General features: G+C 57.4%; 43 protein-coding genes and 2 pseudogenes (1 of these 45 running past the window's edge). 14 read left to right on the top strand and 31 right to left on the bottom strand.

Annotated features, from left to right (window positions below):
• The 4 genes from ACEWZM_RS08925 to ACEWZM_RS08910 all read right to left on the bottom strand — a co-directional run.
• On the bottom strand, positions 1 to 34 hold the beginning of the coding sequence (locus ACEWZM_RS08925; RefSeq protein WP_414006102.1) for an IclR family transcriptional regulator. Its footprint begins 761 nt before the window's first position; 34 of the gene's 795 nt are visible here — the first part of the coding sequence; its start codon is at positions 32 to 34; its stop codon lies beyond the left edge, outside the window.
• A gap of 10 nt (positions 35 to 44) precedes the next feature.
• Positions 45 to 1,403 (bottom strand): TRAP transporter large permease, encoded by a 1,359-nt coding sequence (locus tag ACEWZM_RS08920; protein WP_414006101.1) that lies wholly within the window; start codon positions 1,401 to 1,403, stop codon positions 45 to 47.
• Entirely contained in the window at positions 1,403 to 2,071 is a 669-nt protein-coding gene (locus ACEWZM_RS08915; protein ID WP_414006100.1) for a TRAP transporter small permease, read from the bottom strand. Before ACEWZM_RS08915 ends, ACEWZM_RS08920 begins: the two co-directional genes overlap by 1 nt.
• A gap of 106 nt (positions 2,072 to 2,177) precedes the next feature.
• Positions 2,178 to 3,410 carry a TRAP transporter substrate-binding protein gene (locus tag ACEWZM_RS08910; protein WP_414006099.1) on the bottom strand — a complete coding sequence of 411 codons (1,233 nt, stop codon included), beginning with the start codon at positions 3,408 to 3,410 and terminating at the stop codon, positions 2,178 to 2,180.
• Between the two features lie 111 nt (positions 3,411 to 3,521).
• On the opposite strand from ACEWZM_RS08910, the gene ACEWZM_RS08905 reads away from it, so the two are divergent.
• Entirely contained in the window at positions 3,522 to 5,129 is a 1,608-nt protein-coding gene (locus ACEWZM_RS08905; RefSeq protein WP_414006098.1) for a GMC family oxidoreductase, read from the top strand.
• 364 nt (positions 5,130 to 5,493) lie between these two features.
• On the opposite strand, the pseudogene ACEWZM_RS08900 reads toward ACEWZM_RS08905, so the two are convergent.
• The 5 genes and pseudogenes from ACEWZM_RS08900 to trhO all read right to left on the bottom strand — a co-directional run bounded on the left by ACEWZM_RS08900 (position 5,494) and on the right by trhO (position 9,849).
• A pseudogene (locus ACEWZM_RS08900) lies at positions 5,494 to 6,847 on the bottom strand (aminotransferase class III-fold pyridoxal phosphate-dependent enzyme).
• Complete coding sequence (locus tag ACEWZM_RS08895) at positions 6,844 to 7,440, bottom strand: IclR family transcriptional regulator domain-containing protein (protein WP_414006097.1); 597 nt, start codon at positions 7,438 to 7,440, stop codon at positions 6,844 to 6,846. Before ACEWZM_RS08895 ends, ACEWZM_RS08900 begins: the two are co-directional and overlap by 4 nt.
• 38 nt (positions 7,441 to 7,478) lie before the next feature.
• Entirely contained in the window at positions 7,479 to 8,468 is a 990-nt protein-coding gene (locus tag ACEWZM_RS08890; protein WP_414006096.1) for a Hint domain-containing protein, read from the bottom strand.
• 4 nt (positions 8,469 to 8,472) lie between these two features.
• Entirely contained in the window at positions 8,473 to 8,673 is a 201-nt protein-coding gene (locus tag ACEWZM_RS08885) for a hypothetical protein (RefSeq protein WP_414006095.1), read from the bottom strand.
• Positions 8,674 to 8,934: 261 nt separating this feature from the next.
• Entirely contained in the window at positions 8,935 to 9,849 is a 915-nt protein-coding gene (gene trhO, locus ACEWZM_RS08880; protein WP_414006094.1) for an oxygen-dependent tRNA uridine(34) hydroxylase TrhO, read from the bottom strand.
• 122 nt (positions 9,850 to 9,971) lie between these two features.
• On the opposite strand from trhO, the gene pncA reads away from it, so the two are divergent.
• The 3 genes from pncA to pncB all read left to right on the top strand — a co-directional run bounded on the left by pncA (position 9,972) and on the right by pncB (position 14,254).
• Positions 9,972 to 10,577 (top strand): bifunctional nicotinamidase/pyrazinamidase, encoded by a 606-nt coding sequence (pncA, locus tag ACEWZM_RS08875; RefSeq protein ID WP_414006093.1) that lies wholly within the window; start codon positions 9,972 to 9,974, stop codon positions 10,575 to 10,577.
• Between the two features lie 58 nt (positions 10,578 to 10,635).
• Positions 10,636 to 12,900 carry a hybrid sensor histidine kinase/response regulator gene (locus ACEWZM_RS08870; protein ID WP_414006092.1) on the top strand — a complete coding sequence of 755 codons (2,265 nt, stop codon included), beginning with the start codon at positions 10,636 to 10,638 and terminating at the stop codon, positions 12,898 to 12,900.
• 64 nt (positions 12,901 to 12,964) lie between these two features.
• On the top strand, positions 12,965 to 14,254 hold the full coding sequence (gene pncB, locus ACEWZM_RS08865; RefSeq protein ID WP_414006091.1) for a nicotinate phosphoribosyltransferase: 1,290 nt from the start codon (positions 12,965 to 12,967) through the stop codon (positions 14,252 to 14,254).
• 134 nt (positions 14,255 to 14,388) lie between these two features.
• On the opposite strand, the gene ACEWZM_RS08860 is transcribed toward pncB, so the two are convergent.
• From ACEWZM_RS08860 to ACEWZM_RS08840, 5 genes are all read right to left on the bottom strand, one after another.
• A complete protein-coding gene (locus ACEWZM_RS08860) occupies positions 14,389 to 15,846 on the bottom strand; it encodes an aldehyde dehydrogenase family protein (RefSeq protein WP_414006090.1) in 1,458 nt (485 codons plus the stop codon).
• Positions 15,839 to 16,312, bottom strand: a complete 474-nt coding sequence (locus ACEWZM_RS08855; RefSeq protein ID WP_414006089.1) for a GNAT family N-acetyltransferase — start codon at positions 16,310 to 16,312, stop codon at positions 15,839 to 15,841. The genes ACEWZM_RS08860 and ACEWZM_RS08855 overlap by 8 nt, the downstream gene beginning before the upstream one ends.
• Positions 16,309 to 17,931, bottom strand: coding sequence for an ABC transporter ATP-binding protein (locus tag ACEWZM_RS08850; RefSeq protein WP_414006088.1), 1,623 nt, complete (start codon positions 17,929 to 17,931; stop codon positions 16,309 to 16,311). The genes ACEWZM_RS08855 and ACEWZM_RS08850 overlap by 4 nt, the downstream gene beginning before the upstream one ends.
• Entirely contained in the window at positions 17,928 to 18,743 is an 816-nt protein-coding gene (locus ACEWZM_RS08845) for an ABC transporter permease (protein ID WP_414006087.1), read from the bottom strand. The genes ACEWZM_RS08850 and ACEWZM_RS08845 overlap by 4 nt, the downstream gene beginning before the upstream one ends.
• A gap of 79 nt (positions 18,744 to 18,822) precedes the next feature.
• Complete coding sequence (locus tag ACEWZM_RS08840) at positions 18,823 to 19,770, bottom strand: ABC transporter permease (protein WP_414006086.1); 948 nt, start codon at positions 19,768 to 19,770, stop codon at positions 18,823 to 18,825.
• Between the two features lie 223 nt (positions 19,771 to 19,993).
• Between ACEWZM_RS08840 and ACEWZM_RS08835 the strand changes: the two genes are divergently transcribed.
• A complete protein-coding gene (locus ACEWZM_RS08835) occupies positions 19,994 to 21,157 on the top strand; it encodes an acetoin utilization protein AcuC (protein ID WP_414006085.1) in 1,164 nt (387 codons plus the stop codon).
• Between the two features lie 85 nt (positions 21,158 to 21,242).
• Here the strand turns inward: ACEWZM_RS08835 and ACEWZM_RS08830 are convergent, their stop codons facing one another.
• The gene (locus ACEWZM_RS08830) at positions 21,243 to 22,721 is read right to left on the bottom strand and encodes an ABC transporter substrate-binding protein (RefSeq protein ID WP_414006084.1); all 1,479 of its coding nucleotides are present in this window, start codon (positions 22,719 to 22,721) and stop codon (positions 21,243 to 21,245) included.
• Positions 22,722 to 22,883: 162 nt separating this feature from the next.
• Between ACEWZM_RS08830 and panB the strand changes: the two genes are divergently transcribed.
• From panB to glpK, 3 genes are all read left to right on the top strand, one after another.
• Positions 22,884 to 23,732, top strand: a complete 849-nt coding sequence (gene panB / locus ACEWZM_RS08825; RefSeq protein ID WP_414006083.1) for a 3-methyl-2-oxobutanoate hydroxymethyltransferase — start codon at positions 22,884 to 22,886, stop codon at positions 23,730 to 23,732.
• Positions 23,733 to 23,739: 7 nt separating this feature from the next.
• Complete coding sequence (gene panC / locus ACEWZM_RS08820) at positions 23,740 to 24,597, top strand: pantoate--beta-alanine ligase (RefSeq protein WP_414006082.1); 858 nt, start codon at positions 23,740 to 23,742, stop codon at positions 24,595 to 24,597.
• 67 nt (positions 24,598 to 24,664) lie between these two features.
• Complete coding sequence (gene glpK / locus ACEWZM_RS08815) at positions 24,665 to 26,149, top strand: glycerol kinase GlpK (RefSeq protein WP_414006081.1); 1,485 nt, start codon at positions 24,665 to 24,667, stop codon at positions 26,147 to 26,149.
• Between the two features lie 169 nt (positions 26,150 to 26,318).
• Here the strand turns inward: glpK and ACEWZM_RS08810 are convergent.
• The 11 genes and pseudogenes from ACEWZM_RS08810 to ACEWZM_RS08760 all read right to left on the bottom strand — a co-directional run.
• Positions 26,319 to 27,378 (bottom strand): annotated as a pseudogene (locus ACEWZM_RS08810) (FAD-dependent monooxygenase); the annotation flags it as partial.
• Between the two features lie 109 nt (positions 27,379 to 27,487).
• On the bottom strand, positions 27,488 to 28,036 hold the full coding sequence (idi, locus tag ACEWZM_RS08805) for an isopentenyl-diphosphate Delta-isomerase (RefSeq protein WP_414006080.1): 549 nt from the start codon (positions 28,034 to 28,036) through the stop codon (positions 27,488 to 27,490).
• 248 nt (positions 28,037 to 28,284) lie between these two features.
• The gene (locus tag ACEWZM_RS08800) at positions 28,285 to 28,749 is read right to left on the bottom strand and encodes a c-type cytochrome (RefSeq protein WP_414006079.1); all 465 of its coding nucleotides are present in this window, start codon (positions 28,747 to 28,749) and stop codon (positions 28,285 to 28,287) included.
• A gap of 152 nt (positions 28,750 to 28,901) precedes the next feature.
• Complete coding sequence (locus ACEWZM_RS08795; protein ID WP_414006078.1) at positions 28,902 to 29,939, bottom strand: P1 family peptidase; 1,038 nt, start codon at positions 29,937 to 29,939, stop codon at positions 28,902 to 28,904.
• A gap of 90 nt (positions 29,940 to 30,029) precedes the next feature.
• A complete protein-coding gene (locus ACEWZM_RS08790; RefSeq protein ID WP_414006077.1) occupies positions 30,030 to 30,791 on the bottom strand; it encodes an SDR family oxidoreductase in 762 nt (253 codons plus the stop codon).
• Between the two features lie 66 nt (positions 30,792 to 30,857).
• The gene (gene arfB, locus ACEWZM_RS08785) at positions 30,858 to 31,277 is read right to left on the bottom strand and encodes an alternative ribosome rescue aminoacyl-tRNA hydrolase ArfB (protein ID WP_414006076.1); all 420 of its coding nucleotides are present in this window, start codon (positions 31,275 to 31,277) and stop codon (positions 30,858 to 30,860) included.
• 328 nt (positions 31,278 to 31,605) lie between these two features.
• Complete coding sequence (locus ACEWZM_RS08780; protein WP_414006075.1) at positions 31,606 to 32,238, bottom strand: queuosine precursor transporter; 633 nt, start codon at positions 32,236 to 32,238, stop codon at positions 31,606 to 31,608.
• Between the two features lie 131 nt (positions 32,239 to 32,369).
• Complete coding sequence (locus ACEWZM_RS08775) at positions 32,370 to 33,299, bottom strand: esterase-like activity of phytase family protein (RefSeq protein WP_414006074.1); 930 nt, start codon at positions 33,297 to 33,299, stop codon at positions 32,370 to 32,372.
• Complete coding sequence (mepA, locus tag ACEWZM_RS08770; RefSeq protein ID WP_414006073.1) at positions 33,272 to 34,195, bottom strand: penicillin-insensitive murein endopeptidase; 924 nt, start codon at positions 34,193 to 34,195, stop codon at positions 33,272 to 33,274. Before mepA ends, ACEWZM_RS08775 begins: the two co-directional genes overlap by 28 nt.
• Positions 34,192 to 35,556: an MFS transporter gene (locus ACEWZM_RS08765; RefSeq protein ID WP_414006072.1), complete on the bottom strand. Its 1,365-nt coding sequence runs from the start codon at positions 35,554 to 35,556 to the stop codon at positions 34,192 to 34,194. The genes mepA and ACEWZM_RS08765 overlap by 4 nt, the downstream gene beginning before the upstream one ends.
• Before the next feature lie 74 nt (positions 35,557 to 35,630).
• A complete protein-coding gene (locus ACEWZM_RS08760) occupies positions 35,631 to 36,218 on the bottom strand; it encodes an acyl-CoA thioesterase (RefSeq protein ID WP_414006071.1) in 588 nt (195 codons plus the stop codon).
• Positions 36,219 to 36,351: 133 nt separating this feature from the next.
• Here ACEWZM_RS08760 and ACEWZM_RS08755 point away from each other — a divergent pair, with 133 nt between their 5' ends.
• From ACEWZM_RS08755 to yaaA, 3 genes are all read left to right on the top strand, one after another.
• Positions 36,352 to 36,639 carry a YggT family protein gene (locus ACEWZM_RS08755; RefSeq protein ID WP_414006070.1) on the top strand — a complete coding sequence of 96 codons (288 nt, stop codon included), beginning with the start codon at positions 36,352 to 36,354 and terminating at the stop codon, positions 36,637 to 36,639.
• Between the two features lie 235 nt (positions 36,640 to 36,874).
• Positions 36,875 to 38,953: a DNA helicase RecQ gene (gene recQ, locus ACEWZM_RS08750; protein ID WP_414007987.1), complete on the top strand. Its 2,079-nt coding sequence runs from the start codon at positions 36,875 to 36,877 to the stop codon at positions 38,951 to 38,953.
• Between the two features lie 29 nt (positions 38,954 to 38,982).
• The gene (gene yaaA, locus ACEWZM_RS08745) at positions 38,983 to 39,747 is read left to right on the top strand and encodes a peroxide stress protein YaaA (protein WP_414006069.1); all 765 of its coding nucleotides are present in this window, start codon (positions 38,983 to 38,985) and stop codon (positions 39,745 to 39,747) included.
• Positions 39,748 to 39,781: 34 nt separating this feature from the next.
• Here yaaA and ACEWZM_RS08740 read toward each other — a convergent pair whose 3' ends face one another.
• A complete protein-coding gene (locus ACEWZM_RS08740; RefSeq protein ID WP_414006068.1) occupies positions 39,782 to 42,088 on the bottom strand; it encodes a response regulator in 2,307 nt (768 codons plus the stop codon).
• Positions 42,089 to 42,395: 307 nt separating this feature from the next.
• On the opposite strand from ACEWZM_RS08740, the gene ACEWZM_RS08735 reads away from it, so the two are divergent.
• Together ACEWZM_RS08735 and pbpC are read left to right on the top strand one after the other, a co-directional pair.
• Positions 42,396 to 47,705, top strand: coding sequence for an alpha-2-macroglobulin family protein (locus tag ACEWZM_RS08735; protein WP_414006067.1), 5,310 nt, complete (start codon positions 42,396 to 42,398; stop codon positions 47,703 to 47,705).
• 140 nt (positions 47,706 to 47,845) lie between these two features.
• A complete protein-coding gene (gene pbpC, locus ACEWZM_RS08730; protein ID WP_414007986.1) occupies positions 47,846 to 49,804 on the top strand; it encodes a penicillin-binding protein 1C in 1,959 nt (652 codons plus the stop codon).
• Between the two features lie 25 nt (positions 49,805 to 49,829).
• Here pbpC and ACEWZM_RS08725 read toward each other — a convergent pair whose 3' ends face one another.
• The 4 genes from ACEWZM_RS08725 to ACEWZM_RS08710 are packed head-to-tail and all read right to left on the bottom strand — an operon-like array spanning position 49,830 to position 56,748.
• Positions 49,830 to 51,890, bottom strand: a complete 2,061-nt coding sequence (locus ACEWZM_RS08725; RefSeq protein ID WP_414006066.1) for a hypothetical protein — start codon at positions 51,888 to 51,890, stop codon at positions 49,830 to 49,832.
• A 15-nt stretch (positions 51,891 to 51,905) separates the two neighbouring features.
• Positions 51,906 to 54,824, bottom strand: a complete 2,919-nt coding sequence (locus tag ACEWZM_RS08720) for a DUF4159 domain-containing protein (protein WP_414006065.1) — start codon at positions 54,822 to 54,824, stop codon at positions 51,906 to 51,908.
• Positions 54,821 to 55,696: a DUF58 domain-containing protein gene (locus ACEWZM_RS08715; protein ID WP_414007985.1), complete on the bottom strand. Its 876-nt coding sequence runs from the start codon at positions 55,694 to 55,696 to the stop codon at positions 54,821 to 54,823. The genes ACEWZM_RS08720 and ACEWZM_RS08715 overlap by 4 nt, the downstream gene beginning before the upstream one ends.
• Before the next feature lie 44 nt (positions 55,697 to 55,740).
• A complete protein-coding gene (locus tag ACEWZM_RS08710) occupies positions 55,741 to 56,748 on the bottom strand; it encodes an AAA family ATPase (RefSeq protein ID WP_414006064.1) in 1,008 nt (335 codons plus the stop codon).
• A gap of 64 nt (positions 56,749 to 56,812) precedes the next feature.
• Here ACEWZM_RS08710 and ACEWZM_RS08705 point away from each other — a divergent pair, with 64 nt between their 5' ends.
• Positions 56,813 to 57,430: a DUF1285 domain-containing protein gene (locus ACEWZM_RS08705; protein ID WP_414006063.1), complete on the top strand. Its 618-nt coding sequence runs from the start codon at positions 56,813 to 56,815 to the stop codon at positions 57,428 to 57,430.
• Positions 57,431 to 57,671 lie beyond the last annotated feature (241 nt).

Raw genomic sequence — 57,671 nt, 5'->3', positions numbered from 1 at the left:
GTGTTTCTTTGGCGGAGTTCGTCTGGTCGTGCATGGTGTCACATCTATCTATTGGGCAGTAAGAACAGCGCAAGGTCTGGAACCAGGGCGACCAGTATCCAGACGCTAATCAAAGCTGCAAGGTAGGGCACCGTATAGCGTAGCAGTCGGAAGTAGGGAACGCCCGTCACACCAGAAGCAACATAGAGATTGAGCCCGTAAGGCGGTGTGATAAAGCCAATCGAAGCCCCCACCAGAAAGATCACTGAGAAATGGACCGGATCGATCCCAACAGAGGCTGCAATAGGTGCGAGGATCGGCGCTAGAATGATGGTCACTGGCAGGCTTTCCAACACCATCCCCGAGAAAAACACAATCACCATCGAGGTGAACAGCACCGCGTGATAGCCGCCCATTGAGGTGACAAAATCGCCAATGGTCTGCTGAGCGCCCAGCAACGACAGGATCTGCTGCATCACCACCGAGATCGCAATCAACGGCGCTAAGATCCCGGTAATCTGGGCAGACCGTATCACTACCGATGGAATTTGCGGAATTGTGAAGCCTTCGACCACCAGCATCTCAGCATAGGATTTTTCCGAAAGTGGCTTGTCCTTGCGCGATCCCATGATCCGGTTGAAGGGATAGCTTACCAGCCCGGCGATCATACAGAACCCAACGGTAACGCCGGCGGCCTCCGTCGGGGAAAACTTGCCTGTGTAGATCCCCCAGAGCACCAAACCGATGGCGAAGAATCCGAGCCACGCCCCAAACGCAGTTTTTAGAACACGGGTCAATTGCAGCGGGATCAGATGGCCCCATCCGTTGATCCGGCAGATGATCCAGCAGGCCAGCTGCATGCCAATCACCATCAGTGCACCAGGCAGTATGCCGGCCACGAACAGGTCCGAGATCGGCAAGTTCAGCAGAAAACCATAGACAATAAAGATGATCGAGGGTGGGATGATAATCCCCACTGTACCGCCCGCCGCAGCTGTCGCCGCCGAGAAACGCTCATCATAGCCGCCTTTGACCATCTCGGGATGCAGCATGGATCCGATGGTTGCGGTGGTGGCCGAATTTGAGCCGGAGATGGCCGCGAACAACCCACAAGCCCCAAGGGCGGCCATGGCAAGCCCGCCACGCAGCCATCCAAGACACGCATAGGCGAAATCGGACAATCGCCGGGCAATCCCCGATTGGTTGATCAGATCGCCAGTGAGGATAAACAGCGGCATTGCCAAAAGGGCGAAGCCCTTGTTGAAGACGTTCAGCAGCTCCGCCCCCATATTGTCGAGCGTCAACCCCAGCACAAAGGAGCAGCCGATCACCCAATAGGCAATGACCAGCAGTACCGGCACACCCAGCATGAATAGAAACGTAACCCCCAGTGAGATTAGCGTGACCCAGGATCCATCGGTCATTATATGTCCCCTCCGATCACGGCCTGCTTGATCAGCGGTGCGCCAGAGCGCCAATTGCTTAGATCCTCGATCAGGTTTTCAAACACCCGCGCAACCATCAGCACAAAGGACATCGGAGCGGTGATCAGGAACCACCACTGCATGACATTGTCAGTGCCCAGCACGATCTGAAAGTTCGACGCAGACAGGGCCGTCATGCGCGTGGTCGTCACCAGCACGATCACAGCAAAGATGAACCACAGCACGGCATCCAGCATCAGACAGGCTAACTGCCCGGCACGCGGCATCATCGTGCGAAATTCAGCAAAGCTGAGATGGGTGCGCAACCGCACATTAAAGGCGGCCCCAAACCAGGCCATGATCATGAACAGCAAAGGCGGAATCGTGGTCGACCAGGGCTGTTGATTGGAAAAAATGAACCGATCTATGACGCCCCAAAAAATGATAAAAGCAATCGCCAGATAGCTATAGACCATAATGGTCCGCTCTAGATGTCGATCCAGCCAGGGCAGCAGCCTGTAAACCCACAGCATCACCAGCCCGGCTAACGCCGTTGCTATGGTGCCAAAGACCCAAGTGCCGTCAGCCTTGAGCGCATTGCGGATTTCCCAGCTGTCCTGTGATGCAAATGCACGAAAAATATCACTGATCTCCGACCAGAGTGCCATGTCTACCTCCCTGATGTCCGCCGGGTTGTTCCGGTCTGTACGGACAGGCAGATCGGCGCATTCCGGCGCCGATCCATGAATACCTACCTAAAATTGTAATTCCGTATCAGGATTTCCACCACCGGCGAGGTTCAACATTCTCTGGCTTCATGTCCTTGGGCACCTGACGGGCGATGTCATAGATCTCCTGGTAGGTGTCGATGCCGCCGGCCCAGCCGTTCAGGCGTTCGCGCCACTGTTCCCAAAGCTGTGGTTGGAACTCGGGCGAGCACATTTCCTCAGCCATTTTGATCTGATCATCGGCCAGGAAAGCATTGCGGACATTGTTTTCAGCAAAAATAGTACCTGGCATCTGCGGGTCGGAATGGCCAACGGTTTTGACCAGCGCGGCCTCATTTGCGGCTTGCACATGGGTCTGTGCCCAATAGGCGCTCTCCATCACCGCGTCCTGTAGATAGCCCTCAAGACTATCAAAGACTGCGGCACTCATTGAGGTATGTTCGGTACCGCAGAAGAATTTCAGGTCCACCGACTGGCTGACTACTGGCGACATATTTGCATAGGCGACAGCCGAGGCCCAGGTTTCGGCTCCGTCGATCAACCCCTGCTTCAAACCATCAAGGGTTTCTTCCCATGCCACCGGGACCGGGTTGAGGTTTAGCGCCTGCATGGCGATCCGGCCCAGCTGGGTGCCTGTCACACGGTTCTTAGTGCCAAACAGCTGCTCCAGCTTGGTCACGGTGGGCTTATCTTCCCAGCCCAGGCCCAGCTGAATGCCGCGCAGCTCACAATGGCTGAACAAGAACTTCAAACCGTGCCGTTTTTCCAACGGGTCCCGCAGGATATGCTGGGATTCAGGGCTATATAGGAAATGATACTGCGAGGCCCGACCGGGGAACATATAGGCATAGTCGAGCACATTGAGATAAGGTGCGCCACCGGCCGAGTTCTGAGTGGAGGCAGCATAGATATCGACGATCCCCTGCTGCGTCTTCTCAACGCAGGAGGTCTGGCCGCAGATCTGGTTGTTGCCGATGAATTCGATACGGATCTCCCCATCCGTACGGCTTTCCAGATCGCGGGCGAATTCCAACGCTCCAGCACGCTCAATCAGCAGGTTCTGCGCATTAAATCCGGCGGCGCCAAACTTTAACGTGTGTTTTGCTGGCTTGCTAAAGCGCTTCTCATAGGTCGATTCAGCTGCTGATGCGAGATTGGCCAGGCTCATGGCCCCTCCAAAGCCTCCCGCCGCCAAAAGAGTCGAACTCATACCGTATCGCCCAGCAACGCGGAACAAGTCCCGCCGCGAGATATGATGAAGATTCTTCTTGAGTCCCATAGTCTTCCTCCCTAGATGGCTATTATTGAGACGTTTTATCTCAAAAAAAGCTAGCTCAAATCATGCAATCTGCATAGACTTTTTTTCGCGAGCAACTGGAGGGGGTGCGTTTTGGAGGCTGACTTTATCATAGTGGGTGCAGGTTCTGCGGGCTGTGTCATTGCCAATCGGTTGAGCGCGGACCCCAGTAAAAAGGTGATCCTACTCGAAGCGGGCGGGAAAGACATCAACCCGTGGATCCACATCCCTGTTGGCTACTTCAAAACTATCCACAACCCAAAGGTGGACTGGTGCTATAAGACGGAACCGGATCCAGGGCTAAACGGGCGCTCAATTGATTGGCCCCGTGGGAAGGTGCTGGGCGGTTCCTCTTCGCTCAACGGCTTGCTCTATGTGCGCGGACAATCACAGGACTATGATCGTTGGCGTCAGATGGGCAACGAGGGGTGGGGTTGGGACGATGTTCTGCCCCTGTTCAAACGATCCGAAAACAACGAACGCGGCGGCGATGCGTTCCACGGAGATCAGGGCGAGCTTTCTGTATCGAACATGCGAATTCAACGCCCCATCACCGATGCTTGGGTGGCAGCGGCCCAGGCCGCAGGCTACAAGTTCAACCCAGACTACAATGGCGCAGATCAGGAAGGCGTTGGGTTCTTCCAACTCACGGCACGCAATGGGCGGCGCTGTTCTTCGGCGGTGGCCTTTTTGAACCCGGTCAAATCTAGGCCAAACCTTCAGATCATAACCAATGCCCATGTGCAGCGTGTTGTTTTGGATGGAAAACGCGCAACCGGAGTTGCCTATAAGGACCGCGCGGGCAAAACTCATATCATCCAAGCAAAGCGCGAAGTGATCCTATCTGGTGGGGCGATAAATTCACCGCAAATCCTGATGCTTTCGGGTATCGGCGAGGCAGAGCACCTGGCCGAGCATGGTATCAAAGTGGTCGCAGATTTGCCCGGCGTTGGCAAAAATATGCAGGATCACCTGCAGGCCCGGCTGGTCTATAAATGCAACGAACCAACCTTAAACGACGAAATCAGCTCTTTGCTGGGCCAAGCAAAGATCGGGTTGAAATACCTAATGTTTCGGGCTGGTCCGATGACCATGGCCGCTAGTCTTGCTACCGGGTTCGTGAAAACGCGCCCTGAGTTGGAAACCCCTGACATTCAATTTCACGTCCAGCCACTGTCTGCGGAAAACCCGGGTAAAGGCGCGGACAAATTTTCAGCTTTCACCATGTCTGTCTGTCAGCTCCGCCCCGAGTCTCGCGGTGAGATCCGGTTGAATTCCAGTGACCCCGGCACCTACCCAAAGATCATTCCCAATTACCTCTCGACTGAGGTAGATTGTCAGACGGTGGTCGAGGGCGTGAACATCGCCCGGAGGATTGCTCGGCATGCTCCATTGAAATCTAAGATATCAGAAGAATTTCGCCCCCACGCCGACCTGGATATGGACGACTATGACGCGACGCTGGACTGGGCTCGCAACAATACCGCGTCGATCTACCACCCAACCGGCACCTGTAAGATGGGCCGGTCCGTTCAGGCGGTTGTGGACGCACAGCTACGCGTTCACGGAATATCGGGCTTACGGGTTGCCGATTGCTCGATCATGCCCGAAATCGTGAGCGGAAACACCAACGCTCCCGCTATATTGATAGGCGAAAAGGCCAGTCAACTCATTTTACACGCTCACAAAAGGCCGAGCTAGGGACCGATGTGTAACATCTGCGACTGAGCGGTCTTTGTCGTCACATCTCTATAGTGCTCAGGAGGCGTAGATCGGTGTTGGCCCAGTACGTGTCACAGTCAATGCTCTGAAGCCTTCATCTTGCGGCGAACATGATCAACTCGCACACGTCGGCGTGAGAGACGTCAGTTTGAACGAAGAGGATGAGTTCGCGGTGATCGTGGCCTGGCAGATCACTCCCGGATTTAGAACGTTGTCGAAATGCGGCCAAGGTACACCCTGAAAAACCATGGCCTCAGGAACGTGTGTGCTTGGCCGCATTCGGCGCGACGTTGTCCTTGCTTTGAAACGCCGCTATGCAACGAAGGTGAAGCATTAAATGCTGTTATACGGCCTCCAACCCAATCCGCAGAGCGTAGAGAAGCGCTCTCGTCTCCGCTTCGGACATGAAAAGCGGTGGCGACAGAATAATATTCGGTCCCGGCACCCGGACCAACGCACCAGCACCGTAACAAGCCTCCTGAATGGTCGTCGCCCGGCGTCCATCAAGCGGCGTACGTTTGTTTCGGTCACTGACCAGTTCAATCGCCGTAATTAACCCGTGACCACCTCGCACGTCACCGATCACATCAAGCTGATCCTTAAGCGCCAGACACCCTTCGTGCAGTTGTTTACCTCATGCAGCGGCGATCTCAACCACCTTCAGGCGTTGCATTTCCGACAGGCACGCAAGGGCCGCAGCCGCACCGACGGGGTGGCCGGAGTAGGTGTACCCCTGTCCAATCTTAGCGTCCGGATTGTCTTCGAAAACCTCTATCATACGCTCGCCCAGCATTACGGCACCAAAGGGAAAGTAACCGTTGGTAATAGCCTTGGCGGTGCACATCATATCGGGCTGAATGCCCTAGAGCCGTGCCCCGGACCATGCGCCGGTACGACCATAGGCCGTGATGACCTCATCAGTTATCAGCAAGATGCCGTTACGATTACAGATCTCTTCGACCATTGGGGCAAATGATTGGTGGGGAGGGATTACACCTCCTGCTCCCAGTATCGGCTCCATAATCATTGCGGCAATGGTACCGGCACCCTGAAATGCGATCTCATCCTCGAGTGCTGCTGCGCAAAGCTGCGCCAGTCGTTCTGGATCGCTTTCATTAAACGGATTGCGATAAATGTAGGGTGCAGGGATATGAAAACAGCCCGGCAACAAGGGCTCATAAGCGGTACGGAAATTCGCATTTCCGTTCACTGATGCGCGACTTATATGGGTGCCGTGATAGCCTTTTTTGAGGCTCAGGAATTTGGTCCGCCCCGCTTCGCCGCGCAGCTTGTGATATTGCCGGGCGAGCCTGAGTGCTGTTTCAACTGAATCAGAGCCACCGGAGGTGAAGAAGGCGCGGGAGAGGCCGTCGGGCTCAAAGAACTTGCTCAGCTCATAAGACAGTTCAATTGCCACGTCGTTCGACGTACCACGGAAGGTCGAGTAATAGGGTAGCTTGTCCAACTGCGCGGTCATTGCATCTTTCACCGGTTGGCAGGAATAGCCCAAATTCACATTCCACATTCCACAGACCGCCAACCCCATCAATGACCCTGTGGCCATCGATGCCGGTAATCGACACACCATCGGCTCCGGTGATGATCTTGGGTGGCTGGTCGATGCTGTCCCGCGGCGAGGTCATAGGATGCCACATCAGGCGGCCGTTTTGTTCTTTGAGGAAGTTTGAGTCTTTCATGATGCGGTATCCGATTCATAGGACGGTGACTGATAGTGCTGCAGTGACGCTTCCCATGCAGCTTCGATATGATGGGGAATATGGCCTCCCCAATTACGGGTGATTTCACGACAGGCACTGACCAGTTGTGTTTTGATCAGCTGCTCCTGGTCCGGCGTTATCCGAGTGGCGACACTGGCGATTATAACAGTTCCGACAAACAAGCAGGCCTGATCGTAGAGCGGAGCAGACAGGCTGTAGATTTCGGCTTCAAAGGAGCAATCGGAGCAAACAAAGCCCGTCGTGCGCGCAGTCCCTACCAGCTCGGTCAACGCCTCGGGTGAGGCGGCGGTGTTCGAGGTAAACTTGTTCAACTGCGTCGCCGCTGAAGCAAACAGTTCATCGGGGCCAAACGCCAGAGCACAAAGCCCCGAAGCGGTGGCATGAAGCGGAAAAGTAGTGATGTCGATAATGGCACGCATGCCATGTCGAGAGGACTCACAAGATGTCAAAGCGTCGAGTGTGGTCCCGAAGAGCACAGAAACATACGCTGTCTCACCAGTGATGTCAGCCAATTGCCGCAGGGGCAGCCGAGTACCTGCCTTACGCGGCACGGTTGCTTCCCTAATCTGTGCCCGCATCGGCCCGACACTTACAGCGGCACTATTGGGCTGCTCTCCAAAATGGGTTTGTTGTTTTTCAAATGCCGAGCCACCAGTTGGCGTTGTTGCTTGCCACTGGGAATATGGCAGGCTGACTGCCGTGCGATCTGAGCAGTCAGCAGGTCTGGAAACAGCAATGTGATCTCTTCATAGGCATCTGGTGTCAGTGCCTTCAGCGCCTCGGTTCCTGTAAACAGGCTCTCCGTCGGAGCGCCCTCAGCATAGATCACCTCATGCTGATCAAACAACAGGTGGAAATACTCAACTGCCGCGGTATCCTGATCGACAAAAATACCCGGTAACTCTGTCAGCCGAACCGCTGCTACCAGAACTTCGGGTTCGCCAAACATGCGTTCGGTAATTTTTGACGTGACCAGCATACGGTGCTGTCGTGACACCAGAAGATCACGCTTAGGGAGGCCATGCCCCAAGGCGCCGGCTGTGATCCGCACGGGTTTTAGCTTGGGGTTTTCCCGCTGATCAGTTGCCGACAACGCCCTCCTCATCACCATGCGCAGCGGCCGATAACTGCCATCTGCGACCAATATGCGATCATTCTTCACAAGTCGTTCGACGGGTACAAGACCCCGCTCCGTCTCGATCAAAGTGCCGCGGACGAAACAGGTGATATCGGAATAATTCCAGCCAGTAGTGTGACTTTGATAGTTGCCAAGTGTGGCACCTACAGTGAATTCGGAACCAGGCCCCGGAACAAAATACCAGTTGCCGCCGGTGTTAAAGAAATAGAACGTTTCGACATGCGAGGTTCCACCAGTATCGGTGAAAGAGACATCAATTGCATATGGAGGTCCGGTAGTCCCGCCGAAGGCTCCGCCATTGATACTGATGGTTTCATTGCCATCCCCGCTGCCTTGATAAGCCGGGTCATTATCATCCAGCGTCGCGGAATAGGATGTGTTGTATAGGGCGTTGTAGCCAGTACCGCTCCATCTGAAGGCTGTGACCGTGTACTGAGGCATGGCGCTAACTCTGCGATCCAGATTGCGTCGTATCGTCCTCGGTCAGTGACTTGAACAAATCGCGCAGACCTGCGGTATTCAGCTTGTATTTTATAGCACCTGAACCGAGCACAGCTTCGACGGACTGCCGCTCGGATTGGAGAACCTCAACACCGTTGCGGCGTTGAAGATCATCGCAGAACGTTTTGTTCTTGTGGGTCGCCATTAAAATTCGGCTCGCTCTTTTGAACAGTTCGCTACTACTTTAGGGCATCAAATAGATTTTAAAAACAAATTTTACGATACCCGCTAAAACGGCAGATAGCCGCGCAACCGAGGAATCGTATGAAAATTGGTCTCAACAGCTTTGTGCGGCCGAGGTTCGCGATGTGAGGTCCGGCGGGGCTATCCATTACAATACTGAGAGTAAAGTGCAGCACGGCTGACGAGCGATGCCTTATCTAAGCCTGTGCTGCAATTGATCTGTTCATCTCAGTGGCAGGTGACCCAGATGATTATCGCCACGCTCCCGGGCCAATCTCATCTGTTTCTGACGTTCACGAAAACGGGCCTTGTCGGCGTCTGAGGTCTCGTTGATGCACAGATGGCAGGATACACCCAGTTCAAAGGCGGGATTAAGTTTGTCCGCTGGCAGGATTGGGCGACGGCAGCCATTGCAAAGCTCGTGCGGGCCTTCCTGCAACCCATGCCCAACGGAAACCCGACTATCAAAGACGAAACATTCGCCCTTCCAGGTGCTGTCTTCCTTGGGCATTTCCTCTAGATAGCGCAGGATGCCGCCCTTAAGGTGATAGACGTCCTCCACGCCCTGACCGATCAGGAAGTTGGTGGATTTTTCACAGCGAATGCCACCGGTGCAGAACATCGCAACACGCTTGTTGTGAAACCGCTCCTTGTTTTCTTCCCACCAGGCAGGAAACTCACGAAAACTCTCTGTCTTCGGGTCAATCGCGCCATCAAAGGTGCCGATAGAAACTTCGTAGTCGTTGCGGGTATCAATCACCACCACATCGTCTGAGTGGATCAGATCATTCCAGTCTTCCGGCTCAACATAGTGCCCGACACGAGCCTTCGGATCGATGTCCGGCTGGCCCATTGTTACGATCTCTTTCTTCAGCCGAACTTTCATTTTGCCGAAGGGTGGCTTGTCGCTCGTGGCTTCTTTCCACTCAAGATCATTGCAGCCGGGCAGGCCACGGATGTACTCCAGCACTGAATCGATCCCTACGCGCGATCCGGAGATAGTGCCGTTGATTCCTTCGTGTGCCAACAGCAAAGAGCCTTTGACAGCCTGCGCCTCGCAGAGCGCCAAAAGCGCAGGCTTAATGGCGGCAGGGTCATCAAAACGGGTAAAGTGGTAGAGAGCAGCAATCGTATACATGGGGGCCGCTCTACACCAAGCAGGCAAGGCGCTGCAAGATCATCGAATGCTACAGACGTCTAGCTTTGTTGACGGGTGTGGTTGTGACGCGTACCCCTGTGATAGCAGATGCGGAGTTGCCCATGACCAAAGCCTTGATAGTTATCGATGTTCAAGTGGATTTTTGTCCCGGGGGTGCATTGGCGGTGCCGGATGGGGATCAGGTCGTGGCACCGATCAACGCGATGATGGGCAAGTATGATGCGGTACTGATGACGCAGGATTGGCATCCCGATGGCCATAGCTCATTTGCGTCGCAATATGCCGACGCGAGCCCCTATGATGTGGTCCAGATGCCTTATGGTGCGCAGGTGTTATGGCCTGACCATTGCGTTATCAACAGCGTCGGCGCTCAGTTTCACTCTGATCTGGACCTGACCGGCGATCTGATCCTGCGCAAGGGGTATAGGCCCGCGATTGACAGCTACTCCGCATTTTTTGAAAATGACCACAGCACAGCAACCGGGTTACATGGATACCTGCAAGAGCGGCGCATCAATGATTTGACACTGGTTGGCCTGGCAACTGATTTTTGTGTAGCCTATTCAGCACTGGATGCAGCGCGGCTCGGTTATGATGTGACAGTTGATCTGACCGCGTGCCGAGCTATCAATCTAAATGGGTCGCTGGACGAGGCACTGACGCGCATGCAAGAAGCCAATGTGCGGCTGGACGGTGCCCTGAGGTAAGATATTAACGAATTGACGATAGAACTAAATTCGTCGTCAGTAAGGACCTTGCAAACAAATGCCGCAAGCCGATGCGCTCAACAATGAGCACTTACAAATCTACCACAGACGATACGGTCAAGCCGGGCTATTCAACCGCTATGCAGACGGGCGGGCGCAGTACTTTGTCTATCGGCTGCTGACCATTAGTGGATTGTCAGGCTTGATTGGCTTGTTGATATCGCCACTGGTCGGTCTTGTGGTTTTGCTCGTCGCAGTTTTCGGTGATGTGCTGGATACGCTCTATCTCAAACGTATGACTCCGCTGCCGGAAGGTACTTCGTTCAAAAGTGTGTCGATGTGGGCCTCGATAACGGCAGCTTTGCAGGCACTATCTCTCGCGTTTTTGGCCTGTGCTCCGTCGATTTTTGCCCACCCTACCGAATCTTTGCATCAGGTGAACGCTACGCCATTGTTCACCACGAGCATTCTTGTGGGAGGGGCGATCAATGCCGCGGTGATCCTACCCTACAATGTTTCCGCTGGTCTTGTTCGTCTTGCGGTCTACGCGCTGACACCATTGGTGATCATAGTGGCCGGAACGTTTCTTGAAGTAGACGGCCGGATGGATGACCTTTTGGTTTTTCAGGTTGCCGGCCTCGGCGTATTTTATCTCAGCATGTTTTTCTTCGTCAGCTTTATCGTAAGTCGCTATCATCGTAGTCGCGAGAATAGGCTTGCGATGGCTCTGCAGCATAAGCAGCTTGCGCAGATCAATGCCAAGTTGCTGGCCCAGAAGCTGCATTCACAGCGTTTGGCGCTGATTGCCGAAAATGCAAATGACAGCGTATTCCTGATGGACGCTGACGGTCTCATCACTTGGGTCAACGATGCCTTTACACGTATCACCGGCTACCAATTTGACGAGGCAATAGGTCAAAATCCCGGTACCCTGCTGAATGCCGATGACACCGATATGGCGGTTGTGCATGCGTTGAAACAGGGACGTGACTCCGGGAAACCATCCCGGATGGAAATCTGCAACCGGCGCAAGGATGGCCAGCGCTTGTGGCTGGAAACCAATCAGGTACCGATGCTGGGTGAAGATGGCACCGTAGAAGCCGTCATTGCTGTCGAACGTGATGTCACAGCATCTAAACAATATGAGCAACAGCTGAAGGATGCCCGGATTGCTGCCGAGGAAGGCGCGCGGGTGAAATCTGAATTCCTCGCCACAATGAGCCATGAAATTCGGACCCCGATGAACGGCTTGATCGGCATGGCTCAGATGCTGGAACGAACAGATCTTGACGAGGACCAGAGTCTTTATGCGGAAACCATTCTAGGCTCGGCTCGCACTCTCCTGTCTTTGATCAATGATGTGTTGGACCTCTCCAAGATGGACGCGGGTGAGGTGATCCTGAGCGAGGTCGACTTTGATCTGCATGCCTGCTTCCGGCAAACCATGCAGCTGTTTGAACCGCAGGCGCAGGAAAAGGGCATCAGTCTGGATCTGGATGTTGAGCCGAATGTGCCGCAGATGATCAACGGGGATGACCAACGATTGCGTCAGGTCCTGCTGAACCTTGTAGGCAATGCGGTGAAGTTCACCGAGACCGGTGGAGTTCGTGTCGCTGTGTCGACCACCCGCGTCGGTGATCGCTTGCGCCTGCGCTTTGCGGTCTCTGATACCGGGATCGGTATTGCCAAGGACAAGCAAGAACAGATTTTCGAACGCTTCTCGCAGGCAGATGCTGAGATCACCCGTCGCTTTGGCGGTACCGGCCTCGGGCTCGCTATTTCCCGCCTCCTTTGCGAGGCGATGGGCGGCGAAATCGGAGTGACCTCAGAGCTTGGCAAGGGCGCGTGTTTTGCCGCCCATTTGCGCATGCAGCCCGCGACGGGCGTGAGTTTGGTTGAGGCCGCTGCCAACGGTCACTATGCGGATCGATCGCTAAAAGGGCTTCGGATACTTGTAGCAGAGGATAACAATATCAATCGTCTGCTGATTGAGAAATATCTTCAGGACGAACCGATAGAGCTGGAATTTGCTGTCGACGGGGCCGAAGCTATGGAAAAGACGCTGGATTTCGATCCGGACATTATTCTGATGGATATGTCGATGCCAGTGATGGATGGGCCGACAGCCACCCGGAATATCCGCGACATGGACATTCGACAGCCTGTGATCGCGGCACTTACTGCGAATGCCTTTGACTCGGATCGCGAGGCTTGTCTGGCGGCGGGAATGGATGACTTCCTCAGCAAGCCGATCAATCGCGAGGATCTGCTTGTGGTCTTGCGAAAGCACAGCAACAGACCGGGCAGTAGCGCCGCAGTTTGATTTCCTTTGATCCTGGCTCTGGCCTGTTTTATCAACCATTGAAACACGATGGATGAGGCCGCCTGTGGACATTGCAACCCGCGTCTATAACCACAAGTGGAAGATTGATCCGATTGTTCGATCGTTGATCGATACGGACTTCTATAAGCTGCTAATGTGCCAATCGGTATTTCGCAATAACCGCGATACCAATGTGCGGTTCTCGCTGATCAATCGTTCCAAACATATTCCGCTGGCCGATCTCATCGACGAAGGAGAGCTGCGTGAGCAATTGGATCATATACGATCCCTGTCGCTGTCCCGTGGCGAAAGCACATGGCTACGTGGCAATACCTTCTATGGCAAACGCCAGATGTTCCGTCCGGATTTCATGGAATGGTTCGAAGGGCTGCGTCTGCCGCCCTATGAGCTGGAACGCAAGGGCGACCAATATGAATTGACGTTTGAGGGCAAATGGCCGGAGGTCATGCTTTGGGAAATCCCCGCCCTTGCGGTGTTGATGGAACTGCGAAGCCGGGCGGTTATCAACAGCATGGGGCGTTTCGAACTGCAGGTGCTTTATGCTCGCGCCATGACCCGCGTCTGGGAGAAAATCGAACAGCTGCGTGGAATCGATGGGCTCAGCATAGCCGATTTTGGCACCCGGCGGCGCCATGGTTTTCTTTGGCAGGACTGGTGTGTGCAGGCGATGATGGAGGGCTTAGGTGACAAGTTTACCGGCACCTCGAATTGTCTGATAGCCATGCGCCGTGAGGTGGAGGCAATTGGCACCAACGCGCATGAATTGCCGATGGTGTATTCGGCACTTGCACAGAATGACGCGGCACTGGCGCGGGCACCTTACGATGTGCTGTCGGATTGGCACGACGAACACGAGGGTAACCTGCGTATTATTCTGCCCGATACCTATGGCACAGATGGATTCCTGAACGACGCCCCGGACTGGCTGGCGGGATGGACCGGCATTCGCATCGACAGTGGTGATCCTGCTACCGGTGCAGAAACTGCGATCCGCTGGTGGCAGGAACGCGGCGAGAACCCTCAGGATAAACGGGTGATATTCTCCGATGGTTTGGACGTCGATAAGATAAAGCAGCTGCATGCGCAGTTCTCAGGTCGGACCAAGGTCTCTTTTGGCTGGGGCACGCTTCTTACCAATGATTTCCGAGGGCTGGTGCCGAATGATGCGCTTGCGCCATTTTCGCTGGTCTGCAAGGCGGTCGCAGCCAATGGAAACCCCACGGTTAAACTCTCTGATAACCCGGAAAAGGCAATGGGCCCTCAGGAGGAAATCGATCGCTACAAACGGGTATTTGGGGTTGGCGAACAGGACAGACAAGTGGTCATCGTCTAGTAAGACTTCGCCCATTTTGGGGCCGCTTAGGCAGATTTTCCCACAAGTTGCGGCAACAGATCTGTCTCATTGTTTCGCGTGCGAAACAATGAGTAAGTCACCTTGACCTATAGTTGCACAGGCATCCGTCCAGCTTAGCCGTGATAGGCAGCGACCGTTTTCAGTTGCGAAAAGCCATAAAGCGCCTCGAAACCTTTTTCGCGACCATGACCAGATTTCCCAATTCCGCCAAACGGCAGCTCAACCCCACCGCCGGCCCCATAATTGTTCAGGAACACTTGCCCGGCATGCAACCGTTTCGCCAACCGCATCTGCCGTGCGCCGTCGCGCGTCCACAGCCCGGCCACGAGGCCATAATCGGTTCCATTTGCGATGGTTACGGCCTCCTCTTCGCTGTCAAAGAGGATCAGAACCTGCACCGGCCCAAAGATCTCTTCCTGCGCCAGCGGGTGATCGGGGGCGACATCTGCAAATAGCGTCGGACGTACATAGGCACCTGTGTTTGGTGCATCCTCTGCCAGATAACCTTCGGCGGCGATGGTCAAATCCCGACCTTTGGCCAGATAGCCCTCGACGATAGCTTTCTGCCTGAGTGAGATCAACGGCCCCAGACGCAGGTCTGAAAGTGCAGGTCCGACGCTTAGTTCCCTGTAGGCGGCAGACATCGCGTCGCGAACCTCATTGTAGACGCCGCGCTGCACCAGAATGCGCGAGGCGGCAGAGCATGTCTGGCCCGCGTTCTGGATGCCGGCATTAACAAGAAATGGCAGAGCTGCAGTAACATCTGCGTCGTCAAAAACGATTTGTGGGGATTTGCCACCCAGCTCCAATGTGACCGGCACAACATTTCGGCCAGCGGCTTGTTGCACCAATGCGCCAGTAGCCACGGATCCGGTGAAGGAGATATGATCGACCCCCGGATGCCCTGCCAGCGCTGCGCCTGCCTCAGCACCTATACCTGGAACGACATTGAGCGCGCCTGCAGGCAATCCGGCCTCTACCGCGATATTGGCAAAGGCCAATGCCGTCAGGCAGGCCTCTTCGGCGGGTTTCAGAACGCAGGCATTCCCCATCGCCAGCGCTGCACCAACCGATCGACCAATGATCTGCATGGGGTAGTTCCATGGCACGATATGTCCGGTCACCCCGTGCGGTTCGCGCAGGCTGTAGACGGTGTATCCTGCCTGATAAGGGATGGTTTCGCCGTGCAGTTTGTCTGCAGCGCCACCATAGAATTCCAGATATCGCGCCAGCGCCACCACATCGGCCCGCGCCTGCGTCAGCGGTTTGCCAACATCCATCGCTTCCAGTCTTGCAAGAGCGTCACAGCGATCCAGCACCAACGCGCCCATGCGTGTCAGCAGTCGGCCGCGATCAGTTGCCGTCATTGCCCCCCAAGGCCCGTCCAATGCAATGCGCGCCGCATCGACCGCCGCGTCGATGTCTGTCGCCGTACCGCGCGCTATCTGGCAGAGCGCAGTTCCGTCAGATGGGTTTACAAGCGGCAAGGTCTGGCCATCCGCGGCAGATTGAAAGCTACCGTCAATCAGGCAGAGCGCGGGATCAAACCAAAGCAGGTCGGCGTCAATCATCTTGATCTCCTGAGATATAAAAACTGTAGCTCTTGGCTTGGTGTGCCGTGAATGGTGCGCCTTCGCGCAGCTGTTCCACCCCGCGCAATGCGCTCAGACAGGTACCCCAGAATGCGACTGCATGGGGGGATTGGGCAGAGATCCCCATGCGCCAATAGCCGGGGAACTCAGCGAAGATCAGCTTGGCGGCGGCATGGCCCAGCCCTTGGCGTCGGTGCAAGGTGTCGATCGCAAACTCTGACAGTTCACGCCGGTCGTCAGGAAGGTTCAACACAATCGCAAATCCGACGCGATCGTCATCCTGGCGGATCCAGAAGGCGGTGACATCCTTGCGATGCAGCATTTGGCCTGCTCGCTCACTGGGGTCAATCCGCAGATCCGGAGCTGTCTCGGAATAGTACTTGGCCAGCGTTGCAGCCAGTCTGGCGCGTTCGCGGGGCAAAATCAGGGTGAGGCGAAAACTCATGCTGCGCCCCTGCCAATCTCCGGCAGCACGGGCGCTGCCGCAATAAGCGCCTGCGTATAAGGGTGCTGCGGGTTTGTGAACAGATCCTCGGTTCTGCCCTCTTCAGCGATCTGGCCATTTTGCATGACCAGACAGCGGTCGGTCATACTGCGGACCACGTGCAGGTCATGGCTGATGAATAGGTAACTGAGACCGTAGCTGGCGCAAAGCTCTGCCAGCAGATCAAGGATCTGTGCCCGAACCGAAACATCAAGAGCAGAGACCGCTTCATCAAACAAGATCAGCTGGGGCCGGGTGATCAACGCGCGTGCAATGGCAATGCGCTGGCGTTGCCCGCCGGAGAACTGATGGATATAGCGACCAGCGTCATCCGGGTTCAGACCCACTGCAGTCAGTGCCTCTGCAATACGATAATCGCGGTCTTGCCCGGTGGGAGCGTCAGGAACCCGATGGAAGGGTTCAGTGATCAAGCGGCCAACGCGATGGCGTGGGTTGAAGCTGCCAAACGGGTCCTGGAACACCACCTGCATCTTGCGGCGCTGTTCTGTCGATAGCCCTTTGTTTGATAGCGGCGTGTCCTCCAGCAGGATTTGCCCGCCTTGCAGCGGCTCTAACCCTAGAATGGCGCGGGTTAGTGTGGATTTACCGCAACCAGATTCTCCGACCAACCCCAGCCGTTCACCGTGGTGAAGGGAGAAACTAACGTGATCGACTGCGCGCATTTTGTCCGGCGAGGCAAACAGACGTTTACGTGGCAAAGGGTAGTCGCGCACAGCCTCTCGCACCTCCAACAGAGGGGCGCGTTTGGCTTCTGTCGCCGCGCTATCATCGGTCTGGGTTGCGGGCAGCTCAACCTGATGGTTCGATGCGGCAAATAGTTTTTGCGTATAGGGATGGCGCCGATTGGCCAGCAGCTGCGCTGTGGTGCCTGTTTCGACCACCTCTCCCTTACGCATGACCACGATGTGATCTGCCATATCTGCCACAACAGCGAGATCATGGGTAATCATGACCATTCCCATTCCATAGTCGTGTACCAGATCGCGCAACAGGTCCAGAATCTGCGCCTGTGTTGTCACATCCAGCGCTGTTGTCGGTTCATCTGCAATGAGCAGATCGGGTCGCAGAGCGATGGCCATAGCGATGACCACCCGTTGCCTTTGCCCGCCTGAAAGTTCATGCGGATACCGGCTGAGCGGGAAGCGATCTGCAGTCAGACCAACGCGGTTGAGAAGAGTGCGGGCCTCTGCTTCGGCTTCGGCGCGAGAGGCATCGCTGTGCAGCAGGATTGTTTCCATCACCTGATCGCCGATGCTCTGCACCGGGTTCAGCGCGGTCATCGGTTCCTGAAACACCATGCCGACTGTCCGGCCGCGCAGGCCGCACATCTCTGCTTCGTTCTGGGCAAGGATGTCGGTGCCATTCAGGGTGAGATGTCCGCGTAGAGTAGTGCATGCTGGCAGCAGCCGAAGGATCGCCAGAGCAGTCATGGATTTGCCAGACCCGCTTTCGCCCGTGATGGCGGTGATTTTTCCCGGCTCTACCGAGAGAGAGACATCCCGCAGGATTGGAAATGCGCCGATAGAAAGCGACAGGTTGGTGATCTCCAGAAGAGTCATGCGCGGCCCTTCTGCAATTTGGGATCCAGCCAGTCGCGCAACCCGTCACCCATCAGATTCAATCCGAGTACGGTAAGGATAATGGCGCAGCCGGGCACGAGAGCCATATGCGGTGCAAGGCTCACCATGGTTTGTGCATCCGCCAACATCCGCCCCCAACTAGGCACCGGTGGTTGCGCGCCCAGCCCGACGTAGCTGAGACCTGCTTCGGCCAGAATACCAAGAGAGAACTGGATTGTTCCCTGCACGATCAGCAGGTTCGCAAGATTGGGCAGGATATGTTCAGCCGAAATGCGAGCGGCCCCTTTGCCTGCGACGCGGGCTGCGAGAATGAACTCACGCTGCCACAGTGACAGGGCGGCGCCGCGGGTGACGCGCGCAAACACGGGGATATTGAAGATACCAATTGCGATGATGGCATTGATCGCGCCAGCGCCCAGAATGGCGGTGATCAGGATTGCAATCACCAGCGAAGGGAAGGCAAAGACCAGGTCATTGGCGCGCATGATTCCCTCATCCAGCCATGAACCACGCTTTGCCGCTGCAGCAAGGCCCAGTGGCACCCCCAACCCCATACCAATGCCAACCGCCACCAAAGCCACCGCGATAGAGGTGCGCGCACCGACCATGATCATTGAGAGAATGTCGCGGCCAAAATGATCGGTTCCCAGCAAATGCAGCGCATTGGGTGATTGCAGTTTGGCAGGAATGTTCATCGCCGTGTGATCATAGGGCGTCCAAACATAGGAGACGATGGCAGCCAGAAGCACCAGTGCCGAGAGAAGACCACCAAGAAACAGGCTGCGGGTCATGGGTGTGATCCTATCTTCGAGAGGCGCGTGCGTCCGACATTGGGTGGCTGTGCTGGGCGAGGGAGGCCAGCTGCAAGTCTCATCCCCGACCTCTCAGTCTGGGATCGACCAGCGCGTATGTCAGATCAACCAGAAAATTCACCATGATCACGGCAAAGACCAGCAGCATCACGACGCTTTCCACCACGATCAGATCACGGGCAGAGATGGCCTGAAACACCAACCGCCCCAGACCGGGCAGATAGAAAACCTGTTCAATGATAATTGCACCTGCCAGCAGAAACGAAAACTGCAGGCCAATAATGGTCAGCACAGGGATCAGTGCATTTCGAAGCCCATGACGCCACAGGGCCTGACGGTGGCTCAGACCCTTGGCGCGGGCGGTGCGAATGAAATCTTCGCCAAGAATATCCAGTAGTGCCGAGCGCATGACACGGGCGAGAATAGCAGCCTGGGGCAAGGCCAATGCAATCGCAGGTAAGGTGAGAGAATGCAGCGCGACCAGTGGCCCGGCCCCCCAGCCAACAAAACCGCCGGCGCTGAACCAGCGCAGGTTGATCGCAAAGACCAGCACCAGCATCATCGCGAACCAGAAATTCGGCACCGCCACGCCCAGTTGGGTCGCGCCCATGACGGCTATATCGCCGGTCTTGCCCCTTCGGGCGGCAGCGTAGATGCCAGCGGGAAGGGCGATCAGGGTGGAAAGCGTCAGCGCATAAAGCGCCAGCGGAACCGAGACCCAGAGGCGATCGGAAATCATCTGTGCGACCGGCGTGCGGTAGGTGTAGGAGGTGCCGAAATCGCCCTGCATCATGCCGAAGAACCAGCTGAGGTAGCGGGCAAACTTCGACTGGTCGAGGCCCAGTTCGCTGCGCAGGGCGGCGATGGTATCGGGCTGGGCATTGATCCCCAGCATAAATGACGCCGGATCGCCGGGCGCAATTTCGATCACGAAAAAGATCACCCAGGAGGCAATCACAAGGCTGATGATCAGCGATAGCAGGCGTTTGGCAATATAGCGTCCCATTTGCGGCAGGTTAGGGCTGCGCTGAGCGCGGGTCTAGAGGGGCAGAGGTTCCATCGGATGAAATCGTCAAAAACATTTGTTTTCCAGTTGGGTAGCAGACGCGCTATAGGCGAAGATGTGCGGCCTGCGCGCAGCCGGAACGGGCACCGCGATTGCGGGGTTTGGCGTGGCGGCGTTCCGGGTTATCTCTGGGCGCATGGCACAGATATAGGCTCTGACAGTTTTGCACAATTCCACGCTCCCTACATCCAAATCTAACTCTGATGTGCTGGCGGTGCCGGTTTTCATCGGGTCCGAGATCTATCGTGGGTCAAGCTACGGACTAGCGCATCCTTTGCGGGTGCCTCGGGTTTCTACTGTGATGGATCTGACGCGGGCCTTAGGTTGGCTGCCATCGTCGCAGTTTCAACTTTCCCCCCGTGCGAAACCGGCAGCGCTAGAACTGTGGCATAGCCGGGACTACATCGCAGCGTTGCAGGCCGCAGAACATGCGCAGAAGGTCAGCGCCGAGGTAAAGGCGCGGCATCATATAGGGACGATTTCCAACCCGGTCTTTCCCGAGATCTTTCGCAGACCTGCAACGGCGGCGGGTGGGTCTCTCCTTGCTGGGGAGCGATTGGCCGATGGGGGCGTGATCTACAATCCGGCAGGCGGTACGCATCACGGGATGCCGGATCGCGCCAATGGGTTTTGTTATCTCAATGACCCGGTTCTGGCGATGTTATCCCTGCGCCACAACGGGGTGCAGCGTATCGCCTATGTCGACATAGATGCGCATCATCCCGATGGGGTCGAGCATGGTTTTGCGGGTGACGAGCAGGTCCTGATGATCTCCACCCATGAGGAGAATCTTTGGCCAAAGACGGGAACGCTGGCAGATGATGGCGAAGGCAGTGCATTAAACCTGCCGGTGCCACGCGGCTTTAATGACAGCGAGATGGGCTATGTGTTGGAGGAGCTGATCCTGCCGGCGCTTGCGGATTTTCGGCCCGAAGCCATCGTATTGCAATGTGGGGCCGATGCCGTGACCGAAGATCCGCTGGCGCATCTGGACCTGTCGAATAATGCGCATTGGACGGTGGTTGCAGCGCTTAAAGATATGTCGCCACGCTATCTGGTGTTGGGTGGTGGTGGGTATAATCCCTGGTCTGTCGGACGCTTGTGGTGTGGTGTCTGGGCGACGCTGAACGGGCATGAAATTCCGGATTATCTGCCGGAGGTTGCAGAGAATTTATTGCGCAGGCTGGAATTCAAGGGCCATCGTCTGGGGCGAAACCCGCCAGATCATTGGTTCACGACCCTGCGCGATACACCGCGGCCAGGCCCGGTGCGGGATCAAATCCGCGAGAGTGTCAGGATCTTACGCCGCAGGCGCGGGTTGTCCTGACCCTGTCACGAAAGGACCTGCCGAAACTGCTACAACGCTCCATTAGGTGCGTTGTAGGCAGGCTCTAACATTGACGAAAACCGGGCTATTTGGCCCAGCTTACCGCTGTCAGGTCAGCCGCCTGAGTTGGAGCATTAGCCCAAAGCCCTTGCAAATCCGCCTTTGCTACGCTGAGCGAGGCCAGCTGGAACAGGTAGCCATTGACGTAGTCTTTGGCGATTATGTCCTGGGCCTCTTGCAGCATTTTCATGCGGGTGTCGGGGTCTGTGGTGCCCGATAGGTCAGTCATGAGCTGTTGGAAGGCTGCGTTGTCATACTGGAAGTAATAATCGGGGCGTGCATAGATGCCGATGTCCATCGGCTCTGTATGGCTGACGATTGACAGGCCAAAACTCTTGCCCCGAAAGACCGTTTCCAGCCATTGCGCCCATTCAACATTGATGATCTCGGCAGTGATGCCAACCTGAGCCAGTTGCGCGGCGATGATTTCGCCACCGCGTCGTGCGTAGGAGGGCGGAGGCAGGTGCAATGTAGTGGTAAACCCGTCGGCTAGCCCGGCTTCTGCCAGCAATGCGCGGGATTTTTCCGGATCATAGGCGCTGATCCCGGTCAGATCGACATAGGCTGGGTTGTGAGGAGCGAAATGGCTACCGATAGGGGTGCCATAACCGAACATCGCACCATCAACGATCGCCTGACGGTCGATTGCGTGGGCCACAGCGGCGCGGACTTTGGGATCATCGAACGGGGCCTGCTTGTTGTTGATTGAAAGGATCGTTTCCCCTTCGGTAGAGCCTACGAGAACTTGAAACCGGGGATCGGCCTCAAACTGAGGCAGGTTTTCCGGTGCCGGGAAGTTGGCGAACGCGTCGATATCTTCTGCCATCATGGCGGCGAAAGCCGCGGTCGGATCGGAGATGAATTTGAATGTGGCAGAGCCCAACTTGGCAGGTGTGCCCCAGTAATCAGGGTTGCGCGCGAGATCAATCCGGTCGCCCTGGACCCAACCATCAAACGTAAATGCACCGGTGCCGACGGGCGTCGTTTTGATCGCCTCGATGCTCTCTGGCGCGACGATGACGGCATCCCCCCAAGCGAGGTTGAACAGCATCATGCCGTTGGCTTGTGACAGGGAGATCTGCACGGTGGTCGGATCGACCACTTCGACGCTTGCGATATCGGCGAACAGGGCCTTTTGCGCATTGGTGCTGTCTTCGGCGCGGGCTCGATCAAGGCTGAACTTCACATCTTCGGCGTCCATCGCGGTGCCGTCATGAAAGCGGACATCCTTGTGCAGGCGGAAGGTATAGATCAGCCCGTCTGCGGAGATTTCCCAGCTTTCGGCTAGGCCGGGCACGACAGAACCATCGCTTGTAAACCGGGTTAGCCCCTCGAATACGTTTGCATAAAGCACCTGGTCAATAGCGCCAGCGGCGGCGCTGGTTGGATCCAGATGTGGCGGTTCCAGTTGCAGGGCAATGGTGACGTTGTCGCGTGCAGACACGCCGCCGGCCAGAATTGCCAGCGCAGAACTAGCGGCAAACAGGAATGAAAGTCGTGGCATCGGTGGTCTCTCCCTCTGGGTGACAGCCGCTGTAGTCGGGCTTTGGAGTGAAGTGTTCTCCATTTTCCCTCAGGTAATCAAGGGCAGCGGGACATTTCGCCCCCTAGAAGCGCGCGGCGTAAATTGCTAGCGGTGCGCAATGCGAACGTAGAGGACATCAGGATGAGTGCGACAGCCCGCAAGACGGCCCCGAATGCAGAGGATATCCGCGCCCGTAAGGGAGGTACGCCGCTGGTCAGCCTGACGGCCTATACCACACCAATGGCGCAGTTCATGGACGGGCATTGTGATTTCGTGCTGGTTGGCGACAGCGTTGGTATGGTGCTGCATGGCTTGCCTTCGACCCTTGGCGTGACAATGGAGATGATGATCCTGCACGGTCAGGCGGTTGCGCGGGGATTGAGCCAGTCAATGCTGGTGATCGACATGCCTTTTGCCAGCTATGAGGAAGGCCCGCAGCAAGCCTTTCGCAATGCTGCACGGCTCATGGCTGCGACCGGTGCTGCGGCAGTCAAATTGGAGGGCGGAGTTGAGATGGCTGAGACCATCCACTTTTTGGTCAAGCGTGGCATTCCTGTTATGGCGCATATCGGTTTGACGCCGCAGTCGATCAATACATTGGGCGGTTACAAAGTGCAGGGGCGCGACGCCGCCGGCGAAGCGGTATTGACCGACGCACATGCGGTTGCCGACGCGGGGGCGTTTTCTGTTGTTCTTGAAAAGGTGCCACAGGGTTTGGCGGATCGAGTCACCGCAGAGGTCGCAATTCCCACCATCGGAATCGGGGCCAGTGCGGGGTGTGACGGACAAATCCTTGTGGTGGATGACATGTTGGGTTTTTTCACCGCCTTTAAACCAAAGTTTGTGAAACGTTATGCGGATCTGGGCCCCTTGGCAGAGGCTGCGATTTCCGAGTATGCCGCGGAGGTGCGCGCCAGAAGTTTTCCGGCGTCTGAACATGTGTTTGCAGATCAGGCTCCGGTAAAACCCGCGGCCCCGCAAAAGGACTGATACCGATATGACTGCCCCTATACTGCGCCGCCTGAGCGATCTGCGTGCGCTGCATTCCGACTGGCGACGCGAAGGCGCGCGTATCGGGCTGGTGCCCACTATGGGCGCGTTACACGACGGGCATCTGTCGCTGGTCACTGCGGCCAAGGCGACCTGTGATCGGGTGATCGTGACCATTTTTGTCAATCCGCGTCAGTTCAATAGCCTTGAGGATCTGGCCAAATATCCGCGCACCGAACATGAGGATGCGGAAAAATTGGCGCCCTATGGAGTTGATGCAATTTATGTGCCTGATCCTGATCAGATTTATCCTGACGGTTATGCGACCAACGTGTCGGTGTCAGGGCTGACAGATGTTCTGGAAGGGGAATTTCGGCCGGGTCATTTCGACGGTGTTGCAACGGTCGTGGCAAAGCTCTTTTTGCAAAGCGGCGCTGATCAAGCGTTCTTCGGGGAAAAGGATTATCAGCAATTGATGGTGGTCACCCGTATGGCGCGGGATCTGGATATTCCGATCACCGTGCAGGGCTGCGCGACGATACGCGAACCCTCAGGTCTTGCGATGTCTTCGCGCAATATGCGTCTGTCGCCCGAAGCGCTGGGGCGGGCGGCTGAGCTCTATCCGGTGTTGCGTGAGTTGGCGGATCAGCTACAAGCTGGCGCTGATTTTGACGAGAGTACTACACTGGCGCGGACGGCACTTGCCAATGCTGGTTTTGGCGAGGTTGAGTATCTGGATCTGCGCTGTGCAGAGACACTGGCACCGCTGTCGCACCCTGATCGTCCGGCTCGTCTTCTGGTGGCGGTATGGCTGGATGGCATCAGGCTGATCGACAATATCACGGTTGATCAACTAAGTAATTAGTAAGGGCTGGTAGCGATCCCACTTTTACGGCTAATCTTCGCCCCAAATGACCCAGGGGAGGGGCAAGATGACGTATATTCTGGCGATAGATCAGGGCACAACCTCGACCAGAGCGATCCTGTTTGACGACAACATGCAGGCCAAAGGATCGGCCCAGCAAGAATTCACACAGCATTTCCCGCAGGCTGGTTGGGTTGAACACGATCCAGAGGATCTTTGGACGACAACGCTGGATGTCTGTCGTCAGGTGATGGAGGCGCAGGGTGTCTCAGCCGACGACATTGCTGGAATTGGCATCACCAATCAGCGCGAAACCACGGTTGTCTGGGACCGGCACAGCGGTAAACCGATCCATAATGCGATTGTCTGGCAGGACCGTCGCACCAGTGCGATCTGCGAAGAATTGCGCGTGGCAGACCATGAAGACAGCGTACGGCAGAAAACCGGCCTGCTGCTCGACCCCTATTTCTCGGGCACCAAGCTGAAATGGATTCTGGACACGGTTCCCGGTGCGCGGGATCGGGCCGAGGCTGGTGATCTGCTGTTTGGTACGGTTGATAGTTTCCTGATCTGGCGTCTGACGGGTGGAGCGTCACATGTGACCGATGCAACCAACGCAGCCCGTACCCTGATGTATGATATCCGAAAAGGACGTTGGAGCAGCGAGATCTGCGGTGTCCTGGGGGTGCCGCGTGAGATGTTGCCGGAGGTCAAGGATTGTGCGGCGGATTTTGGGACGACCAAAGCGGAATTCCTGGGCGGTGAGATCGCCATTTTGGGCGTTGCGGGTGATCAGCAGGCGGCCACTATCGGGCAGGCTTGTTTCAAGCCCGGTATGATGAAATCCACCTATGGTACTGGGTGTTTTGCGCTTCTGAACACCGGCGATACACCGGTTTTGTCACAAAACCGGATGTTGACCACAATCGCGTATCAGCTGGACGGAGCGCCGACATATGCTCTGGAAGGGTCCATTTTTATTGCCGGGGCGGCAGTGCAATGGTTGCGTGACGGTCTGGGCATTATTGGATCGGCGCAGGAAAGCGGTGCATTGGCGCGCAATGCTGATCCGGGTCAGGATGTCATATTGGTGCCTGCGTTTACCGGCCTTGGTGCGCCCTATTGGAAACCAGATTGCAGAGGCGGCATGTTCGGTCTGACCCGCAGTTCAGGGCCTGCTGAATATGCGCGCGCTGCTTTGCAAAGCGTGGCGTATCAGACCCGTGATCTATGGGAAGCGATGCGTGCTGATTGGGGCGGTGACAGCCTAGTGACATTGCGGGTTGATGGCGGCATGAGCGCCAGCGACTGGACCATGCAAAGCCTTTCAGACTTGTTGGGCGCGGCGGTGGATCGGCCCGTGATGCAAGAGACGACCGCGCTGGGCGCTGCTTGGCTGGCGGGAATGCGGGCAGGAGTCTACCCTGATCAGGCTGGTTTCGCCGAGACCTGGGCACTGGATCAACAATTCACCCCAGAGATGGATGAAGACCATCGCAGTGCCGCTTATGCACGCTGGAAACGCGCGGTAGAGGCTGTGATTGGCGTTTGATCCTATCTGTAACGGAACAGGCGGGGTGCTCCCGCCTGTTCCGTTACAGTCATAGACTGCAACTGCGCAGTTGGGCGTAGCGCCGCGCTATGCACGGCGGGGCTCATTCATCCTGTCTAGCAATGGGAGGCAGGGAGAACCGGTGGGGCCATTGTGGCCGGGAGCGCCAAAGAACTCGCGCATCTGACGGTATGGTTCGGGGACGTGCGTTCAGTTCATCGATCGAGAAACCTGCGATGGATTTGTATTTCGCGGCATGAACGGCGAGTTGTTCCTGTGGGATCGCGTCTGTGATGTCGGCAAAGTCACCGGCGCAGAGATCCTCTACTTGTTGCAGCACACCGTCGGGACCGCCGCCTGCGTGATTGGCCTTGCCGATAGCGGTTGTCATTGGACGCAAAGCTTCCTCGTACGCGGTCAGTGCCTGAGGTGTGACCCCATGGGTTAGCAGCCGGGCGGGAGGCGACTATGCATGCATCGGCAATGGCCTGAATGGCCGTGTTAGAGCCTACTCGCTAGGTCGGATGCGCCGCATCGCCCATCAGGCTGACCCGACCATCCGGCCAAAGTGGCAGCGGGTTACGATCTACCATCGGATATTCATAGACGGTTTCCGCACCCTTGATCAGGGCAGGTACATCGATCCAGTCAAATTGCGAATCTGCAATACCCGGTAGAAAATCCTGAATATCAGCCGCGGGCTTCCAGATTGGTGCGCTCTCATCTGGATACTTCTGGGCGCGAATGACGGAATGAATGCCGTCGGCGCCGATCAACAGTGTGCCGGTCGCTTGCTTCCTGCCATTGATGTGAAGGGCCGCGCCATCTGATGTGGTTCCATACCCGGTAACACGTGCACCGGCGGTGATGACATCCGGACGGGCCCGATCCAACAGCGCGTGGTAGAGCATCATCTGTAGCGCGCCGCGATGTACGGAGAATTGTGGCCAAGTGTAACCTACGTCCTGACCGTGGGATTCTTCCCAGATGGTCTTGCCCAGTTTGGAATAGAACCCGAGCTGACGGGTGCACATGCCAATCGCGGAGAGTTCCGCCTTCAGCCCCCGATCAAACAGTGCCCGCACCGCATTGGGCTGCAGGTTGATGCCGACGCCCATCGGTTTCAGCGTGTCTGTGGTTTCGTAGATACGAAAAGGCACGCCTAGTTCATGCAGAGTGAGGCCAAGCGTCAACCCTGTGATGCCTGCCCCTGCGATCATGATTGTTATCTGTCTAACCTCTCTGATGCTTTTACGCTGGTTTGATAAAGAACCATGCCGCTCAGACCGGGCAAGATGAGTAAATCCTCCGATTAGAGACTTATGCGATGGCCGCTGCTTAGCTGTCGTCGGTGTTGCCAAGGCTAAGATCCGGACCGAAGATAACGTCGGAATAGCTATTGAGATAGATTTTGAGCCAAGGGGTAAAGCGGTCGGGGTGGCGCTGCACTTCGGCCAAGAGATCGTGATAGTCGATCCAGCGGGTCTCCATCACCTCATCGGGATTGGGTGTCAGCTCCGGCACCCGATGGGCATGTGCGAGAAAGACGTCAACCACCTCATGTTCAATCAGGCCGTTGCCGACATCAGCGCGGTACTCCAGATGATGGCGAAATTCAGGGTAAAGCCCAGTGATGCCCAGCTCTTCTTGCATACGACGGACCGCGCAGGCGGGAGAGGCTTCGTCCCACTGCGGATGGGTGCAGCAGGTGTTCGCCCAAAGACCCGGGGTGTGGTACTTGCCCATGGCTCGGCGTTGCATCAGGATTTCACCGCCTTTGACCACAAAAACCGAAACGGCCTTGTGCTTAAGCCCTTGTTCATGGGCTGCCAGTTTATCGACCGGCTTCAGGGTGCCATTCACCCAGGCGGGGATCATTTGGGGCATTGCAGAAACTCGCAAGGATTAGGCGATAGATCGGGCTGTCCAGTCATCGTGCCGCGCAAGCGGGATTGGATAGATAGGGCGGTCGTCAGATGCAGATCAATTCCACAAACCTTGCCGTCGAGTTCGGCGAGCAGCGGTACGGGAGTCGGTGCGGGATGGGCAATATAATACCGAAATTCGAAAATCAATTGTGCGTAAAGCCGCGGCCATGGGCGCGCGGCTTTTGCTGTCTCGGCTGATCGTTGGGATCAGTTGCTCTTGGTTTCTTCCGTTGTAGCTTCTGCCTCGTCTTCAACAGCATCGGCAGGGCCGTGCATTGCGAGAAACGCGTAGATGTCTTCAGCGCCTTTCTTCAGGCGGAACGACATCTTGGACTTGGCTTTGGGATTATCCAGATACTCACGCAGGAACCCTTTGGGATCGGCGGTGTAGGCGGTAAAGGATTCAGCGTCCCAAACCAGACCCTGTTCGCCCGCTGCGACCATGTCTTTGCCGTATTTGTAGCCGTCATAGGTTCCGGCAGTACGGCCCGTTACACCCCAGAGGTTTGGCCCCGTTTTGCCGCCTTTGATGATGATATCACCGCTGTCCGAGGCAACCATGTGGCAGGATTTGCATTTCTTGAAGCCCTTTTCCCCTTTGTCAGGGTCGCCTTCAGCAAAGGCAGGGGCGGCAATCAGCCCTAGCGCTGCAACAGCAGTCAGAAGTTTCATTTCGCTTGCTCCAAATTTGAGTTGGCTTTTTCAATACGCTCGGGATCCGCAAAAGAGTCAAACGGGCGTTTTGCCGCGTCTGGTCTCGGGTTCGCATATCAAAAGCGCGATCGCGCCGAGTCATGGGTGGGTCCGATTTACATTTGGTGCGACTAACTTCCATTCCAGCAGGGGAGCAAATCACCCGGTTCGGGGTGGGCAAGTGCCGCGGCGCGGGCGATTGCGCGACTAAGGCAGAGAGCAGCAGCATGGCCGATTTCGCCGAGGTTGCCGCCGAGCTCAGCGTCAGTGATCGTCGCTGATGCATCGCCTGTACTGACGGCAAAAACCAGGTCACCGTCGCCCGGTGAATGTGCGGGTACAATCGCACGCCCGATGCCGTCATGGGCAGCAGTGGCGAGCCGTTGGCATTGTGATTTGCTAAAGGGAGCATCGGTGGCGACGATTGCGATTGTGGTGTTGCTTCCTTCCACCGGAAGGTCTGCACCCTTAGCCAGCGCCTGCATCGAAGCGATCTTGAGACTGGCCGACGGGGTGGTGAAGCCAGTGGAAGGATCGACGCCTATGCCACCAAATTCACCATCGATTTCAAACGGGGCCGCCCAGAAATGGCGATCACCGGGGGTCGTGACAGAACCAAGTGGGTTGGCGGCGACAAGCGCGCCAACGGTGGTTCCATCTGCCAATACAAAAGAAGCAGAGCCAAGGCCGCCCTTCACGCGTGCCGCCAAAGCCCCTGTGCCTGCGCCTGCTGTGCCCAGAGAGAAATTGCGATCTGCAGCGTCATAAGCCGCCCGACCCAAGGCTGCATAGGGGTTATTCTGCCAGTCTTTATCGCCCCCGTTTAACAGGTCAAACAGAATAGCGCCGGGGACAATTGGCACGCGTGCAGGTCCCACGGCATAGCCGCGCCCGGCAGCGTGCAATCCGGCCACCACGCCGGAACAGGCGTCCAGTCCGAAAGCTGAGCCACCGGAGAGCACCAGCGCGTCGATCTGAGCGACTGATTTATCCGGCGCCAGCAGATCTGTCTCACGGGTGCCGGGTGCGCCGCCCATAACATGAACCCCGGCAGTAAAAGGCTGATCTGCTGTCAGTACAGTGGTGCCCGATTTCAACCTTATGTCCTGGGAATTGCCGACCTTTAGGCCTGGCACATCGGTGATCAAGTTCATTGGGCCGGGTTTCATACGGGGCGATCCTTTGTGGTGGGCGTTTGCGTTGGTGCGCGGGGTCGCGTTTGGTCGTTAGGTACTGAGTTGTAGCAAAGCGAACGACTGTCAGATGCAGCGGCCGCCATCGACCTCAAGTGCCACTCCGGTCACCATGCTGGCCTCATCCGAGCAGAGATAGCAGGCGGCGTTTCCCATATCTTCGGGCGTGGAAAAGCGGCCGATCGGGATGGTGGAGAGGAATTTCGCGCGGATCTCGGGTGTGTCTTCGCCCATGAAGGTTTGCAGCAGGGGAGTTTCGCCAGCAACGGGGTTGATCGCATTCACACGGACACCCATCGGGGCGAGTTCAACAGCCATCGTGCGGGTCGCAGTGATCATCCAGCCTTTGGAGGCATTGTACCAGTTGAGGTTCGGACGGGGTGAAACCCCTGCGGTGGAAGCTACATTGAGGATCACACCGCTATTGCGCGATTTCATATGCGGCACCAAAGCACGGGCGGTCAGGTAGACGGATTTCATATTTACCGCGACGACACGGTCAAAATCATCTTCGCTGACATCCTCCAGTGGCGTCGGCAGATGGCTGACGCCTGCGTTATTCACAATGATATCGATTTGACCAAAGTGATCGAGCGCGGCCCGTGCCATCTGATCAACAGAAGCGCGGTCAGCGACATCAACGGCCTGAGCAATCGCGCGACCGGCACCATAGGTTTCGCAAGCAATTGATGCTGCGGCCTCGGCCGCGTTGGCGTTGATATCTGCGATCATCACCCGGGCGCCTTCCTGTAGGAATTTGGTGGTGATACCCGCGCCGAAGCCTGATGCTCCGCCGGTGACAATGGCGTGTTTTTCTGCCAGCCGCATATGCTCTCTCCCCAATTGACTTTGCGGCAGCTTGGCTGAGAGCGCGTGCCAGTGCAATTGTCTGTCCTAGTCGGGATCGATCTTACCGCGCGTCGCTTTGATATCGCCCCGCTGGCGTTTGGAATCCAGACGTCTGCGCACGGAACCGCGGGTGGGTTTGGTGGCGATGCGGCGTTTGGGGACGACCAATGCTTGGCGGATAAGTTCGGCCAGCCGTTCGCGGATCAGATCGCGGTTGCGTTGCTGTGAGCGGGTCTCATCGCATTGCAGGATGACCGCGCCTTCCTTTGTCCAGCGCCGTCCTGCCAGCCGCTTCAGACGTGATTTCATGGCCGGGGTCAGCGCAGGAGATCGCGCAGCCTCGAACCGCAACTCGACAGCGGATGAGACCTTGTTCACATTCTGCCCACCGGGGCCTGACGCGCGCATGAAGCTTTCGGTCAGTTCCCAATCCTGCAGGGTGATGGTGTCTGTAATGCGCAACATGTTGCGGATCATACTGTGCAGGTTGAATAAGGTCCAAGCGAAAGCCTGAGCCGTATGATCACTGTGGGCTGCGTGCCACGCAAAAAGGGCCGCCCTATGGTGGGCGGCCCTTTCCGAAAGTTTGTAAGAGCAAAGGCAGGTTAGGGTGTTAAACCCAGCCGGGTGGCTGCTGCCAGAGAGGGCTGCCTCAGGGGCACGCCGCTCCGGTTGTTGCTACGCCTTGCTCCAATACCTTTCTTGACACTGGATCACCTCCTTTTCTCTTTGTTTCCGTTACCTGTGATGGTTGCACGGAAGTGGAGGATCTCCAAATAAAATCTGCGTCGCTTCAGTTTACGGTCGCTTTGGCGCGTGTCAGATGCGTCACAATCATGCGAAAAGGCACCAATGCCAGCAGGGCCAGTGCGACCTTAACGCCCCAGTCAGCCACGGCAAGCGAGACCCAGAGCGGTGCGACGGGACCAGTGCCAAGGATTGGTAACATTTCACCGGCCCAGGACACGTCATTGACCGGTTCCAGCCAGATCAGAGCGCCGGAAAAGGCGATGCTGAAGAAGAGTGCAGTATCGACGGTAGCACCAACCAGAGTGGAGGCCAGTGGCGCGCGCCACCAGTCTCCGTTGCGCAGAGCGGTAAAGATCGAGACATCCAGCAGCTGTGCGGTAAGAAAGGCGAGGCCTGAAGCGATGGCAATCCGTAAGGTCACGAGTGGGCCGAATTCGCCCATGATCTGCGTGCCAATCAGTGAGCAGGCAACCCCGACTACAAACCCGACGAGAACGACCTTGCGGGCGGGTCCGGTGCCATAGACGCGGTTGGTGACATCGGTCACGAGAAACGCGATGGGGTAGGTGAAGGCGCCCCAGGTCAGCCATTGGCCAAAGAGGAATTGCACCAGAATATTGGAGGCCACCACAATGGCGGCCATGGCAAAGATGCCAGGAATGTAAGAGCGTGTCATTTTGTAGTCCGTTTTTTAGACAAGGTCGCGGAGACTTGTTTCGCAATGCGAAAGATCAGGCCCAATAGCGGAAAAGCTGCTGTTGTGGCAAGGTTTTTTGTCATGATGGCTCATCGCGCAGGGGCTATGGTCTATTCGGGAAGCCTGTATTCCACCAGTTCGGTACGTTGCAGCGATTTGAAATTATCATCAGAGACCATGGTGGCGCGTAGGGCACCACTTTGATCGCGCCAGATCGACACGCCTTCCAGATTGTCATGCAGTCCCAAGCCAGTTTCCAGCAATGTAACCTCGCCGCTGATGTGATCTCCCACGACATTCCAACGTCGCAGGCGACTGCGAAACCCGATGAAGCCAAAGTTGCGTTCCAAAAGGTAGAACCGCCCATCAGGTCCGAAATCCGCGCCAACCGGAAGAAAATTTCCACGGCTGGGCAACACAAATGGGCGATCCCAACGGCTGCCGTTCCAGCGCCAGACGGGGATGTCACCGGATTTGGTCAGTGCACGTTCCGGGAGCGTATAGAGATGGCCGCGTTTGTCGATGGCCAGCGCCTCAAGTGCTTTGTTCAGGGGCAGACGGCGGAACGCTTTCGGGCGTGGCAGTACCTCGGCGCGGCTGTCGCCCTTACGATGCCTAGCTACGCGCGACACGCCCTCGAATGAGATGAACAACGTGCCGTCTTGTGCTACAGCGAGGCCTTCTGCGTCGACGATACGGCCGCGCAGTATGGCCCCATCAGAGGCCCGCAATTTATGCGCTTTGGTTGGGGTGACCGATGTGATCGCTTGCATCAGGTCCGCGCCGCGTTGAATGTCGGCGGTCACGATCGTGGCGCGGTCGCTGATCACAGTCATCTGCCGACCGTCAGGCGACATTGACAGGGCAGAGAACCCACCAAACCATTTGGCTGGGTGGGTCCATCGATAGGCTGCGACCAGTTGTGCGGCTCCCGGTTGCGCCGCTGACGCTATGGGCCGGTAGACGACCAGAGTGGTCAACGACAGCCCAATAGCCGCAGCGAGGCCAAGGCTCAGTTTGATTGCAGAACGGTGGCGCATTGCTCGGGTAAATCCGAAAGAGTGTGTTCACGCCGTGGTTTGGGTCTTGGCGCATTGGGGTCGCGTGGTTTGGGTGGCGGCGGGTTCAGGATATCCTTGACCCATTGGCGCGCGTCATCGCACCCGTCGCCGCGGGGTGGTGGATCCTGATTGACGCAGCCACGTGCACCGGGAGGGCATTTTAGCCTGACGTGGAAGTGGTAGTGGTGGCCATACCAGGGCCGGATCTTGCGCAGCCAGTCCCGATTGCCTTTTTCGTCATTGCACATCCGGACCTTGGCTCCGGGAAAGACAAAGATCCGGGCTACGCGATCATCCTTGGCGGCGGCCCTTAGGATAGCGTGGTGTTGCGATGACCAGTTGGAATTCGTGTAGGCGCCTTTTGCCCGGCGCAGTGAGATTGATGAAATCTTCTCGCGTTCCGCCACGCTGAGGTTGAGGCGATCCGCTGGTAGCATCCAGATATCGGCGTCCAACCCGACTTGATGACTGCGGTGACCGGATAGCATCGGCCCACCCCGTGGTTGGCTGATGTCGCCAACATAGAGGCCGTTCCAGCCGCTTTGACGGGCGGCGACACGGCTGAGATCCTTGACGAAATCAATGACTTCCGGATGACCCCAGTTGCGGTTGCGTGACAAGCGCATGGCCTGCCAGGTTGGTCCGGTTTGGGGCAGCTGCTCGGCTCCAGCAACGCAGCCCTTGGAGTAAGAGCCGAAAGGAGCTGGTTTCTGCGCGGAGCCTTCGCGTTTTGCGCCAAATAATTGCTTGGCAGGAGCGGAAGAGTTCGCGGATCGGCTGACGACGGGACCGACAGAGGGCGACGGTGTATCCTCGGTGGGAGTGCAGGCCGCTAACAGGAAGGCGGTGAGGATGATGTATCGATTGAACTTCAACTCTGGTCTCCTTCTGCATTGACCCAACGAAGCCCGATGAGTCCGATGATAAACAATAGAATGACCGGAGCGATACCGAGACGGGCGCTTCCGGTGAGGGTGGTGGCAATTCCGATGAGCGCAGGTGCAAGAAATGCAGTTGCGCGCCCGGAAAGCCCATAGAGGCCGAATGCCTCGGTTGCATTTTCCGGGGTGGTGTGACGGACCATCAGGCTGCGGCTGGCCGCTTGCAGGATACCGCCAAAGCCACCGATCATCACACCGCAGGCAAAGAAGAGCGTGTCTGGCAGACCGGATCCTTCGGCCAAGGGGACGCCAAAGAAGTGTTCGCGTGACATGTTGACGACCAGAACGCAGACAGCTGTCAGGACTATGATAGCCGTCGTGATAACAGGTTTTGGGCCAAAGCGCCGATCGGCAAGGCCACCGAGCCAGCTGAACAGCGCCGAGGAAATCACAGCGATAATCCCAAAGATCCCGATCAGAGTGATTTCCCAGCCCAATACAAGCCGCGCATAGATCCCGCCAAACGCATAAAGACCATTCAGTGCATCCCGGTAGAGCATCGAGGAAATCAGATAGCCGGTCAGGCTGGTGCGGTGCCGAAGATTGCGGATAGCGCGCCCAACTGAGCTGATCGCATCGCGCAACCGTCCACGCGCGCCGGTGACGGCTTTGTCGCGAACCCAAAGAAAGTAAGGAATGATAAAAATCGCAAACCAGATCGCGGTCAGTGGTCCGGCGGCGCGGGTGCCTTCGCGCTGGCTGGCATCCAACCCCAATATGGGGTCAATCCCGATCAGCGTTTTGCCATCCCCCTGTTCTACAAAAAGCGTGAGCATGAGAAAGAGCGCAATCACGCCACCCAGATAGCCAATGGCAAAGCCTGTGCCGGAGATTGTTCCGACGTCTTCTTTGTTGCCAAGTGACGGTAGCTGCGCGTTGACGAAAATCAGCGCGAATTCCGCACCGATGAAACCAAAGCCAAAGCTGATGAGTACCCACCACAGGTTTGATCCGCCCGGATCCATAAACCACAGCCCAGAAGCGCCGATGACATACATCAGCGAAAACGCCATGATCCACGGGAGCTTGCGTCCGGATATGTCTGCCAATGCACCTAAGAACGGACCGCCCAAGCCAATCATCAGGCCGGTAATGGTAAGACACATTGACCAGATGGTCTGCGCCTGCGCTTTTGCTGCCTCTTCTGCCAATCCCTGGGTCAGATAGTAATCTGCAGCTACTGCGGCAAAGAAGGGAGCAAAGACAAAGGTGACCAGCAGCGTATGATAAGGCTGGCTGGCCCAGTCAAAGGCCCACCAACCCCAGATGCGCTTGCGCATGGATATTTGCGTCATGCCTCGTCGTCCCTTGCCCGATGCCTGTCGTGGTCTTTTGTCGTTGCCTTTTGGTATGACAGGCTGGGGCAGGGTTAGGCAAGCGTGTCATCAGGAACTGACGTCTGTTGGGCGGCTGGTTGCGAAGGCATCATTGGTGGCCAGGGGCGGCCTGCGTCAGCATCGCACCAAGCCTTGATCCAGCCGGGCATCTGAGGAGGCGTGCCGTCGGGGCGTCCGATGGCTTTCAGCACCTCTTGTGGAGAGACGATCCCGTTGGCATCAGTGATCGCTGTGCGCAGCATCACGTGGCTGGCGCAGTCGCCGTTGGATTTCCACATGGATTGTTCAAGATAGACAAAACGATTATCCCAAGCCACGGCCCGGCTGCGCATTTCAAACCGTTCAAAACCTCGGATGCGGCGGCGGAACCGCACGGTTGTGCCTGCAACCGTCATACCCCAGCGTCGGCTGCGCAGAGCACCTATCAGACCAACCCGTTGGGCCAGCATGGTGCGCCCCAGATCATAAAGCGTCATCGCGCGGCCGTTGTTCAGTTCCATCCAAATGTCCAAGTCCCAAGGCCAGCAGATGTGGCGAGAGACATGGGTTTCGGTCAGATCCAGCGGCGGCATCCGACGAGCAACCAGCAGATCCTTGATCAGGCGGACGATGGGGAACATGGGCGCGATCTCCTGTGTGATGTGCCCGTGATGCCATGTGTTTACAGCACGTCAACCGCAACCTCGCGGCAGTCTTGCGATTTTGCGCGGGCGCGCTTACCTGTGAATAAGCTCCAAAAAGGGAAATAAAGAGATGCTGTCGCTGTTTCAAATTCTGATGCTGATCCTGGATATCGTTTGGTTCTTTATCATTGCCCATGTGATCATGAGCTGGTTGATCAATTTCCAGGTGCTTAACCTCAATCAGCAATTTGTGGCGCAGGTCTGGTATGGTCTTAACCGCATGTTAGAGCCTCTATATGCGCCCGTCCGCCGGATTATGCCAAATATGCAGGGCTTGGATCTGGCGCCGCTGGTGGTGCTGATCGCAGTTTATGCGCTGCGGATCATTCTGACCAACAACATCGCTATGTTCTACTGATTGGTTGAGCGTGTCAGGGGTGGTTATCCTGACGCGGCGCGCCTGATATTGTAGATAAACTGCCAGATAGATCGCCGGGGCTCGGGCCTGCGGCGGTCTTTTTCTGCATTCGGCACAGGTGCAAAGAAGGTGCTAACCCTTGTGGGTCGAATCCGGTTGTGGGAATGTCGTTACCAAGACGAGCAGATCACAAATAACGAGGCCTCAAGCCCCCATGTCCGCACTCCAGCCGGAAATGACCGCACCCACAGGTGCGATTACCAGTGGCGCATCCGCCCCCGGCGCGACACCGCTCCTGCGAGAGATCTTTGGTTTTGACGGGTTTCGACCCGGTCAGGAAGAGATCGTAGATGCGGTGACAGCCGGGGAGAACGTGCTGGCGATCATGCCAACTGGCGGCGGCAAGTCCTTGTGCTTTCAATTGCCAGCGCTGATGCGCGAGGGGATCACGGTGGTGATTTCACCGCTGATCGCGCTGATGCGTGACCAGGTGCGTGCGTTGCAAGAAGTTGGCGTGACCGCAGGGGCGCTGACATCGGGCAATACCGATGAAGAGACCGAAGCCGTCTGGCAATCCATCGAGGAAGGGCGGTTGAAGCTCCTTTACATGGCGCCTGAACGGCTTGCCTCGGGCGCGGCGATGGGCATGCTGCGCCGGATCGGGGTCAGCATGATTGCCGTGGACGAGGCGCATTGCGTCAGCCAGTGGGGGCATGACTTCCGACCTGATTATTTGCGCATCGGTGAATTGCGTCAGGCTCTTGATGTGCCGCTGGCGGCTTTTACCGCCACTGCGGACCAGGAAACCCGTGAGGAAATCGTAGAGAAGCTGTTTGATGGCGAAGCGCCGCGCAGTTTCCTGCGGGGGTTTGATCGTCCGAATATTCATCTGGCCTTTGCCACTAAAGACAGCCCGCGCCGTCAGATCCTAGAATTTGCAGCCGCGCGCAATGGGCAGTCTGGTATTGTCTACTGCGGCACCCGTGCCAAGACTGAGGCCCTGGCGGCAGGCCTGCGCGAGGCGGGACACATGGCATGCTACTATCATGGTGGTATGGACGCCGAGGATCGCCGAGGCGTTGAAACGCGGTTCGCTCGTGAGGACGGCTTGATCGTAGTGGCAACCGTGGCCTTTGGTATGGGGATCGACAAACCTGACATTCGTTGGGTTGCGCATGCGGATCTGCCAAAATCCATCGAATCCTATTATCAGGAAATCGGCCGGGGTGGCCGCGATGGCGCGCCTGCAGAGACATTGACCCTGTTTGGCCCGGAAGACATTCGTTTGCGCCGAAGCCAGATTGACGAAGGTCTGGCGCCCGCTGAACGACGCACAGCCGACCATGCGCGTCTGAATGCTCTGTTGGGATTGGCAGAGGCGCTGAAATGCCGTCGTCAGACCTTGCTCGCCTATTTCGGGGAGGCGGCGGAGCCATGTGGAAACTGTGATCTCTGTGATCAGCCCGTTGATGTATTTGACGGGACTACAGCGGTTCGTAAGGCGCTGTCAGCGATCCTGCGAACGAATGAGACCTATGGGTCAGGGCATTTGATCGATATTCTGGTGGGCAATACAACCGATCGTGTGCGCGACAAACGCCATGATGATCTGTCGGTCTTTGGCTGTGGCAAGGAGTATGGCAAGCGGCAATGGCAGGCGGTGTTTCGTCAAATGATGGGCCATGATCTGGTGCGCCCGGATCCGGAACGTCACGGTGCGCTGCGCATGACTGAGGCGGCCTTGCCGGTATTGCGGGGGGAGCAAGACATTGCGCTACGCCGTGATACCATCAGTTCTGCGAAGCGCAGCCCAGCGGTGAAGGCACTGGTGTCAGATGAGGATGCACCGCTGTTATCGGCGTTGAAGGCCAAGCGCCGGGCATTAGCTGAAGGGCAGAAAGTGCCGGCTTATGTTATTTTTGCGGATCGTACCCTGATTGAGATGGCCGAAACCCGGCCTGATACTCTGGACAAGATGGCCCGTATTGGCGGTGTCGGTGCAAAGAAGCTTGAGCGTTACGGCAGTGATTTTCTGTCGGTGATCACCGGTGAGAGTGCTGAGTTGCACCCCATGCGCCGTAAGTTGGCGGGTCGCGATGCGGGGTCCCTTTTTGATGCACTTTTGGAAACGCAGACCCAATTGGCTCGCGGCAGCTGTGGAACCGAGAAGCCGCTCAGCTGTTCTGCAGCGCAGCTGGCGAAACTGGCGCAGATGCGTCCGCAGGATGAGACCGCGATCACAAGACTGTTAGGCGAGCGCCGCGCGGAACGTTTTGCAGCGGCGTTTCTGGACGTATTGCGCGGCGCGGGCTAGGTTTTTCCTGAACCAAATGGGGGCAGAATATGCTGGTAGTAACTTCTCCGGCCAAGAAGCTGGACTGGAGCGAGCGCGACGTTGAAATGACATGGCCTGCGATGCACGACGCTGCCGTGGAATTGGCATCGGTGGGACGGGATCTGTCGGTCGCAGAGCTGATGAAGCTTATGCATATCAGCGAGGATCTCGGTAAGCTAAATCACGATAGATTTCAGCGTTTTACTGCTGATCCTGCCGCGGATGATATGCGTCCTGCAGCACTGGCTTTTGCTGGCGATACCTATCAGGGATTGGAAGCTGGATCGCTGGACGCGGACGAAATGGCCTGGGCGCAGGATCATTTCCGCATCCTATCCGGGCTATACGGCCTGTTGCGCCCCCTGGATGCAATGCAGGCCTACCGGCTTGAGATGGGATCCCGGCTGAAAACGCCCCGTGGCAAATCGCTCTATGAGTTCTGGGGGAGTGAGATTTCCGATGCGCTGAATGTTCAGGCTGAGACTGTCGGCAGTGACATACTGGTGAACTGCGCAAGCCAGGAATATTTTGGAGCAGTGGATCGTGATGTACTGAAGCTACGGGTGGTTACGCCTGTGTTTATGGAAGATAAAAACGGCACGCCCAAGGTGGTGAGTTTTTATGCCAAACGTGCCCGGGGCGCGATGGCGCGATACATCATTCAAAACCGTCTGAATGATGACACCGCGCTGCAGGCGTTTGACAGTGGCGGATACCGCTACATGCCGGAGATGTCTAAGACGGATCAACCCGTGTTCCTTCGGGCAGGCTAAGCGCCTCGGTCGGCGTCAGTCGGATCCGTTTGGGTCAGGCAGCGCCAGTTTGGGTGATGTCTTCGAGTATCAGGGGGGTGGCCTCAGACGGCAAATAGGCGTGAATGCGTTCGTGGATCAGGGCCTTGCGCAGGGGTTTTGTCAGGTAGTGATCCAGGCCTGCGGCCAATATGCCATCAGAATCGCCAGTCATCGCATGGGCCGTTAGGGCGACAACCGGCACATATGTGCCGGTGCCATGCTCCATTGCGCGAATTTTCTGGGTGGCTTCTTTGCCATCCATCATCGGCATGGAGATATCCATAAAGATAAGGTCGGGTTGGAATGACTGATAGGCTGCTACTGCCTCGATACCGTTGTTAGCGAATTGCAGATCGATGTTGAGATCTTTGACCATCTTGCGGAACACAAGCTGATTGGTGCGGTTGTCCTCTGCTGCTAGCACACGCATCAGGCGCTGCTGGGGCAGAGTGCCACCTGCCGTCGCCGAGTGCATGGGCATAGCGGTTGTTGGCTGGGTTTGCTGCAGATCGGGGTCTGTTGGGACCGCATTCAGAACCGGAGGGGCAGGCGCGGCAGGTTCTTCTGCTGTGATAGCAGCTGAGTCTGAGCCACCAGTTGGAAGCTCTACCAATCGTTGAAACAGTTCGTCTCTTTGGATCGGTTTGAGAAGGACGCTATCGGTTACTGAGCGCACTTCCGTATTGCTTGGTGTAGTTGGATCGCTGCTGAGCATCAGGATTGGGACGTTCGCAAACGGGCCAGAGCGTAGTTTCTTCGCCAACTCAACACCATCCTGATCGGGAAGATTCTCATCGCAAACGACCAGATCAATGTTATCTGGCATGCCGGCAATTGCAGCAGCGCCGCTGTCGAATACTGTGACCTCGAGCCCTAGCGTGGTCAGTTGCTTGCTGAGCACGTCGCGCATCACAGACTGCGAATCGATGACCGCGATCTGGCACAGCCCTTTGGGCAGGGTCGGAATACTGGTCGATGCTCCTTCGGCAAGTGGCAGCTCTATGCGGAAACCAAAGCAAGAGCCTTTGCCCTCTTCGCTGTCGACCCATATTTCGCCATCCATCAGCTCAATCAATCGTTTGGAGATCGCAAGACCAAGACCGGTACCTTCGAACTGGCGGTTGCGCTCGTCCTCAACCTGGCTGAACTCACCAAAGATGTCCTGCAACTTCTCCTCGGGAATGCCGATGCCGGTGTCATCGATGGTGACGTGGATCGAACAGACTTTGCCATCGGCGTCGGAAATACCGGTGATTTGCAGGGCGACATGCCCCTCGGAGGTGAATTTCACAGCGTTGCCGACCAGATTCGTAAGAACCTGACGAATGCGTCCGGGGTCGCCAACAAAACTGGTCGGCAGGAAGAGATCGTAGTCCAGCAACAGCGTCAGATCTTTGTCGCGTGCGCTGGGCTGCAGCAGCATCAAGACTTCATGGACGCTGCGCTCCAAATCGAAAGGCTCTGGGTAGAGCTCCAGTTTCTGCGCTTCGATCTTAGAATAGTCGAGCACATCGTTGATGATGACCAGCAGCGCCTCGCCCGAGTTTTTGATCGTGTTGGCGTAGAGCTGCTGTTCTTCGCTCAGATTTGTATCGCTCAGAAGCTCTGCCATGCCGACCACACCGTTCATCGGCGTGCGAATTTCATGGGACATATTCGCAAGGAAAGCGGATTTGGCTCGGTTTGCCGCTTCAGCGCGTTCGCGAGCCGATTGTAGCTCTTCTTCGTACTGCACAGTTGATGTGATATCGAGTGCCAGACTGACCATATCGCCGCCTTGACCACGTTGATCCAACAGCCGTAGGTAACGATCGTCCCACATGCGTACCACCACGGGCTCTGGTGAGGTAGACATCCAACGCTCTGCCATTTGGGCACGCCATTGATCGGGGTCTTGATCGGCGGTATTCACGAGACCTTCGTCGGTTAGGATCTGCAAAATCCGGACATAGGATATGCCGGGCTCAACCTCTTCCAATCCGTCAAAAAGATTGAGGTAGGCGGTATTTGCGCTGATCAACTTGCCATCAGTATCGAAGAAGGCGAAACCATCCTGAATAGCCTGAATCGAATGCCAGAGACGACGCTCAGCTTTTTCGACCTTTTCATTGGCAGTAGAGAGATCTGATTTCACCTTGGCGTTTTCGTCGCGTACCGTTGCAACCTCTGCCTGGGTGACGCCGATCTGGCGGGTGAGCGCCAGCGCGTGGCGTCCAAGTTTACGGTTGGCTGCCGAAAGCTCCGCCTGCTTCAACTCAAGCAGGCGCTCCGCCGCAAGACGCGCGCGTCGTTCTTCCGTCAATCTGTCAGCAAGGTTCATCCCTGCGAACTCCACATAATACCAACACGACTTATCTGCTCTAACTTGAAGGGCAGAGATTAAATTGAGATTAGCTCATCTGTTACGTTGCGATATCTTGCTATGGCGTTAACCTCGTGCCAGCCTTCAGCTAGCTCTGGAGGGTTCCGTCGTGCGTTTGCTTGTTTCACTTATTGTACTTCTTTGTTGTTTTTCAATTCAACCTAAAGTTGTATTTGCCGAGTCAGTTTTTCCTGATAGCCGCTATGTGGTCCAGCGTGACACTGATCATTTCGGCGCTGATCTTGGCCCGCTGTTTGATACCGACATGAGCAGCTGTGCCCGGGCTTGTAAGGCGCAGGCGGATTGCGCGGGCTTTGCTTTCAACAGTCGATCCAATGCCTGCTTTCCCAAATCCGCGATGGACCAGTCTTCTCCCTATGAGGGCGCGTTCTCTGCATTCAAGCTGTACAGTCCCATCGAACAACAGCGGGCCGCTGAACAGCGCGCTGCAGTGCTACAGGGGTTGCGAGAAGAGGATTTTACTGCGGCGTTTAAACAAGCGGAGAACCTTGGTTTACGCTTTCCCACCAGTGGTGCCGCTGTCGATGATTTGATTGCTGCAGCGCAGAGCGCACCGTCTGCGGCTGCCTTGCGTTGGGTGGCAGAGGCCGTTGTCCTGAGTGATCGCGGAGATCTGTGGTTGGACTATGCCCGTAGGTTGCTGCAGCAGGATGCCAAGGGATCGGCCCGGCGTCGCGCCCATGAAAATGCGTTTGCAGCGTCGTTGAATAGCTATCTTCGCAGCCAGGAGGTAACGGCGCAGGCAACGAGCCTGATGACCGCCGCAGAAGCGCTCGAGCAACTCGGACGTGGGCATGCAGGGCTGGGGCTTTTGCGGCTTGCGGCTGACCTTGGCAATACTCCTCAAATTGCAGCGCGTCTGGACGCCGCAATTGACAAATATGGATTTCGCGTCACTGGAAGTCGGGTTGAGAGCGATAGTGCATCGCCGCGGATTTGTGTCGAATTTTCCGAAGATTTGTCAAAGACCGGGGTCGTGTACGGCGATTTCGTGAAGCTGGCTGATCCACGCTTGGTTGCTGAATCGGAGGAGCGGGAGCTGTGTATTGATGGCGTTGAGCACGGTTCGCGATACCGCCTGACATTGCGCCGGGGCCTTCCTGCAGAGACCGGCGAGACGCTGGCCAAGGATGTGGTCTTGACCCACTACGTGCGTGATCGCAGCCCGAGTGTCAGATTTTCGGGTAGGTCGTATGTGCTGCCCAAGGGTGATCAAATTGCAGTTCCAGTTGAAACGGTCAATGCAACCAATCTGGACCTGCGTTTACGCCGTGTCAGCGATCGCAATCTATTGCGAACCTTGCAAGAGGACTATTTTGCCCGTCCGTTGTCACAATGGCAGGAGGAGCAATTCGTCAGTGACATTGCCGAGGAAATCTGGACCGGAACCGCAGAGGTGGCGCATGATCTGAACCAGTCGGTCACCACACGATTGCCGTTGCAGGAAGCGCTGGGTGATCAACCGGTTGGGATCTATGCGCTGAGTGCGCAGGTGCCGGGTGCTGATCCTTATGAAAACCCCGCTGCGACCCAGTGGTTCGTGCTAACAGATTTGGGCCTTAGCACCATGCTGGGTAGCGATGGGTTGCATGTTCAAGTGCAGGGTCTGTCAGACGCGATGGCACGTCCGGGAGTGCAGGTGCGGTTGATTTCTAACGCCAATGCGGTGTTGGGCACGGCCGTCAGCGGTTCTGATGGATACGCGCATTTTGACGCCGGATTGACACGTGGGCAGGGTGCGGCGGCCCCTGCCGTTGTGATGGCACAAACCAGCGAAGATGATGCGGGGGAGGTTGATTTCGCTTTTCTATCTTTGCGCGATGCCGCCTTCGATCTATCAGATCGAGGGGTTGAGGGGCGCGAGGCACCTGGGCCAGTTGATGTGTTCCTCACGACGGATCGGGGGGCCTACCGTGCAGGCGAAGTGATACACGCAACCGTAATTGCGCGTGATCCGGATGCGCAGGCCTTGCCCGGAGTGCCTTTGATTGCGGTCCTTACCCGCCCCGACGGCGTGGAATACACCCGATTGGTGTCTGACAAAGGTGTGGTTGGCGGCCATGTTTTTTCCTTACCCGTTGGCGATACAGCTCCGAGAGGCACATGGCGGTTGTCGATCCTGTCAGATCCCAAAGCGTCTGCATTGGCGAGCCAGCAGATTTTGGTTGAAGATTTTCTGCCTGAGCGGATCGATTTCACTCAGGCCTTGGTGGCAGAGGTTGACCAACAATTGCGTCCCGGTGCCAGTAGCCCGCTGCAAATAGAGGCGCGGTATCTGTTTGGTGCCCCAGGTCGCGATCTGAGTGTCGAGGGCGAGGTAACCCTGCGACCGGCAGATCAGATCGCAGGCTGGGATGGGTATCATTTTGGTCGGTATGATGAGGTCATCACGCCGCAAAGCCGTTACTTTGGCGGTGTTCGCACGGATGAGGCAGGGATCGCGGCTGTTTCAGTGACCTTGCCGGACATTGACGCAATGGGGCAGCCGCTGGTGGCGGAGGTGACTACCCGGCTGGCAGATGGTGCCGCGCGTCCAGTGGAGCGAGAGCTGGCTGTCGCTTTGCAGCCGGATGGGCCGATGATTGGGCTCAAACCAATGTTTGAGGATGTTGTTGGTGATGGCGATGCTGCGCGGTTCTCGGTGATAGCGCTGGCTCAGGATGGTACGGCGCAGGACATGTTGGTCCGATGGACGCTGAACCGCGTCGAAACCCGGTATCAGTGGTATCAACTCTATGGCAATTGGAACTGGGAGCCGATGACCCGACGCAAGCGCGTTGCAACGGGCGAAGCCATGCTACGCGCGGCAGAGCCGCTGGTGCTGGAACAGCCCGTGGACTGGGGCCGATACGAGTTGGTGGTTGAGCATCAAGGCGTGCCTTATGTTGCGGCATCCACCGATTTCTATGCAGGTTGGTATGTTCCGGATGCAGGCGCAGACACGCCGGACCAGTTGGACGTGTTCCTGGATCGCGACAGCTATCAGCCGGGCGACACAGCACGGCTGCGATTGGTGACACGTGCTGCAGGCACTGCCTTGGTGTCGGTCATGTCAAACCGGTTGATCAGTCGACAGATGGTTGAAGTGCCCGCAGGCGAAACCGTGATTCCGCTAACCGTTGGTTCTGATTGGGGGAGCGGGGTCTATGTATCAGCTATGGTCGTGCAGCCCCTGACCGGCAAGGCAGATCAGACACCTGCACGTGCTTTGGGGTTGGCGCACGCGACCGTCACCAGACCAGGGCAAGAGCTGCAGGTTGCGGTGAATGTGCCCGACGTGGCGCGTCCGCGCACCACGCAGCTGGCCACGGTTGAGGTGAAGGGTGCCACCCCCGGCGAGGATGTCTGGTTGACACTGGCGGCGGTTGATCTGGGTATTCTTAATCTGACCGGGTTTCATAGTCCGGATCCATCGGCGCATTACTATGGTCAGCGACGCCTAGGGATGGAACTGCGGGATCTTTATGGCCGGTTGATCGAAACCGGTAACGGCGCGCTTGGTCAGGTGCGGTCTGGTGGCGATGCCGGGGCGGGTCTGCGACTGCAATCACCACCACCGACGCAGGATCTGATGGCGGTGTTTTCCGGCCCGGTAAAGATCGGCGCGGATGGTCTTGCCGAGGTGCCAATCGCACTGCCAGCCTTTAATGGGACCGTGCGACTTATGGCTGTGGCTTGGTCCCAGAGTGCGGTGGGACAGGCAGAGCAGGATATGTTGGTACGCGATCCCATCGTTGTCAGCGCCAGTGCACCACGGTTCCTTGCTCCCGGCGATACCAGTCGGGTGCAGATTGATATCACCCATGCGGATGGACCTGCTGGCAGTGTGGAAATGGCGGCGCGTGTCGTGGGCGGGGGATTAATACTGGGTGACATGCCGGAATCGCTGGAACTGGCAGAGCAGGGAAGTCAGAGTCTGATACTGCCGGTTGAAGCGCTGGCTATCGGTGATCCGGAGATTGAATTGACGCTGACAACAGCTGATGGTGATACGTTGATACAGACTCTGCGTTTGCCGGTCCGGGCCAATGATCCAGTGATCGCAACAACTCGCCGCTTTCGGCTTGGGGCTGGTGATAGTTTCCTGTTTTCGTCTGACGTATTTACGGGTCTGCGACCAGGTGGGGCCCGCGCTATGATGTCTGCGGGACCGCTGGCGCGGTTTGACGTTCCCGGACTGCTCAATGGTCTTGATCTTTATCCTTATGGCTGCACCGAGCAGGTGACCTCACGGGCAATGCCGTTGCTGTATCTGTCTTCGGTGGCGCAGGCGGCTGGATTGGGTGATGGACCGCGGGTTGCAGCGAAAATCGAGAGCGCCATCGAGCAGGTATTGACCCGACAGGCTAGCAATGGCGGTTTTGGTTTGTGGCGCGCCGAGAGTGGTGACTTCTGGCTGGATGCTTATGCAAGCGATTTCCTGAGCCGGGCGCGGACGCAGGGGTATCATGTTTCAGACACCCGGTTTCGTCAGGCATTGGACAATCTGCGCAACCGGGTGAATTACGCTCCTGATTTTGACAATGGGGGCGAGGATATCGCCTATGCGCTGCTGGTACTGGCACGCGAAGGCGAGGCAGCGATGGGCGATCTTCGCTACTATGCCGATGTAAAGGCGGCTCATTTTGCTACGCCGCTTGCGGTGGCCCAGATCGGCGCGGCGCTGGCTGCTTATGGGGATCAGCGACGGGCAGATCAGATGTTTGCTCGCGCCGCTACGATTTTGCAGCAGAATGACCCTGATCCGCGTTTGTGGCGCGTCGATTATGGTAGTCAACGTCGCGATCAGGCGGGTGTTTTGGCACTGGCCAGCGAAGCCGGGTCGCAGGCGGTGAACATCCGGGATTTGAGTGCACGTTTGGTTGGCGATGGTCGGGCGCTGTCCACACAGGAAAGCGCTTGGACTCTCATGGCGGCTCATGCGCTGGTAGAAAACGCCGAAGATCCCGGGATATTGATCAACGGCCAACCGGCGGATGGACCTCTGGTTGAGCTACTGGAGGGGGGACAGCAGCGCGATCCGCTGGCTCTTACGGCGGCCTCTGGCAAGGAGGTGGATATCACCCTCACTACGCTGGGCGTTCCCTTGATAGCGGCACCCGCTGGGGGCACCGGATATAGCATCGAGCGGAGCTACTATTCTATGGAAGGTAAGCCGCTGATGGCGGATCAGTTTGCTGTTGGAGATCGGTTTGTCACCGTGTTGCGCGTAGAGCCGTTTGAGCCGACGGGAGCGCGATTGATGATTAACGACCCATTGCCTGCGGGTATCGAGATCGACAATCCCAACCTCTTGCGGTCCGGTGACCTGAGCGGCCTCGACTGGCTGTCGCTGAGCGAGGCGCGTCATGTCGAATTTCGGTCAGACCGCTTTCTGGCGGCTGTTGATTTGCGGCGGGGTCGCGGGGGGGAAGCCGGTGCGCCGGTGACGTTGGCATATGTGGCCCGCACGGTAGCACCGGGGCTGTTCCATCACCCTGCAGCTTCGGTTGAGGATATGTACCGACCAGAATATCGGGCGCGCACCGCGACGGGCCGTGTGCAAGTTCGGTGAGCAAAGCGCTGGCAGATCGGCCGCAACCCCGATGGTTCCGTCGGGCCCCCCGCACGTGGCATCTTTCGCTGGTGATTGGTCTTTGCGTTGCGACGGTGGTCGTGGTCCTGACATTTGACGCTTGGGTCGCGCGGACGCCCATGCCTGTGACATTGGCCGAGACCGCAACAGAAGTGCGTGACCGCAACGGTCGACTGCTGCGTGCCTACCCTGTGGCGAATGGTATCTGGCGCATGGCAGTCACCCCGGAGCAAGTCGATCCGGGTTATCTTGCGATGTTGCTTCGCTATGAGGATAAGCGATTCTATGGGCACAGCGGCGTCGATGTACTGGCGCTGCTGCGCGCGGCTGGACAAGCTCTCTGGCAACGACGGGTTGTCTCGGGCGGGTCTACTTTGACGATGCAGGTGGCGCGGCTGTTGGAGGACGGCAGCACCGGGCGTTGGGCGGGAAAGCTGCGGCAGATGAGGCTTGCCCTTGCGTTGGAGCGTCGGTTGAGCAAGGCGCAGATTCTACAGCTGTATCTTATCCATGCGCCGTTTGGCGGAAACGTCGAAGGCGTGCGTGCTGCCAGTTACGCCTGGTTTGGCAAGGAACCCTCACGTCTGACACTGGCTGAGGCGGCACTTCTAGTGGCGCTGCCTCAAGCCCCGGAGGCGCGCAGACCAGATCGTGCGCCGTTGCGGGCACAGGCAGCCCTTGACCGGGTGTTGATGCGTATGGCGGATGCGAGTGTTCTGAGTGCAGAGGCGGCGCAATCAGCTCAACAAGCAAAGATTCCGCGTCATATGCGTGCCTTCCCTCAGCTGGCACCGCATCTGGCGGATCATGTGACCGCAGCGACGCCGGAGTTGGCGCAGATCGCTCTGACGATAGAAGCAGGCTTGCAGCAACGTCTGGCGCAGTTAGTTTCAGAGACCGTTATGCGGCAAGATCCTCGCCTGTCAGGAGCAGTGTTGGTTGCCGACCATCAGACTGGCGAGATCCTGGCCTCTGTGGGATCAGGAGGATACAGGGATGATCCACGGCAAGGCTTTGTGGATATGACGCGTGCGGGACGATCGCCCGGATCAACGCTCAAACCACTTGTCTATGGTCTCGCTTTCGATCAGGGATTGGCGCACCCTGAGACAATGATCCACGATGGTCCCATTGATATCGATGGTTATGCGCCGCAAAATTTCGATGGGCGCTTCCGAGGGGATCTGCGGATCCGGCAAGCACTAAAGCTATCGTTGAATGTTCCCGTTATTCGGTTAGTACAGGCGTTAGGCCCGGCCCGGCTGATGTCTGCGTTGCGGCGGGGTGGGGCACAGCCTCGTGTACCCGGAAACAAGGCTGGCCTTGCAGTCGCGCTGGGCGGGGTCGGATTGTCGCTGCAAGAGTTGGTGCAGGTCTATGCAGGGCTGGCTGCGGGTGGTCAGGGACCACGGCTTCGGGCACGGATAGCCACATCTTATGAGCAGATGCCACGCTTGGTGTCGAAAGTGTCTGCCTGGCAGGTTGGCGATATTCTGCGGGGTTTGGCACCGCCTCCGGGTGCTCCGGCTGGGGTGTTGGCCTATAAAACCGGGACGTCTTATGGCCATCGCGATACTTGGGCTATCGGTTGGGATGGTCGTCATGTGGTCGGGGTTTGGCTGGGGCGCGCCGATGGCACGCCTGTGCCGGGCGCCTTTGGTGCGGAACTGGCGGCGCCCTTGCTGTTTGAAGCCTTTGGGCGGCTTGGGACAGGCTTTGCGCCATTGCCATCGGCACCACCGTCCACGCTGCGGTTGGCCACGGCGGAGCTGCCGCTACCGCTGCAACGCTTTGACAGTGGTAAGGGAAGCGGAAAGTCCGACGCGGATATTCAACTGGCGTTTCCTCCGGATGGGGCGACATTGATGCTGGTAGACGAAGGGCAGATGACCTTGCGGATCAAAGGCGGCGAAGCGCCGTTTTTGGTGCTGGTCAATCAGAAACCTGTTGTTACAGGAGCACGCCGACGCAGCATTGACCTGTCAGGAATGGAGCGAGGGTTCTCTACGCTGACCGTGGTGGATCGAAACGGGCGTTCCGATCAGGCCCACGTACGTGTCAGCCGTCCCGGAGGATGATAACGGGGTCGTCGGGCATCTGGGATCAGCTTCGTCCCTCGCGCAACCATCCCGCTAGGATGGCGGCACTGGCCATCAGGAGGACCAACCATGCGGGCATTAGCGGAGTCTGCTTTACCGATATTGTGCGATAGGCCTCTCTGGGTGTAAGGCCGATCCAACCCCGTCCCGCCGCGACCCGCCCGGCGCGCACGTTGCGTAGACTGGGCAGCCCATCGTGCAGCGCTCGCAAGCCGCCGCGGGTCTGGGCTACGGCGGCGGCCATGATTTCGCCAGTTGCGATGGTTTGTTCGAATTCACGCGGAGCAGCTGGGCCAAGGCCGATCACCGTGGATTGTTCGCTCTCTTCCAGCCGGTAGAGGCCTGGTTCTGGACCTTCGTAGCGACCTTCCCAACGGCCTGGTGCGGTTCGGGTCATCGTGACGGTGGCTGTGCTGCCATCCGGGGCCGTGACAGTCACATCGCCAACATCGTCCTCAAGGCTACGGCGCTGAATGCGCATACGTTGGCCGGCTGCTTCTGCCGACAGGACATCTTCTTCCAGCTCGGGTTCTTTCATCATCCAATGTGCCAGACGGCGCAGTAGTTCGAGCTGCGGACCTCCGCCTTCAAAGCCGCGGCTCCATAGCCAAGCGTGATCGGAGGCCAGTAGGGCCACGCGGCCCTCTTCGACCCGGTTCAAAACTAAGAGAGGCCGAGCATCAACACCGCTCATCAAGACGTTGCCTTCGGGCACATCAACCTCGATCTGGCGTAGCCAGCGTCCCCAGTCATCAACACCGGTCAGGTCTGCAGTGACTGGGTGGCGCTGGCCCAGCTCGGTGATTTCAGGTCGGAAGGCGCGTTCCAAGACCCGAGCCGACGGGCTGGCGGGCAAAATGCTGGAAAGCGGTGAACGGTATATACTGTCTGCGCTGGCAAAATCAGGTCCTGCTGCAACCAAAACAGCGCCGCCTGCCTGCACATAGTTCGTAACGTTGTCGAGGTAGATCGCAGGCAGGATGCCCCGGCGTTTATAGCGATCAAAGATGATCAGGTCGAAATCGTTGATCTTTTCCAGAAACAGCTCACGTGTGGGGAAGGCAATCAACGACAGCTCATCCACCGGGACGCCATCCTGTTTTTCGGGAGGACGCAGGATAGTGAAGTGAACAAGATCCACAGCGCTGTCAGATTTCAGCAGGTTGCGCCATGTACGCCCGCCGGGATGCGGTTCCCCTGAGACCAGCAAAACGCGCAGACGATCGCGTACCCCGTTTATTTGGACCAAGGCAGAATTGTTGCGGTCCGTCAGCTCGCCCTCTGCGGTGGGTACGGTGAATTGGATCACGTTGCGCCCACCATGGGGTAGTGTCAGCGGTAAGTCGAAATCAACACCTACAGGCAGGTTGAAACGTTGAGGTTCCGCGCCGCCAATGGAAATCGCCAGTTCGGCCAGATCGCTTGCAGGCGGAGAATCGCCCTGGTCCTCGACCCGCAATGTGAGCGTCACGGGTTCGCCGATTATGGCAAAGCTGGGGGCATTTTTTACGATCAGCCGCCGGTCCCAATCGCCGGGGCGACCGGTTAGCAGGAGGTGCAGAGGGGCGGGCAGAGCCGGAGTTTGTTCGACGTCATGAATCTGTCCGTCGCTCAGGGCAATTATCCCGGCAACCCGTCCGCGTGGGACATTGGCCAGTGCCTCAGCCAATGCGTTCATAAGCAATGTGCCGCTGTTGTCGCTTGCGCCATCGCGGGCGGGAGCGTTTTCAACAGAAACCCAGCGAACATCGGTATTTGGGCGTTGGCTCAGTGCGGTTTCTAGTTCGCTACGCGCAGCTTTGATCTGTTCAGGACGGTCTGACAGCTGCTGGCTGGCAGATTTATCGTCGAGCACCAGAACAATATCGGTAAGCGCTGAGCGCTCTTCGATCTGATAGACGGGGCCGCTGAGCGCGGTGATCAATACCAGCCCTGCCAGCGCGCGTAGTGGCCACCCGGCAAGACGCTTCCAGATTGCCAGAAAGAGTACTGCAATCGTCAATGCCGCGAGCAAACCGATCATTGCCCACGGTACCAGCGGGTCAAAGAGAATGGTCTGCGTCATATGTCCAGCCTCATATCATTGCCCCAATCTATCCAGCAGTGCAGGCACATGGACCTGATCGGATTTGTAGTTACCGGTCAGCACGTGCATGATCAGATTGACCCCGAAACGGTAGGCCAGTTCACGTTGACGCTCACCGGCATAGCCGCGCCCAACTGGCAAAAGTGGCCGGCCGTTATCATCAACAGCCCAGGCTGCCGCCCAGTCGTTGCCACCTATAACAACTGGCGTGACGCCATCATTGAGATTGCGGAATGGGATGCCTTCGATTTGTTCGGCATCAACAGGGGCAGCCTCGACCCAGACGGCGCCACGGGTGTGGCGACCGGGGAAATCCTGTAGCAAATAGAATGTGCGGGTCAGTACGTGGTCGGCCGGCAAGGGCTCCAGCGGAGGGACATCGAGGCGCAGCGCAAGCTGTTGCAACCGGCGTCCGGCAGGGCTGCTCGCGCCTGCGCGGGTCAGATCAGCATCACGCGTATCAAAGAGGATCATCCCGCCGGTGCGCAGATAGGTGTTCAGCCGATCATATGCCGCGCCCGAAGGCATGACCTGATTGGCGGTCACCGGCCAATAGAGCAACGGGAAGAAGGCCAGTTCGTCGTGTTCCAGATCCACACTGGCGGGGGGGGCGGGTTCAACTGATGTGCGAAACCGTAGTGTATTGGAGAGGCCTTGCAGCCCGTCGCGGGCCAACCTGTCAACCTTTGGGTCGCCGGTCAGCACATGGGCAAGTGTCAACTCGGCGGCCCGTTCTGACGCCAGGGCGTCCGCAGCGGGGTCAGGCTTATTGGTGCGGCCGGTTTCTGCAGCGGGTTCTGTGCCGCTTTGAGCATAGCTACGCGTATCGGTGCCGGTGCCAATGGCCCAGACGCCAACTGCGAGGAGTAGGGTAGATGTCAGGCTGGCTACCTTGCCTTTGGTCGCTAGTGACTTCTTCGACAGAAGCCCGGACAACACCAGTGCAGCGATCACATCCAGAGCCAATAGCAAGAGGGCAAGGCTGATCAGGATGCCGCCAAGTGGGCGTTCGGGCGACGCTCCGTAGCCGTTGATGTTGAGACTTGCGGGCCAACGCGCTGGTGTGAGCTGATCCTCGGCACGTATGACATTGCGGGCGATACGGCGGTCGCTGCTTTGGTAGAGGCCGGGCTGAAGGTCGGGGCCTGCCGCAGCTGTTACGAGATCTGGACCAGCCACACCGGGCAGCGCATCAGCATCCGATAGACCGCCAAATCCATCCAGCACTTGAAGGGGCGCCCAGGTGGTGCCTTCGAGATCCGTGGCCTCGGCTGGTTTAGACCCGGAGGACACGGCCAGGCGCTCCATCATCTGCACAAACAGACCTGAAAGAGGCAGGCTGCTCCACTCGGCGTTTGCGGTGACGTGGAACAGCACGATCTGACCGTCACCCATAGGTTTGCGCGTAACCAGCGGGGTTCCGTCAGAAAGTTCGGCAATCACGCGCTCTGCAAGGGCGGGATCAGGTTGAGCAACCACTTGCGAACTGACAGTGACATCCGACGGTATTTTTAAGCCGTGAAACGGGGAGCCTTCGGCAAAGGGGGCCAGTGTTTTGGGTTCTCCCCAACTCATGGCACCGCCGATGCTTCGACCGCCGACGCGCAGGCGTACGGGCAGCAAGGGTTCCTCGTCTGTGCGCGCGGTGTCACCGGTTGCCAGACGTGGTCCGGCAAACCGCAGCAGTAATCCACCCTTCGTGACCCAATCAACCACTGCATTCTCTAGATCGTCGGGCAGGCGTGCGGTATCGGCTAGGACGATAACATCGGGGTTGGCAGGCAATAGATCGTTCAACCCACCCTCCAGCAGATCTGCGGTCGGGGCCAGCGCCTTGCGCAGATAGTGAAGCGGGGACAGAAGGGCGAGGCCCTCGTTGCGACTTTGGGCAGCGATCAGCGCCACTTCGCGGCGGCGCAGGCTGTCGTCGGTGAGAGAGATCGCCCCTGCGCTGCGTTGACCTTGAAGTTCGAAGTGCTGAATGCGGGCACGTAACTCTGCAGGGAGCGACAAGCGTGCTGTGGCTTCGGTTCCGTCTGCAGATGTAGTGTCTGGGTCAGAAAAATCCACGTCCACAGCCCCGAGTGTGCGTATGGTGCCGCCGGGATCTGGCCCCTTGGCGAGCACGGTGACGGTTTGATCATTGCCAACTGAGAGGTCGGTTGCGGTAGACCCGTCGCCCGCTCGGCGTTCAGGCAAGCTGCGAGCGACAGTAATCTCCATCGCGCCATCCACATAGGTAACCGGGCGCAGAGCCAAACGCGGCAGGGGATGTTCGTAGATTGTAAGCTCACCGCGCTGGCGCAGTTGGGTGATCAGATCAGATCGGCCGGGGTAATCCAGCCCATCGCTGAACCACAGGCTGTCAAACCTGCCCTCAACCTCATCGATCTGGCCGAGCGCTAGTGCGAGCTGTTCTTGCGATGGTTGCCACGATTGTGGAACTTCACCGATGATCTGACGCCGCCAGCTCGCAGCACTCTGGAATTGGGGTGGTTGCGGCGCAGTCAAGCGGAGCACGGCGACGGGCCGATCTGCTCGCCCTGCCTCAGCCAGCAGGCGGTCGATTTCTTCGCGGGTGCGATCCCATTCCGGTGCCCCGGCCCAGCTGCCATCCAGTACGACCAACAGGGGGCCGCGGCCAGTCGGGGTTTTCGTAGGATTAAGTACAGGACCCGCAAGGCCCACGATGACTGCAGCAACCGCCATCAGCCGCAGCAGTAGCAGCCACCAGGGCGTGCGATCAGAGAGGCTGTCATCGTCGCGCAGGCCCAAAAGCAGGGTGACCGCCGGAAACAAGCGCCTGCGTGGTGCCGGGGGCACAGCCCGCAGGAGCAGCCACAGCAGGGGCAGGGCCAACAGGGCGAGGAGCAGCCAAGGTGCCGTAAAACCGATGCCCGCTACGGTGGTCATGAGCTACCTCTTTCCATAGCGTGAAATAGCCACATCAGCGCCGTCTGTGCGCTGTCCGCTGTGTGGTGTGTGCCAAGACGCCATCCCGCAGCTCGGCAGAGCTTGTCGAGCGCATCGCGACGTTTGGCCAAGCGATCAAGATAGCGTTTTCGCAATGCGCCGGCCTTGAGCGTTTCATGGCGCAGCCCGCCGCTGACGCTTTCGAAAATAGTCCGCCCGTCAAAGGGGAACTGCTCTTCCGCTGGATCAAGCACCTGCATCAGAACCCCATGCACACCCCGGTCGGCGGCTTTGGCCAAGGCCTGTTCCAGCGGCGCAAAGGGGCCAAGAAAATCGGATAGAAACAACACTTTGGCATGAGGCAACATGGCGCGATCTTCGGGCGGGGTATAGTCACCGTCGTCATCGACGCTGAGGTAGTCGGCCAGCCTCAGGATTTGGGCATTGCCACGTCGTGGCGGCAGACGCCCTCCCGTCAGACCAACACGTTCTCCAGCGCGCAGCATCATCACCGACGCTGCAAGCCCCAACAACCGGGCGCGTTCAACTTTTGGTGGCAGCGCGTTGGAGGATGCAAAGCGCATTGAGGCCCCTTGATCGACCCAGAGGTGCACTGTCTGGGCGATCTGCCATTCGCGTTCGCGCACGAATTGCTGATCACCTTTGGCAGAGCGGCGGTGATCAATCATACGGCGGCTATCACCTACCTGTACTGGCCGATATTGCCAGAAATCATCACCCATCCCAGCACGACGGCGCCCATGCTCACCCAGCAGGACAGATCCAGCCAATTGCTGGGCCTGAACCAGTAGGGGCGGAAATCGGCTGGCGGCGCTTTCTGCACGATGGCGCAGATCCGCCGCCGGGCGCATGGCGCTGTCGGCGGAATCGCCGGTTTGAGAGGCGCGGGCTTGTGTCACGCGGCGACACTTGGCTGGGCCATAGCCTTAGCTGTGGTGGTGATCAATTCAGTCAGGCTTTCGCCGCGGGCACGCGCGGCAAAGTTGAGCGCCATTCGGTGGCTGAGCACTGGCTGCGCCATATCGAGCACATCATCGGCATCAGGAGCCAAACGGCCCTGCAACAAGGCGCGGGCGCGCACCGCCAGCATCAGCGCCTGTGCTGCCCTTGGCCCCGGCCCCCAGGCAACCGTCTGTTGGACCTGTTCTGACGCGTTCGGGTCATCGGGACGGAACGCACGAACGAGATCCAGGATCATTTCGACCACGCTGTCACCGACCGGCATCCTGCGCAGTAGATCTTGGGCAGCCATCAACTCTTCTGTGGTGAAGACTTGATGTGCGGTGCCTTCTTCTACTCCGGTGGTTGCTATTAGGATGTCGCGCTCAGTCTGGCGGGAGGGATAAGGCACATCGATCTGAAACAAGAAACGATCCAGTTGCGCCTCGGGCAGGGGGTAGGTGCCCTCCTGTTCGATGGGGTTTTGCGTGGCCAAGACGTGAAACGGCATGCCAAGTGGACGATCGGCGCCGGCCACCGTGACCACGCGCTCCTGCATCGCCTGCAAAAGAGCCGATTGTGTTCGCGGGCTGGCGCGGTTGATTTCATCCGCCATCAACAATTGGCAGAACACCGGTCCCGGCACGAAGCGAAATGCACGGCTGCCATCACTGGCTGTATCCAGGACCTCAGAGCCAAGAATATCGGCAGGCATCAGGTCCGGGGTGAACTGCACGCGGTTCCCGGCAAGGCCCATTACGGTAGACAGGGTTTCTACCAACCGGGTTTTGCCCAGTCCGGGCAGGCCAATAAGCAGACCGTGGCCACCACAAAGCAGCGTGCTAAGGGTCAGATCAACAACCCTTTCCTGACCGATAAAGCGCTGGGTAATAGAGGATCTGGCCTGTATCAGCTTGTCTTCAAGCGCTTCAATTTGGGCCAGCAGATCGTCGGGTTCGGACATGACTTTCCCTTCACGGCGAATATATAGTGTTACTGTATCGCGTTGACAGGAAATGGCAAAAGCAATGAGCGGACAAAATCCCGTGACTTCCGGCAGAAATACCCCTGCAACAGGGTCGATGCCCCCCAACGCCGAAGGATTGGCGGCGGCGGCAAAGACAGCAAGTAAGAGTGGGCTACCACCTGTACACCTATGGAACCCGCCGTTCTGCGGCGATTTGGACATGCGTATCGCCCGTGACGGCACCTGGTTCTACCTTGGCACCCCAATAGGCCGGTTTGAACTGGTCAAGTTGTTCTCCTCCATTCTGAAGCTTGAGGAGGGCAAATATTTTCTTGTCACACCGGTCGAAAAAGTCGGCATCGAAGTAGACGACGCGCCGTTTGTAGGGGTGGATTTCGTGGTTGAAGGTACGGGCGAGGCGCAGGTTCTGCGTTTTGAAACCCATGTGGGTGATCTGGTGGAGGCTGGGCCAACGCATCAGATTCGCGTCGTACGCGATGAAGAAACAGGCGAGCCGTCGCCCTATGTCATGGTGCGTGCAGGATTAGAGGCCTTGATTGACCGCAAGAGCTTTTACCGTCTCGTTGAGCTCGGCTGTCATCATCAGGGCTGGTTTGGCCTGTGGTCTGGCGGTGAATTTTTCCGCATCATCCCCTCGGATGAACTGCCGGATGGCTGAGCACCGGGGTTGAACGCCTGTTTTATCGGCAGTTGAGTGCCAATTGACTAAGTGGGTGGCGAGAAGTCGCTGACCAGTTTGGATGTACGGCAAAATTATCGAAAATTCTTCTGAAAACCCGCTCAAAACCCGCCAGGTTCTAAGGCAGATTAGGGCTGTGCGAATGCGTTTTAATCCGTAGCGAACTTGGCGGGGACTAAGGCGCTATTGACGCTGTGGCGTTTCGCGCACGTCTATTTGG

Origin of the sequence: Phaeobacter cretensis, assembly GCF_047372505.1 — a bacterium.
Taxonomy (GTDB): Bacteria; Pseudomonadota; Alphaproteobacteria; order Rhodobacterales; family Rhodobacteraceae; genus Phaeobacter; species Phaeobacter cretensis.
This window is presented reverse-complemented; position numbering and strand designations above follow the sequence as displayed.

Excerpts from the sequence above, each read along its gene's own strand:
- ACEWZM_RS08920 (WP_414006101.1), bottom strand. The coding sequence starts at position 1,403 with ATGACCGATGGATCCTGGGTCACGCTAATCTCACTGGGGGTTACGTTT.
- ACEWZM_RS08915 (WP_414006100.1), bottom strand. The coding sequence starts at position 2,071 with ATGGCACTCTGGTCGGAGATCAGTGATATTTTTCGTGCATTTGCATCA.
- ACEWZM_RS08910 (WP_414006099.1), bottom strand. The coding sequence starts at position 3,410 with ATGGGACTCAAGAAGAATCTTCATCATATCTCGCGGCGGGACTTGTTC.
- ACEWZM_RS08890 (WP_414006096.1), bottom strand. The coding sequence starts at position 8,468 with ATGCCTCAGTACACGGTCACAGCCTTCAGATGGAGCGGTACTGGCTAC.
- ACEWZM_RS08885 (WP_414006095.1), bottom strand. The coding sequence starts at position 8,673 with ATGGCGACCCACAAGAACAAAACGTTCTGCGATGATCTTCAACGCCGC.
- trhO (WP_414006094.1), bottom strand. The coding sequence starts at position 9,849 with ATGTATACGATTGCTGCTCTCTACCACTTTACCCGTTTTGATGACCCT.
- pncA (WP_414006093.1), top strand. The coding sequence starts at position 9,972 with ATGACCAAAGCCTTGATAGTTATCGATGTTCAAGTGGATTTTTGTCCC.
- ACEWZM_RS08870 (WP_414006092.1), top strand. The coding sequence starts at position 10,636 with ATGCCGCAAGCCGATGCGCTCAACAATGAGCACTTACAAATCTACCAC.
- ACEWZM_RS08860 (WP_414006090.1), bottom strand. The coding sequence starts at position 15,846 with ATGATTGACGCCGACCTGCTTTGGTTTGATCCCGCGCTCTGCCTGATT.
- ACEWZM_RS08855 (WP_414006089.1), bottom strand. The coding sequence starts at position 16,312 with ATGAGTTTTCGCCTCACCCTGATTTTGCCCCGCGAACGCGCCAGACTG.
- ACEWZM_RS08850 (WP_414006088.1), bottom strand. The coding sequence starts at position 17,931 with ATGACTCTTCTGGAGATCACCAACCTGTCGCTTTCTATCGGCGCATTT.
- ACEWZM_RS08845 (WP_414006087.1), bottom strand. The coding sequence starts at position 18,743 with ATGACCCGCAGCCTGTTTCTTGGTGGTCTTCTCTCGGCACTGGTGCTT.
- ACEWZM_RS08840 (WP_414006086.1), bottom strand. The coding sequence starts at position 19,770 with ATGGGACGCTATATTGCCAAACGCCTGCTATCGCTGATCATCAGCCTT.
- ACEWZM_RS08830 (WP_414006084.1), bottom strand. The coding sequence starts at position 22,721 with ATGCCACGACTTTCATTCCTGTTTGCCGCTAGTTCTGCGCTGGCAATT.
- panB (WP_414006083.1), top strand. The coding sequence starts at position 22,884 with ATGAGTGCGACAGCCCGCAAGACGGCCCCGAATGCAGAGGATATCCGC.
- panC (WP_414006082.1), top strand. The coding sequence starts at position 23,740 with ATGACTGCCCCTATACTGCGCCGCCTGAGCGATCTGCGTGCGCTGCAT.
- glpK (WP_414006081.1), top strand. The coding sequence starts at position 24,665 with ATGACGTATATTCTGGCGATAGATCAGGGCACAACCTCGACCAGAGCG.
- idi (WP_414006080.1), bottom strand. The coding sequence starts at position 28,036 with ATGCCCCAAATGATCCCCGCCTGGGTGAATGGCACCCTGAAGCCGGTC.
- ACEWZM_RS08800 (WP_414006079.1), bottom strand. The coding sequence starts at position 28,749 with ATGAAACTTCTGACTGCTGTTGCAGCGCTAGGGCTGATTGCCGCCCCT.
- ACEWZM_RS08795 (WP_414006078.1), bottom strand. The coding sequence starts at position 29,939 with ATGAAACCCGGCCCAATGAACTTGATCACCGATGTGCCAGGCCTAAAG.
- ACEWZM_RS08790 (WP_414006077.1), bottom strand. The coding sequence starts at position 30,791 with ATGCGGCTGGCAGAAAAACACGCCATTGTCACCGGCGGAGCATCAGGC.
- arfB (WP_414006076.1), bottom strand. The coding sequence starts at position 31,277 with ATGTTGCGCATTACAGACACCATCACCCTGCAGGATTGGGAACTGACC.
- ACEWZM_RS08780 (WP_414006075.1), bottom strand. The coding sequence starts at position 32,238 with ATGACACGCTCTTACATTCCTGGCATCTTTGCCATGGCCGCCATTGTG.
- ACEWZM_RS08775 (WP_414006074.1), bottom strand. The coding sequence starts at position 33,299 with ATGCGCCACCGTTCTGCAATCAAACTGAGCCTTGGCCTCGCTGCGGCT.
- ACEWZM_RS08765 (WP_414006072.1), bottom strand. The coding sequence starts at position 35,556 with ATGACGCAAATATCCATGCGCAAGCGCATCTGGGGTTGGTGGGCCTTT.
- ACEWZM_RS08760 (WP_414006071.1), bottom strand. The coding sequence starts at position 36,218 with ATGTTCCCCATCGTCCGCCTGATCAAGGATCTGCTGGTTGCTCGTCGG.
- ACEWZM_RS08755 (WP_414006070.1), top strand. The coding sequence starts at position 36,352 with ATGCTGTCGCTGTTTCAAATTCTGATGCTGATCCTGGATATCGTTTGG.
- recQ (WP_414007987.1), top strand. The coding sequence starts at position 36,875 with ATGACCGCACCCACAGGTGCGATTACCAGTGGCGCATCCGCCCCCGGC.
- yaaA (WP_414006069.1), top strand. The coding sequence starts at position 38,983 with ATGCTGGTAGTAACTTCTCCGGCCAAGAAGCTGGACTGGAGCGAGCGC.
- ACEWZM_RS08740 (WP_414006068.1), bottom strand. The coding sequence starts at position 42,088 with ATGAACCTTGCTGACAGATTGACGGAAGAACGACGCGCGCGTCTTGCG.
- ACEWZM_RS08735 (WP_414006067.1), top strand. The coding sequence starts at position 42,396 with ATGAGCAGCTGTGCCCGGGCTTGTAAGGCGCAGGCGGATTGCGCGGGC.
- pbpC (WP_414007986.1), top strand. The coding sequence starts at position 47,846 with ATGCCTGTGACATTGGCCGAGACCGCAACAGAAGTGCGTGACCGCAAC.
- ACEWZM_RS08725 (WP_414006066.1), bottom strand. The coding sequence starts at position 51,890 with ATGACGCAGACCATTCTCTTTGACCCGCTGGTACCGTGGGCAATGATC.
- ACEWZM_RS08720 (WP_414006065.1), bottom strand. The coding sequence starts at position 54,824 with ATGACCACCGTAGCGGGCATCGGTTTTACGGCACCTTGGCTGCTCCTC.
- ACEWZM_RS08715 (WP_414007985.1), bottom strand. The coding sequence starts at position 55,696 with ATGCGCCCGGCGGCGGATCTGCGCCATCGTGCAGAAAGCGCCGCCAGC.
- ACEWZM_RS08710 (WP_414006064.1), bottom strand. The coding sequence starts at position 56,748 with ATGTCCGAACCCGACGATCTGCTGGCCCAAATTGAAGCGCTTGAAGAC.
- ACEWZM_RS08705 (WP_414006063.1), top strand. The coding sequence starts at position 56,813 with ATGAGCGGACAAAATCCCGTGACTTCCGGCAGAAATACCCCTGCAACA.